Source organism: Prochlorococcus sp. MIT 0603 (assembly GCF_000760215.1).
GTDB lineage: Bacteria > Cyanobacteriota > Cyanobacteriia > PCC-6307 > Cyanobiaceae > Prochlorococcus_E.
This window is the reverse complement of sequence record NZ_JNAW01000003.1, coordinates 1-56035: the sequence shown is the minus strand read 5'-3', so window position 1 is coordinate 56035 and position 56035 is coordinate 1. Positions and strand designations below refer to the sequence as shown.

Annotated in this window: 66 protein-coding genes, 2 tRNA genes and 1 pseudogene (1 of these 69 cut by a window edge); 29 read left to right on the top strand and 40 right to left on the bottom strand. The window is 35.9% G+C overall.

Translation table 11 applies throughout. The annotated features are described in order from the left end of the window. Positions 1 to 543 carry the 5' portion of a sugar transferase gene (locus EV07_RS06315; protein WP_036918798.1) on the bottom strand. The gene continues 195 nt to the left of window position 1, outside the view, so 543 of the gene's 738 nt are visible here — the first part of the coding sequence; it begins with the start codon at positions 541 to 543; its stop codon lies beyond the left edge, outside the window. A gap of 50 nt (positions 544 to 593) precedes the next feature. After that, on the bottom strand, positions 594 to 1805 hold the full coding sequence (locus tag EV07_RS06310; protein WP_036918537.1) for a glycosyltransferase: 1212 nt from the start codon (positions 1803 to 1805) through the stop codon (positions 594 to 596). A gap of 380 nt (positions 1806 to 2185) precedes the next feature. Between EV07_RS06310 and EV07_RS09910 the strand changes: the two genes are divergently transcribed. From EV07_RS09910 to EV07_RS06295, 3 genes are all read left to right on the top strand, one after another. After that, the gene (locus EV07_RS09910) at positions 2186 to 2368 is read left to right on the top strand and encodes a hypothetical protein (RefSeq protein WP_193742673.1); all 183 of its coding nucleotides are present in this window, start codon (positions 2186 to 2188) and stop codon (positions 2366 to 2368) included. 449 nt (positions 2369 to 2817) lie between these two features. Further along, complete coding sequence (locus EV07_RS06300; protein WP_036918535.1) at positions 2818 to 3060, top strand: chlorophyll a/b-binding protein; 243 nt, start codon at positions 2818 to 2820, stop codon at positions 3058 to 3060. Positions 3061 to 3119: 59 nt separating this feature from the next. Further along, on the top strand, positions 3120 to 3344 hold the full coding sequence (locus tag EV07_RS06295) for a membrane protein (RefSeq protein WP_036918534.1): 225 nt from the start codon (positions 3120 to 3122) through the stop codon (positions 3342 to 3344). Here the strand turns inward: EV07_RS06295 and EV07_RS10130 are convergent. The 5 genes from EV07_RS10130 to EV07_RS06270 form a co-directional block, all read right to left on the bottom strand. Beyond that, positions 3341 to 3469, bottom strand: a complete 129-nt coding sequence (locus EV07_RS10130; RefSeq protein ID WP_275040921.1) for a hypothetical protein — start codon at positions 3467 to 3469, stop codon at positions 3341 to 3343. The genes EV07_RS06295 and EV07_RS10130 overlap by 4 nt on opposite strands. A gap of 593 nt (positions 3470 to 4062) precedes the next feature. Further along, positions 4063 to 4359, bottom strand: coding sequence for a hypothetical protein (locus EV07_RS06285; RefSeq protein WP_036918529.1), 297 nt, complete (start codon positions 4357 to 4359; stop codon positions 4063 to 4065). Between the two features lie 117 nt (positions 4360 to 4476). After that, complete coding sequence (locus EV07_RS09260; protein ID WP_152557481.1) at positions 4477 to 4779, bottom strand: hypothetical protein; 303 nt, start codon at positions 4777 to 4779, stop codon at positions 4477 to 4479. 498 nt (positions 4780 to 5277) lie between these two features. Beyond that, positions 5278 to 5574: an HU family DNA-binding protein gene (locus EV07_RS06275; RefSeq protein ID WP_275040924.1), complete on the bottom strand. Its 297-nt coding sequence runs from the start codon at positions 5572 to 5574 to the stop codon at positions 5278 to 5280. Between the two features lie 136 nt (positions 5575 to 5710). Further along, entirely contained in the window at positions 5711 to 6328 is a 618-nt protein-coding gene (locus EV07_RS06270) for a hypothetical protein (protein WP_052043764.1), read from the bottom strand. 102 nt (positions 6329 to 6430) lie between these two features. Here EV07_RS06270 and EV07_RS06265 point away from each other — a divergent pair, with 102 nt between their 5' ends. Then, a complete protein-coding gene (locus EV07_RS06265) occupies positions 6431 to 8497 on the top strand; it encodes a glycogen debranching protein (protein ID WP_036918524.1) in 2067 nt (688 codons plus the stop codon). A 12-nt stretch (positions 8498 to 8509) separates the two neighbouring features. Here EV07_RS06265 and EV07_RS06260 read toward each other — a convergent pair. Continuing rightward, a tRNA-Gly gene (locus EV07_RS06260) sits at positions 8510 to 8580 on the bottom strand. Positions 8581 to 8717: 137 nt separating this feature from the next. Here EV07_RS06260 and EV07_RS06255 point away from each other — a divergent pair. From EV07_RS06255 to plsY, 5 genes are read left to right on the top strand one after another with little or no spacing between them, the layout of a single operon-like run. Continuing rightward, positions 8718 to 10073 (top strand): MFS transporter, encoded by a 1356-nt coding sequence (locus tag EV07_RS06255; RefSeq protein ID WP_036918523.1) that lies wholly within the window; start codon positions 8718 to 8720, stop codon positions 10071 to 10073. After that, positions 10070 to 10816 carry an MlaE family ABC transporter permease gene (locus EV07_RS06250; RefSeq protein WP_036918520.1) on the top strand — a complete coding sequence of 249 codons (747 nt, stop codon included), beginning with the start codon at positions 10070 to 10072 and terminating at the stop codon, positions 10814 to 10816. The genes EV07_RS06255 and EV07_RS06250 overlap by 4 nt, the downstream gene beginning before the upstream one ends. Before the next feature lie 5 nt (positions 10817 to 10821). Continuing rightward, the gene (locus EV07_RS06245) at positions 10822 to 11226 is read left to right on the top strand and encodes a DUF3119 family protein (RefSeq protein WP_036918517.1); all 405 of its coding nucleotides are present in this window, start codon (positions 10822 to 10824) and stop codon (positions 11224 to 11226) included. 45 nt (positions 11227 to 11271) lie between these two features. Next, entirely contained in the window at positions 11272 to 12288 is a 1017-nt protein-coding gene (locus tag EV07_RS06240; RefSeq protein WP_036918516.1) for a DUF3086 domain-containing protein, read from the top strand. A 20-nt stretch (positions 12289 to 12308) separates the two neighbouring features. Beyond that, entirely contained in the window at positions 12309 to 12905 is a 597-nt protein-coding gene (gene plsY, locus EV07_RS06235; protein WP_036918791.1) for a glycerol-3-phosphate 1-O-acyltransferase PlsY, read from the top strand. On the opposite strand, the gene pyrF is transcribed toward plsY, so the two are convergent. Genes pyrF through EV07_RS06220 form a run of 3 tightly spaced genes read right to left on the bottom strand, consistent with a single transcriptional unit; the run spans position 12902 to position 15268 of the window. Continuing rightward, entirely contained in the window at positions 12902 to 13630 is a 729-nt protein-coding gene (gene pyrF / locus EV07_RS06230) for an orotidine-5'-phosphate decarboxylase (protein WP_036918514.1), read from the bottom strand. The genes plsY and pyrF overlap by 4 nt on opposite strands. 11 nt (positions 13631 to 13641) lie before the next feature. Then, the gene (tyrS, locus tag EV07_RS06225; protein WP_036918513.1) at positions 13642 to 14895 is read right to left on the bottom strand and encodes a tyrosine--tRNA ligase; all 1254 of its coding nucleotides are present in this window, start codon (positions 14893 to 14895) and stop codon (positions 13642 to 13644) included. Between the two features lie 46 nt (positions 14896 to 14941). Further along, positions 14942 to 15268 (bottom strand): DUF1825 family protein, encoded by a 327-nt coding sequence (locus EV07_RS06220; protein WP_036918512.1) that lies wholly within the window; start codon positions 15266 to 15268, stop codon positions 14942 to 14944. A 175-nt stretch (positions 15269 to 15443) separates the two neighbouring features. Here EV07_RS06220 and EV07_RS06215 point away from each other — a divergent pair, with 175 nt between their 5' ends. Beyond that, on the top strand, positions 15444 to 16046 hold the full coding sequence (locus tag EV07_RS06215; RefSeq protein WP_036918511.1) for a hypothetical protein: 603 nt from the start codon (positions 15444 to 15446) through the stop codon (positions 16044 to 16046). A 37-nt stretch (positions 16047 to 16083) separates the two neighbouring features. Then, a complete protein-coding gene (locus EV07_RS06210) occupies positions 16084 to 17556 on the top strand; it encodes a leucyl aminopeptidase (protein WP_036918509.1) in 1473 nt (490 codons plus the stop codon). Positions 17557 to 17919: 363 nt separating this feature from the next. Here EV07_RS06210 and msrA read toward each other — a convergent pair whose 3' ends face one another. From msrA to purC, 7 genes are all read right to left on the bottom strand, one after another. After that, positions 17920 to 18555, bottom strand: a complete 636-nt coding sequence (msrA, locus tag EV07_RS06200) for a peptide-methionine (S)-S-oxide reductase MsrA (RefSeq protein ID WP_036918503.1) — start codon at positions 18553 to 18555, stop codon at positions 17920 to 17922. Beyond that, positions 18552 to 19727: a lipid-A-disaccharide synthase gene (gene lpxB, locus EV07_RS06195; RefSeq protein WP_036918502.1), complete on the bottom strand. Its 1176-nt coding sequence runs from the start codon at positions 19725 to 19727 to the stop codon at positions 18552 to 18554. Before lpxB ends, msrA begins: the two co-directional genes overlap by 4 nt. 3 nt (positions 19728 to 19730) lie before the next feature. Next, positions 19731 to 20588, bottom strand: a complete 858-nt coding sequence (gene lpxA, locus EV07_RS06190; RefSeq protein WP_036918499.1) for an acyl-ACP--UDP-N-acetylglucosamine O-acyltransferase — start codon at positions 20586 to 20588, stop codon at positions 19731 to 19733. Between the two features lie 4 nt (positions 20589 to 20592). Next, complete coding sequence (gene fabZ, locus EV07_RS06185) at positions 20593 to 21000, bottom strand: 3-hydroxyacyl-ACP dehydratase FabZ (RefSeq protein WP_152557487.1); 408 nt, start codon at positions 20998 to 21000, stop codon at positions 20593 to 20595. 40 nt (positions 21001 to 21040) lie between these two features. Continuing rightward, the gene (lpxC, locus tag EV07_RS06180; protein WP_413677067.1) at positions 21041 to 21925 is read right to left on the bottom strand and encodes a UDP-3-O-acyl-N-acetylglucosamine deacetylase; all 885 of its coding nucleotides are present in this window, start codon (positions 21923 to 21925) and stop codon (positions 21041 to 21043) included. Further along, positions 21909 to 24305 (bottom strand): BamA/TamA family outer membrane protein, encoded by a 2397-nt coding sequence (locus EV07_RS06175; RefSeq protein WP_241434014.1) that lies wholly within the window; start codon positions 24303 to 24305, stop codon positions 21909 to 21911. Before EV07_RS06175 ends, lpxC begins: the two co-directional genes overlap by 17 nt. 119 nt (positions 24306 to 24424) lie before the next feature. Next, the gene (gene purC, locus EV07_RS06170; protein WP_036918493.1) at positions 24425 to 25162 is read right to left on the bottom strand and encodes a phosphoribosylaminoimidazolesuccinocarboxamide synthase; all 738 of its coding nucleotides are present in this window, start codon (positions 25160 to 25162) and stop codon (positions 24425 to 24427) included. 157 nt (positions 25163 to 25319) lie between these two features. Between purC and purD the strand changes: the two genes are divergently transcribed. Both purD and EV07_RS06160 read left to right on the top strand, forming a co-directional pair. Beyond that, a complete protein-coding gene (purD, locus tag EV07_RS06165; RefSeq protein WP_036918491.1) occupies positions 25320 to 26648 on the top strand; it encodes a phosphoribosylamine--glycine ligase in 1329 nt (442 codons plus the stop codon). Between the two features lie 2 nt (positions 26649 to 26650). Next, entirely contained in the window at positions 26651 to 28690 is a 2040-nt protein-coding gene (locus EV07_RS06160) for a HAMP domain-containing sensor histidine kinase (protein WP_036918489.1), read from the top strand. Position 28691: 1 nt separating this feature from the next. Here the strand turns inward: EV07_RS06160 and kaiC are convergent, their stop codons facing one another. Both kaiC and kaiB read right to left on the bottom strand, forming a co-directional pair. Further along, entirely contained in the window at positions 28692 to 30236 is a 1545-nt protein-coding gene (kaiC, locus tag EV07_RS06155) for a circadian clock protein KaiC (RefSeq protein WP_036918487.1), read from the bottom strand. Between the two features lie 66 nt (positions 30237 to 30302). Then, a complete protein-coding gene (gene kaiB, locus EV07_RS06150; protein ID WP_036918486.1) occupies positions 30303 to 30650 on the bottom strand; it encodes a circadian clock protein KaiB in 348 nt (115 codons plus the stop codon). Between the two features lie 175 nt (positions 30651 to 30825). On the opposite strand from kaiB, the pseudogene rplU reads away from it, so the two are divergent. Continuing rightward, positions 30826 to 31200, top strand: a pseudogene (gene rplU / locus EV07_RS10060) (50S ribosomal protein L21); the annotation flags it as partial. A 297-nt stretch (positions 31201 to 31497) separates the two neighbouring features. Then, positions 31498 to 31761 (top strand): 50S ribosomal protein L27, encoded by a 264-nt coding sequence (gene rpmA / locus EV07_RS06140; protein ID WP_036918484.1) that lies wholly within the window; start codon positions 31498 to 31500, stop codon positions 31759 to 31761. Positions 31762 to 31773: 12 nt separating this feature from the next. Here the strand turns inward: rpmA and EV07_RS06135 are convergent, their stop codons facing one another. Then, positions 31774 to 32523, bottom strand: coding sequence for a class I SAM-dependent methyltransferase (locus EV07_RS06135; protein ID WP_036918482.1), 750 nt, complete (start codon positions 32521 to 32523; stop codon positions 31774 to 31776). Between the two features lie 100 nt (positions 32524 to 32623). Here EV07_RS06135 and truB point away from each other — a divergent pair, with 100 nt between their 5' ends. Beyond that, complete coding sequence (gene truB / locus EV07_RS06130) at positions 32624 to 33559, top strand: tRNA pseudouridine(55) synthase TruB (RefSeq protein WP_036918480.1); 936 nt, start codon at positions 32624 to 32626, stop codon at positions 33557 to 33559. A 21-nt stretch (positions 33560 to 33580) separates the two neighbouring features. On the opposite strand, the gene EV07_RS06125 is transcribed toward truB, so the two are convergent. Further along, positions 33581 to 34810, bottom strand: a complete 1230-nt coding sequence (locus EV07_RS06125; protein WP_052043766.1) for a SpoIID/LytB domain-containing protein — start codon at positions 34808 to 34810, stop codon at positions 33581 to 33583. 158 nt (positions 34811 to 34968) lie between these two features. On the opposite strand from EV07_RS06125, the gene rnz reads away from it, so the two are divergent. Continuing rightward, positions 34969 to 35940 carry a ribonuclease Z gene (gene rnz / locus EV07_RS06120; protein WP_036918477.1) on the top strand — a complete coding sequence of 324 codons (972 nt, stop codon included), beginning with the start codon at positions 34969 to 34971 and terminating at the stop codon, positions 35938 to 35940. A 57-nt stretch (positions 35941 to 35997) separates the two neighbouring features. Beyond that, on the top strand, positions 35998 to 36552 hold the full coding sequence (locus EV07_RS06115; protein WP_036918467.1) for a pentapeptide repeat-containing protein: 555 nt from the start codon (positions 35998 to 36000) through the stop codon (positions 36550 to 36552). A 78-nt stretch (positions 36553 to 36630) separates the two neighbouring features. Here the strand turns inward: EV07_RS06115 and EV07_RS06110 are convergent, their stop codons facing one another. The 5 genes from EV07_RS06110 to serA form a co-directional block, all read right to left on the bottom strand. Then, positions 36631 to 36825, bottom strand: coding sequence for a hypothetical protein (locus EV07_RS06110; RefSeq protein WP_036918466.1), 195 nt, complete (start codon positions 36823 to 36825; stop codon positions 36631 to 36633). Positions 36826 to 37012: 187 nt separating this feature from the next. Further along, the gene (locus EV07_RS06105) at positions 37013 to 37378 is read right to left on the bottom strand and encodes a hypothetical protein (RefSeq protein WP_052043767.1); all 366 of its coding nucleotides are present in this window, start codon (positions 37376 to 37378) and stop codon (positions 37013 to 37015) included. A 144-nt stretch (positions 37379 to 37522) separates the two neighbouring features. Continuing rightward, a complete protein-coding gene (locus EV07_RS06100; protein ID WP_036918460.1) occupies positions 37523 to 37822 on the bottom strand; it encodes a ferredoxin in 300 nt (99 codons plus the stop codon). Positions 37823 to 37988: 166 nt separating this feature from the next. Further along, positions 37989 to 38903 carry a 50S ribosomal protein L11 methyltransferase gene (gene prmA, locus EV07_RS06095; protein WP_052043768.1) on the bottom strand — a complete coding sequence of 305 codons (915 nt, stop codon included), beginning with the start codon at positions 38901 to 38903 and terminating at the stop codon, positions 37989 to 37991. Positions 38904 to 38928: 25 nt separating this feature from the next. Further along, positions 38929 to 40515 (bottom strand): phosphoglycerate dehydrogenase, encoded by a 1587-nt coding sequence (gene serA / locus EV07_RS06090; protein ID WP_036918455.1) that lies wholly within the window; start codon positions 40513 to 40515, stop codon positions 38929 to 38931. Positions 40516 to 40615: 100 nt separating this feature from the next. Here serA and EV07_RS06085 point away from each other — a divergent pair, with 100 nt between their 5' ends. From EV07_RS06085 to EV07_RS06065, 5 genes are all read left to right on the top strand, one after another. Further along, positions 40616 to 41179 (top strand): hypothetical protein, encoded by a 564-nt coding sequence (locus EV07_RS06085; protein WP_036918452.1) that lies wholly within the window; start codon positions 40616 to 40618, stop codon positions 41177 to 41179. Then, positions 41176 to 41967 (top strand): photosystem II S4 domain protein, encoded by a 792-nt coding sequence (locus EV07_RS06080; RefSeq protein WP_036918450.1) that lies wholly within the window; start codon positions 41176 to 41178, stop codon positions 41965 to 41967. The genes EV07_RS06085 and EV07_RS06080 overlap by 4 nt, the downstream gene beginning before the upstream one ends. Before the next feature lie 78 nt (positions 41968 to 42045). Next, positions 42046 to 42117: transfer RNA gene (locus EV07_RS06075), tRNA-Val, on the top strand. A gap of 6 nt (positions 42118 to 42123) precedes the next feature. Continuing rightward, positions 42124 to 43527 carry a UDP-N-acetylmuramoyl-L-alanine--D-glutamate ligase gene (gene murD / locus EV07_RS06070; protein ID WP_036918781.1) on the top strand — a complete coding sequence of 468 codons (1404 nt, stop codon included), beginning with the start codon at positions 42124 to 42126 and terminating at the stop codon, positions 43525 to 43527. Between the two features lie 161 nt (positions 43528 to 43688). Next, positions 43689 to 43997, top strand: coding sequence for a hypothetical protein (locus tag EV07_RS06065; protein ID WP_036918441.1), 309 nt, complete (start codon positions 43689 to 43691; stop codon positions 43995 to 43997). A 32-nt stretch (positions 43998 to 44029) separates the two neighbouring features. Here EV07_RS06065 and EV07_RS06060 read toward each other — a convergent pair whose 3' ends face one another. Further along, complete coding sequence (locus tag EV07_RS06060) at positions 44030 to 44443, bottom strand: DUF1499 domain-containing protein (RefSeq protein WP_342626387.1); 414 nt, start codon at positions 44441 to 44443, stop codon at positions 44030 to 44032. 470 nt (positions 44444 to 44913) lie between these two features. On the opposite strand from EV07_RS06060, the gene EV07_RS09665 reads away from it, so the two are divergent. Next, positions 44914 to 45081 (top strand): hypothetical protein, encoded by a 168-nt coding sequence (locus EV07_RS09665; RefSeq protein WP_152557483.1) that lies wholly within the window; start codon positions 44914 to 44916, stop codon positions 45079 to 45081. Positions 45082 to 45146: 65 nt separating this feature from the next. On the opposite strand, the gene EV07_RS09905 is transcribed toward EV07_RS09665, so the two are convergent. After that, positions 45147 to 45293 (bottom strand): hypothetical protein, encoded by a 147-nt coding sequence (locus EV07_RS09905; RefSeq protein WP_193742674.1) that lies wholly within the window; start codon positions 45291 to 45293, stop codon positions 45147 to 45149. A gap of 275 nt (positions 45294 to 45568) precedes the next feature. Between EV07_RS09905 and EV07_RS06050 the strand changes: the two genes are divergently transcribed. Further along, positions 45569 to 45859 carry a SemiSWEET transporter gene (locus EV07_RS06050; RefSeq protein WP_036918437.1) on the top strand — a complete coding sequence of 97 codons (291 nt, stop codon included), beginning with the start codon at positions 45569 to 45571 and terminating at the stop codon, positions 45857 to 45859. A gap of 160 nt (positions 45860 to 46019) precedes the next feature. On the opposite strand, the gene EV07_RS06045 is transcribed toward EV07_RS06050, so the two are convergent. The 9 genes from EV07_RS06045 to EV07_RS06005 all read right to left on the bottom strand — a co-directional run bounded on the left by EV07_RS06045 (position 46020) and on the right by EV07_RS06005 (position 53428). After that, positions 46020 to 46667: a class I SAM-dependent methyltransferase gene (locus tag EV07_RS06045; protein ID WP_036918434.1), complete on the bottom strand. Its 648-nt coding sequence runs from the start codon at positions 46665 to 46667 to the stop codon at positions 46020 to 46022. Between the two features lie 95 nt (positions 46668 to 46762). Further along, positions 46763 to 47260: a hypothetical protein gene (locus EV07_RS06040; protein ID WP_036918432.1), complete on the bottom strand. Its 498-nt coding sequence runs from the start codon at positions 47258 to 47260 to the stop codon at positions 46763 to 46765. 43 nt (positions 47261 to 47303) lie between these two features. Further along, entirely contained in the window at positions 47304 to 47426 is a 123-nt protein-coding gene (locus EV07_RS10125) for a hypothetical protein (protein WP_275040922.1), read from the bottom strand. Positions 47427 to 47747: 321 nt separating this feature from the next. Continuing rightward, positions 47748 to 48845, bottom strand: coding sequence for a chlorophyll a/b binding light-harvesting protein (locus tag EV07_RS06030; RefSeq protein WP_036918428.1), 1098 nt, complete (start codon positions 48843 to 48845; stop codon positions 47748 to 47750). Between the two features lie 680 nt (positions 48846 to 49525). Further along, positions 49526 to 50251, bottom strand: coding sequence for a type 1 glutamine amidotransferase (locus EV07_RS06025; protein ID WP_036918426.1), 726 nt, complete (start codon positions 50249 to 50251; stop codon positions 49526 to 49528). A gap of 96 nt (positions 50252 to 50347) precedes the next feature. After that, positions 50348 to 51679: a sodium-dependent transporter gene (locus EV07_RS06020; protein WP_036918424.1), complete on the bottom strand. Its 1332-nt coding sequence runs from the start codon at positions 51677 to 51679 to the stop codon at positions 50348 to 50350. A 150-nt stretch (positions 51680 to 51829) separates the two neighbouring features. Beyond that, complete coding sequence (locus EV07_RS06015; RefSeq protein WP_036918422.1) at positions 51830 to 52120, bottom strand: DUF1330 domain-containing protein; 291 nt, start codon at positions 52118 to 52120, stop codon at positions 51830 to 51832. A gap of 186 nt (positions 52121 to 52306) precedes the next feature. Further along, positions 52307 to 52474, bottom strand: a complete 168-nt coding sequence (locus EV07_RS06010; RefSeq protein ID WP_152557485.1) for a hypothetical protein — start codon at positions 52472 to 52474, stop codon at positions 52307 to 52309. A 423-nt stretch (positions 52475 to 52897) separates the two neighbouring features. Continuing rightward, positions 52898 to 53428: a DUF1643 domain-containing protein gene (locus tag EV07_RS06005; protein ID WP_036918418.1), complete on the bottom strand. Its 531-nt coding sequence runs from the start codon at positions 53426 to 53428 to the stop codon at positions 52898 to 52900. Between the two features lie 114 nt (positions 53429 to 53542). Between EV07_RS06005 and EV07_RS06000 the strand changes: the two genes are divergently transcribed. From EV07_RS06000 to EV07_RS09900, 4 genes are all read left to right on the top strand, one after another. Next, on the top strand, positions 53543 to 53974 hold the full coding sequence (locus EV07_RS06000; RefSeq protein WP_052043769.1) for a DUF1824 family protein: 432 nt from the start codon (positions 53543 to 53545) through the stop codon (positions 53972 to 53974). Between the two features lie 58 nt (positions 53975 to 54032). Further along, positions 54033 to 54215, top strand: coding sequence for a hypothetical protein (locus tag EV07_RS05995; protein WP_036918414.1), 183 nt, complete (start codon positions 54033 to 54035; stop codon positions 54213 to 54215). Between the two features lie 120 nt (positions 54216 to 54335). Continuing rightward, positions 54336 to 54539, top strand: coding sequence for a hypothetical protein (locus tag EV07_RS05990; RefSeq protein ID WP_036918411.1), 204 nt, complete (start codon positions 54336 to 54338; stop codon positions 54537 to 54539). Positions 54540 to 54697: 158 nt separating this feature from the next. Continuing rightward, the gene (locus EV07_RS09900) at positions 54698 to 54850 is read left to right on the top strand and encodes a hypothetical protein (protein ID WP_193742675.1); all 153 of its coding nucleotides are present in this window, start codon (positions 54698 to 54700) and stop codon (positions 54848 to 54850) included. Between the two features lie 124 nt (positions 54851 to 54974). Here EV07_RS09900 and EV07_RS05985 read toward each other — a convergent pair whose 3' ends face one another. Both EV07_RS05985 and EV07_RS09895 read right to left on the bottom strand, forming a co-directional pair. Continuing rightward, positions 54975 to 55553: a hypothetical protein gene (locus EV07_RS05985; RefSeq protein ID WP_036918409.1), complete on the bottom strand. Its 579-nt coding sequence runs from the start codon at positions 55551 to 55553 to the stop codon at positions 54975 to 54977. A gap of 85 nt (positions 55554 to 55638) precedes the next feature. After that, the coding region (locus tag EV07_RS09895) for a hypothetical protein (protein WP_036918406.1) at positions 55639 to 56035 on the bottom strand (397 nt) is incomplete at its 5' end.

Sequence of the window (56035 nt, the reverse complement as noted above, 5' to 3'; positions counted from 1 at the left end):
ATAAGCACCGTAACGCTTTACCTCATCCTTTACTATTGGCCTTGGTCCAACAATGCTCATATGGCCTTTAAGAACATTTAGGAATTGTGGGAGTTCGTCTAAGCTGGATAATCTTAAGAACCTGCCTATAGGCGTAATCCTGGGATCATTGCGAAGCTTGAAATCTTTTTCAAACTCAGCCTTTAGTGAAGGGTCTCTATCTAGAAGATTTTCAAGTAAACTCTCGGCTTCCGAATGCATAGTCCTAAACTTAATACATCCAAAATAACGATAATTTCTACCCAATCTTTTCTGCAAGTAAAAGATTGGACCAGGTGAACTAAGCTTTACTAATAAACCTATTAGAAGAAAGAAAGGTGCTCCACAAATAAGCACAAATAAAGAGAATATGATGTCGCCAGTTCTTTTTAATGTTCTATCATATGCACTTTGCTTTTTAAGCAATTCATCTGTAGAAAGCTCATCTGGGGAAAAAGGTGATTTTTCAGAAGAGTCTTCATAAAAATCCGTTTTATTCTTTTTAACAAACGAATTGATACTCATGAAATAATCTGTCGCATGAAAATTCTTGCAAAATAATAACAAGTGAGTGCTCAATCCTTAGGGTAATCATTATAAGCCGATGCAATAGAGCATTTTTTTAAGTGATCTTCCCATGATTGCTTTAAAACAAATTCAAAACGATTATAAAAATTCTGAGGGCTAAATGTTTTTGCCCAGCTATTTATAAATTCGGGACTCATTTTAGCCCATATCTTTTTATCTTCAAACCATGTAACTGCATCTATTAAAGAACTTACTGTTTGATCTCTAAATAAGACACCAGTTGCAGATTGAATCCCTTTGCTAGCACATTTAACTGTATCAAGCAAACCACCTTTTCCTAGAGCAATTATAGGAGCACCTGCGGCCATCGCTTCCACAGGAGCTATTCCAAAGTCCTCTACGCCGGCATATACGTAGGCTCTACATTTCTGCATCAATTTTTCTACGCTCTCTTTTGGTTGATAGCCTAAAAGTTTGATATTCCGACCTGCTATCCGATTTAAATGTGCCCTTTCCGGCCCATCTCCAACAACTATCAAGGGGAGCCCAAGCACATTGAATGCGCGGATAACTAAATCAACTTTCTTATTGGGGACAAGTCTGCAAAGACAAAGATAGTAATCCGCCCTATCTTCATCAAATCTAAACCTATCAACTTCAACAGGGGGATGAACGACTGTTGATTCACGTCTCCAATATTTCTCAATCCTTCTGGCTGTAAAACGAGAATTTGCTAATAAATAATCAACTCTTGCTCCACTTAATTGATCCCATTGCCTTAACTTGTGCAATTGCCAACGAATAATAGGTTCAAGCCCTGCTTTGCTTAAAATAGATCTTTGCAAATAAACATTCATTTGGTCCCATGCGTATCTCACTGGAGTATGGATATAACTTAGGTGAAACTGATCTGGAGAAGTTAGAACACCTTTGGCAACAAGGTGGTTACTACTAACAACTAACGGATAAGAAGATAAATCCAATTGTTCAATTGCATATGGCAAAAGGGGTAAGTATTTTTGAACATTTTTGGTAGCAAATGGCAAACTTTGAATCAGGCTTGTTCGTATAAATCGTTTATATAACCAACTTTCCTTCCTAGAGCTTTCACCATCAACTAGTGAAAATAAGTCAGGGGTAACACCTAAAGAAGAAGAAATGATTTTATCTATTGAACGAACTACTTGCTCAGCACCTCCACAAGACTTAGGGGTAAACCATTCATGCACTAAAGCAATTTTCTTCGGCAAATCATTCATAAAGGTCAAAGAAAATTAATAAGTGATAAGACTTTTAGTTGGAGAAATAACTAAGATTTGGCTTGATAAGATCTTATCAAAAGTTAAAAGGAATAATTTTTAAGAAATTATTGCTTAGAATAAATATGAAAAGTAATCCAAAAACAGAAGATATGGAGGTTAAATATAGTACGTATCCTTTTGATCTAGGTAGCTTATTATAAGATATAAACATTATAAGTAAAGCAATTAGGCCTATTGAAATAGCTGATATCTCAGAGCTGTTGTTTAAAATTAATACGATACCCAAGTTTTTATTGATAAACCCCAAAGGATTCAATTCCAATGCTCCCGACACATGTTTAAAAAATAAAAGTGCAGAATAAGAGGTTGATATCACAATGCTATTTATTAATAAAAAAGATACGGGCTTTGTAAGCCTATTCATTGTTCTATTAAAAGATGCAAGTAAAATAGCAATGATAAAAGCTGATATAAGTGGGGATAGTGGTATCAAGAATGAAAGGTCGATGAGATTAGGCATTGCATCCATTGCTTTTCAGTTGCGAGAATACTCTGATTAAGAGTTCATAAATGCTTATTAACAATAAAAAAAAACAATCCAAGCTCTTAAGACTTTAAAGGACTAGTTACCTAATTAATGTAACTTGTTGCCTCATGACAATGAAAATAATAAATAGATAGTTGAATTTAAAATTCTAACTTAATAAAAGGCAGAACTATTCTCGGAAGAGCATATGCCTAATATTTATTTGAGTGGCTGTCTATGTAATAAGCTTGACTTAATTTAATTAGTTCATAAAATAATTCATGAGCACATTAAAATGATGAATAATTATCTGCTAATACTTCTTGTTATTACTGTTATCTCTATATTTGGATTCATGCTTTATGCTTCAGAAAAATCTCGTTATATAAGAAAAGCAAAAAAAATGGTCAAGAAACGAAAAAAGAAATTGCCTAAACTTAGAAAAACAAATAAAATTCACAGGAATTAAAACCAGAAAAACAAATGGTTGATCATCAAGAGAAAGGCGAATTGCAGGACAAAGATGTGACTAAAAAAAACGACCCTTTGCCAAACGCAAAATGGTTAGATAATGATGATAAAGAAGTTGAGAAAGTTTTTGGGTTTAATGAGAATGCAGAACTAGTTAACTCTAGGGCTGCCATGATTGGATTCTTAATGCTAGTTTTGACAGAATTAGCATTTGCAGGTAAGCCTGTTACAACTGCAATTTTTGGTATTAATTGATGTTTAATTGTAAAACCACTCTTTAATAAAGTATGCTATTAATTAGTCATTATTAGAAAATGCAAAGAAAAGACTGGTTTGGTATTTTATATGTCTCCTTAGTAGTAATTGCATGGGGAACCATTGGGTCTCTAATTGATTATCCTTTGCTACAAAAAGGCCTTTATGATGCAGGTTCATTAGGTCAGTACTTGACTTTTATCATTTCAGGAATTGGTTCATCTGTTATAGCAATACTTATTTTCAAGCCAGTTTCAAAAAAGTTTGGAGGAGATTCGGATTAATATCGATATCGCTTGACGACTTCTGCAGGCTGATTAGAAGTCCCAGGGTTGAATAGGATCCATTGTCTTGTTTCAATATCATGATCACATCCCAATTCAGGCATTTCGCTAATAAGACTTGACATTTCAAAATGGCATTGTTGATCTGCTTCAAACGCAGATTTAAATTCAGGATTAAAATATCCAGTGGTAAATATTAAAATTATTAAAAGAAAAAATGAAGAGGTTATAAATAATATTTTCATCCTTAAGCAATATTTTGGGGGATTAAATAGATATTACTATAAAAGGAATTTTTGCTCAAAGAGTTGTCTTACTAAAAAGGAAATAAGCTAATTAAGAACTTATTGCTCTTTATTTAGCTTATTAGCGAAATGGATGTTCGCTTTTACAAACAACTCATTAATGTATTGAATGATTTTTGATGACTCTTTCCCAGACTCTTGTTGATGAAGACTTAAGTATTGTTTCTGGTTATCAACTGGCACAGTGACAGTTGATGTAGTTGCATCTTTAGGGCTTGAAATCTAAATAAGTAGTGCATAATAACTAAGTGAGGAGTTGAGATTCTCTTGGAGTCGAAACTAGGAAAGACTTCCTAAGAACATCTCACAAAAAGCCCTGTTTAAAAGCAGGGCTTTTTAATTGGGATTTTTTTCTTTTTATCTTATTTTTAATTCTTGCTCTATCTTTGGTCGTTTAAAATAAAACACAAGAGCTAATTTCTACCTACATTATAGATAAAATTTTGAAAGGAAGGGTTATAGAAATAGAGCAATACAGCTAAAACAAGAATTATATTCAAACCTAAAACAAGTGAGCCTAGAAAAACCCTTGTTTTCTTGGTTGGCGTTTTATATTCAAACCCGCCTACCTTAATTAAAACCTCTCTGCTAGAAGCTTCGGGATTGTTTTTTGAAGCAACATTGCTTTTTTTGGCTTTTGAGTTTTTCAGAAAAGTTTCAGGATCTTTTTTCTGCTTAGAATCATCATTAGGTGATTGATTGCTTCCCATTTGATTGATGTGTCTATCTCTTATAACAATTAGCAGTAAAACCTATTTAAAATCATAGGCAAGCGTAAAACTCAATAATTCAAAACTATCTTGGTTTGCTTAAAGCTTTGCTTCGATTCAGTAGAGAAAGCCACAATGAGCTTTGATATCTTCAAGCTCCTTAATATTGAACTTTCCTTTTGGCATATTGAAGATAGTCATTATTAATTTAGCTTCCATTCCTAATAATCTTGTTTGGCATGAATAATTTGCTTGTGAACCTGCAAATAATTGCAACTCTTCAATTTCAACAAGAGATTCACTACATATATCTCTATTTAACGAAGTGAAGCATTCAGATGCTATGGATTTTATTAAATCTTTTTTTAAACTCTCAGCTTTAAGGTGAGGTGTTGTTTTTGGTACATTAGAAAAAAACAAGTATGAGAAAAGTAAACTTAAGTAAAATAAACCTTTTAAGTATTTCTTAGTAGTTATAAAACTCATAACCAATTATACGGAAATGCTTAATGACTTGTTGGATTTATTTCTTAACTAAATTCTATAGCTTTTGATTCTTCCAAGCAACTCAAGCAAAACAGAGGAGGAAAGCCTGTTATTTCTTTATGGGATTCTATAAAATAGCTTATTTTTTAGATAGTTTTAGCCCTTATTTTTATGAAAATAATTTAATATTTCATATCCCTCTTAAAGAGCTGTTCATAGTTTACGGACCTCAATATCTAGAAAATTACTAAATAGATTTGGTTTGGGTTGATCATTCATTTCTTTAGAGAAGAGAGGAATTTAACCTTTTTATTTGTTTTCAAATCCCTTTTCAGGAGCTTGTACATTGAAAAATAGGGGCTCAAAATATGAGCCCCTATTAAAGTTATTTAGTTCAAAGTTAACCGAATAACCTTTCTATCAGAACTTAAATCAGCCCTGAACACGATCCTTGAAGAGCTTTCCAGCTGTAAAGGCAGGAACGCGCTTGGCTGGTATTTTGATTTTCTCACCTGTCTTGGGATTTAATCCTTGACGGGCAGAACGATCACGAGGCTCAAATGAGCCAAACCCTAGTATGGAGACTTTTTTGCCTTCCACGACTGAGTCAACAATTGTTTCTATGGCAGCATCGACAACAAGTGCCACGTCTGTCTTAGTTAGCTCTGTACGAGCTGCAACCAAATTAACTAAGTCTGCTTTGTTCATTGGATAAGTGTGTTGTAGCAGAGAGTAAACGAAAACCAACTTAGGTAAGTTAATTAACAAATACTCGATCCCGCTAATGGTATGGAGCTAAAGCACTTCCGGCAATAGAAAAGTAAGGCCGTGCAATGCTTTATACAAAAATTTTATGGATGTTTAACTATTCATCATTGGGGTCCCAAGCCTCCCATGGCATTATCAGATGAGTATCGAACAACCCCTCTATTCCTCCAAAAACTAGTGATGGACAGCTTTTCACAGGAGGCCACTTTCGCAATTTGATCAGACTTTCTTGTTGCATGGACCAGTGAAAAGTGTTTTTGGCGCGTAAATTTTTCATACGATCTCTTGATACGGGAATTAACAAACGTCCGCAGAACAGCACATTCCAAGGGGAAGGGGCATAGACAACACAGCTTCCAGGTGATGGTCCAGGAGTCCAAAGAAGCTTTAACCCTGAGAGCGTAATAAGTTCATTCGCGAAACTTTCTAGATTTTTAATTCCTGGGAGTAAATAAGATTCCTGTTCTTGAACAACAACTGACCAACCAAGTGATTTATTGACTTTAGAAACATCATTGTGACCATCACGGCTGGTTAAAAGTATTTTCGGATTAGATTTGCCAGCCAACTCTTTTAGATCATTTATAACTTCTGAGTTGTACTCAGGACAATCTATTAATACAGGTTCTGGTTTGCAATTTAGCCACCATGAACTTGCACGCTTAGGATTCTTTTTGGAAGGAAACATCCAAAGCCAATCTCTGACCTTTTCCATTGAATTACTCAGGTTCACTCAAACAATGAAGATATGAAGTTGCTAAAAATAACTATGCCATTAGCTTGTAATTAATGCGCATTGTAAAAATAAGTCATCTCAGTGCTAAAAACCAACCTAGGCACTGCTTATCCGCTTGGAAGCACAATAACTAAAAGAGGAGTTAACTTCTCGGTTGCAGCTCCAAATGCTGTTCGTATAGAGCTTTTATTATTTGAAAAGGAAAATGATTGCCAGCCTATAGAAATTATTTATCTCAACAAAGAAAACAAATCAGGAGACTATTGGCATATTGAGGTTGAAGGGGTCACCATAGGGAGCTATTATGGATATAGAGTTTATGAACTAGAAACTGTTGTAGGAGATAACTTTAACACTGAGTCAATATTGTTAGACCCATGCGCAAGGTCAATCGCAGGTTGGGATGCTTTTCAGAGAAATCCAGCACAATCAAACTTATTGCCCAATCCAAGTAATTGTTTGAAAGGAGTTGTTTGTGAAAGGGCACAATTTAATTTCAATGATCACCCTAGACCTAGGCACTCATGGAACAACACAATTATTTATGAACTGCATGTAGGTGGCTTTACAAGAGACTTAGCCTCTGGGGTAACTAATGAGAAAAGAGGCACTTACCTTGGCTTGATGGAAAAGATTCCTTATATAAAGGATCTTGGAATTACGGCAATTGAACTATTGCCTGTTTTTTCATTTGACCCTTCAGATTCGCCATTTGGATTAGAAAATCATTGGGGATATAGTCCAATTAATTGGTTTACACCTCATCAAGGTTTTGTCTCAAGAGCACACCCTCTTACTGCAAGAGATCAATTCAGAAAACTTGTTGAAACATGCCATGACAATCATATAGAAGTTTTTATAGATGTTGTTTACAATCACACAACTGAAGGGAATGGAGATGGACCTCTCCTTAGTTGGAAGGGGTTTGGGGAGTCATCCTATTATCATATAAACGATAAAAAAGAATTTTTAGATGTAACTGGATGCGGGAATACAATTGCTGCAAATGAACCAATTGCAAGACAATTAATACTTGAATCTTTAAGATGCTGGGCTAATGAGCTTGGAGTTGATGGCTTTCGGTTTGATTTAGGTATAAGTTTGAGCAGAGGTAAAGATTTAGCACCGCTTGATTTTCCTCCCATATTTGAAGAAATTGAATCTGATCCTTTTTTAAGTGAGATAAAACTAATTAGTGAACCATGGGATTGTGGAGGACTCTATCGTCTCGCTGATTTTCCTGCCCAAAAAATAAGTACTTGGAATGGGCACTTTAGAGATGATTTAAGGAAGTTTTGGAAAGGAGATAAAGATACTACATGGCCTTTAAAAGATAGGCTTATGGGAAGCCCAAAAATTTATAAAGACAATGAAAACTCTGTTAAGAAATCAATTAACTTTATAACTTCACATGATGGATTTACCCTGATTGATTTAGTAAGCTTTAATAAAAAATATAATCTTTCTAATGGAGAAAATAATAGAGACGGAGAAAATCATAATAACAGTTGGAACCATGGCATAGAAGGACCTACTACAAAAAAATACTTAAACAATATTAGAAGTAGACAGCAAAGAAATCTATTAACAAACTTAATTTTGACGCCTGGAATTCCAATGATGTTAATGGGAGATGAAGTTGGAAGAAGTCAGGGAGGTAATAATAATACTTGGTGCCAAAATAATTCGCTGGGGTGGATGATTTGGGATCAAGATAGTTGTGATTATCAATTAAGAGATTTTGTAAAGAAACTGATAAACATTAGGAAGGATTTATTGGCAATATTTAGCCCTGAAAAGACTCATGGATTAGAGCCTAATAGGAGCAAATCTGCTGAGGGCTTTTGGTTGCAATGGCATGGGGTAAAAGTTAATGCTCCAGATTGGAGCAGTTGGTCACACACAATTTGCTATAGCATTAACCAAGAGGACAAAGGGTCTGCAATATGGTTTGGTTTAAATGGATATGAAAAATCAATGAAATTCGAATTGCCTAAGCCAATTTCATCTTGGGTTAAGGTTATTGACACAAGCTTTTTAGAAAACCATTTCAATGAAAAAATCTCTAATCAGCATGAGGTGGAAATAGAAAGCAGAAGTCTCGTTTTGTTGATGTCAAAAGATTTTCAAGAGTCTTTGACCACTTAAAATAATTATAAAAGCGGGCGGCGGGAATCGAACCCGCATCATCAGCTTGGAAGGCTGAGGTTTTACCACTAAACTACGCCCGCACTAAGCAACAAAGATAACCAGTCCAAAAAAGGAACTGGAGCTTGCTTTAGCACTTCTCCATTATTACCTTGTGCAGCCCCTTTTAACGAGTCAAAGAAAAACAAATCTTTTTCGAAAAGCTTCCAGGCGGAGGCTTATGTTCTCGTATGGAATGGGAGATGCTGGTACTGGGCTTGCTGCCACACAGCTTGGGTTCTATCTATTTGCTTTCTTTACAAGTGCTGCAGGATTGCCAGCTATTGTAGCGGGTTCTTTACTCATGGTAATAAAAGTTTGGGATGCGATCAACGATCCATTAATAGGTTGGCTTAGTGACCATACAAAATCAAAGTGGGGGCCAAGATTACCTTGGATGATAGGAGCCGCTGTTCCTTTAGGTGTAAGTCTGGCAGCTATGTGGTGGGTCCCTCCAGGAGGTACATCAGAAAAAGCGGCATATTACATCTTAATAACACTTTTGCTTATGACTGCATATACAAGTGTCAATCTTCCATTTGCCGCTTTGGCAACTGAATTAACAGAAGAAACATCAATAAGAGTTCGACTTAATGCTTCTAGGTTTACTGGATCTATTCTTGCTTCGTTAAGCGGGCTTATTGTTGCAGCATGGCTTTTGTCTAGGGGGGAGAATGGTTATATCGAAATGGGAAGAATTACAGGCTTAATAGCAACTTTGACGACTTTGATTTCGTGTTGGGGATTGGCCCCCTTTGCGAAAAAAGCTAGAAAACCAATTCCTACATCTGAGCCTTTCAAATTTCAAATAAAAAGAATTTTTAATAACAAGCGCTTCCTTAAGATCATTTGTTTATATCTCCTCCTCTGGTGCGGTCTTCAGCTTATGCAAACAGTCTCTCTAATTTACTTGGAACAAGTTATAAAAGTACCTTCAGTAACTGCAAAATGGATGCCCATACCCTTCCAAATTAGTGCACTTTTTGGATTGCAATTTTGGAGTTTTTTTTCAAATAAATATGGAAGAATTCAAGCTCTTTTAAAAGGAGCTTCGATTTGGATTTTTGCTTGCTTAACAGTAATGATTTTACCTCCATTATCTTCAAGTATTGATTTGAATAATTCTTTGGGAATGGCTAACTTGGAAGTTGTAAAAATGAGCATTTTAATTATTACTATTACTCTATTAGGATTTGGAGCATCAACTGCTTATCTTATTCCATGGTCATTACTCCCAGATGCTATTGATGCCGATCCAGATAAACCTGCCGGTATTTATACAGCATGGATGGTTTTGATTCAAAAGATAGGAATTGGATTAAGCGTTCAATTGCTTGGCATTTTACTGACATTCTCAGGATATAAATCATCAATTAATTGTATTGAACTTGCAACTTGTGCGGAGCAATCAGCTAGTGCAATAACTACTATCCGTATATGTATGGGATTGATACCTTCTTTACTTGTGATTATTGGATTATTAATAATGAGATCATGGAGAGACTATAAGCCTGCTTATCAGATTGGGGAATCATGAAGACACCACGATGGCTAAGACGATTTGGCAGCAGCTTATTAATAGGTGGTCAAGCAGTAACTTCTGCGGCTAAAGGCAGTTTTAATAAATCAGATTTAACAGAACAATTGATGGAAGCTGGTCCAGGTAGCTTCCTTATAGTTTTAATTACAGGGGTTTCAGCAGGGACAGTCTTCAATATTCAAGTTGCAGCAGAATTAAGCAGTCAAGGACTGGGTTCTGAAGTTGGAGGCCTACTAGCAATTGGGTTGGCAAGGGAAATTGCTCCACTCCTTACGGCAACACTGCTAACAGGCAAAGTTGCTACAGCTTATGCAGCTCAGCTAGGGACAATGAAAGTCACCGAACAGATTGATGCAATAACAATGTTGAAAACTGATCCTGTTGAATACCTTGTGGTGCCAAGACTAATAGCAATGGTGGTTATGGCACCTTTGCAGTGCTTACTGTTCTTTTCTGTTGCACTGTGGAGTGGTCAAATTAGCAGCACTGCTTTCTATAGCATTCCTCCAAATGTTTTCTGGAATTCTGTTAAAGGATGGCTTGTATTCAGCGATCTACCTTTCATGTTAATAAAAGCGATTGTTTTTGGGCTTCAAATTGCAGTCATAGCATGTGGGTGGGGTCTCACTACTAGGGGTGGAGCTAAAGAGGTTGGTACAAGTACAACTGGAGCAGTTGTAATGACATTATTAACTGTTTCCTTAATGGATGTTGTATTAACTAAAGTATTATTTGGTTAATACATATGAATTTTTCAAAAATGGATAAATCTGAAGAGGTAATACTAACACCTATGTACAGATTACCTGTCTTAATAGCGATTCTAGGACTTTTTATTTTATTAACTCCTTTACCTCTATGGACAGGTATCTCGACAAGTATTTTTAGCCTATTCTTATTAATCCAATCTTTTACTCTTCGGCTCAAAATTACTACCGATGATTTCATTGTAATTCAATTAGGTAGGGAGATAAGAAGATTTCCTTTTAAGAATTGGATTGCATGGAGAATTTTCTTGCCTCAGTTACCAGGGATACTTTATTTTAGAGAAACTGCAAGCCCCCATCTTTTGCCAATACTTTTTGATAAAACAATGTTAGAGAGCCAATTGAAATTACGAGTTGGATCATTAGAGATAAAAAATCAATAAAAATCCACCCAATCTATCCCTCCCTATTTTATATCTCTTAATATAATGACTGAAAAAGATCTCACACCAAGCAATGAATACGGCACTAGTGAAAATAATGAAGGTGATAATATTTTAAAAGCAGAAAATAATAAATTAGAGAATGCTAAATCTGCTTCAGAGGATAAACCACATTTAACTAAATCTACTGAAAATAATTCAAAAGAGCTCATAAAGCTTGCATTAACTGATCTGGAAAAGAAAAGGGAGATTTTATTAAAAGAAATAGAGGTGCTACAAGAAAGGAAAAAACAAGTTGAAAAAGAATTTACTAGCTCCTTTTCAGGTCAATCAGATTCAATAGCAAGAAGAGTTAAAGGTTTTCAAGATTATTTAAGCGGTGCTTTTCAAGAATTAAGTCAATCAGTAGATCAGCTTAATTTGATTGAACAGCCTGTAGTGGTTTCGCCTTCTCCTCTTGATCAAACAAAAACAAAAGAGTTAGAAGAGGAAGGTATTGAAAAAGTGTCAGCTATTGCTGAGACTTTCAAGCCTGATAAGGATCTAATACTTCAATTATTGGGACAGTACTTAGATGGACCAGATTATTATGCTGATCCTTGGAAATTCCGAAGAAGTTTGGAGCAAAAAGATGCTGATGTTTTAGAAGATTGGTTTTTTAATATGGGTGGCCGAGGCGCTCAGCCTAGTTTAGGGAATCGATCAAGGAACGTTCTGCTTTCAGCAGCATTAATTGCCATTCTTGGTGAATTGTATGGAGATCGATTCCAAGCTCTAGTCCTGGCAGGAGAGCCAGAGCGCCTAGGCGAATGGAGGAGAGGCTTGCAAGATGCATTAGGTCTAAATAGAGAGGATTTTGGCCCAAATAGTGGCGTGGTCCTTTTTGAGCGATCTGAACCTCTCATTGAAAGGGCTGATCGATTAGAAGCTGCAAATGAAGTTCCTTTGATTTTGGTAGATTCTGCAGAGAGGAATATTGACATTCCTATATTGCAATTTCCTATATGGCTAACTTTTGCTGCATCATCTCAAGAGCTTTATCTTGATGAAGAACTAATTTAATGGACTTTCAAATCATTTTTATTGCTTTATTCACTTTGGTGATAAGTTATTTACTAGGTTCGTTGCCTAGTGGTTACCTTGCTGGTAAATGGATCTCAGGATTAGACTTAAGACAGATTGGTTCAGGCTCTACAGGTGCAACAAATGTTTTAAGACATGTTGGTAAAGGACCTGCTTTAATTGTTTTTCTCTTGGATGTACTTAAAGGTACTGCTGCAATATTAATTGCTAAATCATTTTTATTAGACCAAAATTGGCAAGTTGCTTCTGGTTTTATAGTATTAGCAGGTCATATTTGGCCAATCTGGTTGAAAGGAAAAGGTGGGAAAGCAGTCGCAACTGGATTAGGTGTTTTTCTTGGTATCTCTTGGCAAGTTGCCTTTGGTTCTTTAGGTATATTCCTATTAATGTTAAGTATTTTTAGAATCGTATCCTTATCAAGTGTATGTGCTGCCGTAAGTCTACCAATATTAATATTCTTCCACTTTAATAATGATTTATCTAGTGGTTATATGTCTATCAGCCTGATAGCAATGATACTAGTTTTATGGAGGCATCGATCAAATCTAATTAGATTAATAAATGGGAAAGAACCAAGAATTGGCAAATCAATTTAATTATTTAGTAATTGATCACAAATCCTATTGAAGGATTCTAATGGGTTTTCGGAATTGGTGATTTCTCTACCTATAACTAACTTCGAAGACCCTGCCTTCAATGCTTCTAATGGAGTCATTACTCTTGCTTGATCATTTAAATCAACTCCTATGGACCGAATGCCAGGAGTGATAAGTTGAAAAGGCTCAGGAAAAATCCTGCGTAATTTATTAACTTCCATTGGAGAACAAATACATCCTCCAATACCTGCTTCAGAAGCCAGCTCAGCTAAAAAGAGTGTCCGGTCAGCTAAAGGTTGGTGAATAGCTAGTTCATTGATGAAATCTTGTGATTTCCAACTTGTTAATACAGTAACTGCCAATAGGCAGGGAGCTTCAAGGCCTAGTTCCATTGCACCCTCTTGAGCTGATTGATTAGCTGCTTCAAGCCCCTTCTTTCCTGCACAAGCATGGACAGTTATCAACTCTGCCCCTGATTTTGCAGCCTGATAACAAGCCCTTGCCATGGTGGTTGGGATGTCATGAAATTTAAGATCTAAAAAAACTTTTTTACCTAAACCTCTTAATTTACCAATAACTTCTGGCCCTAAAAGTGTAAACAACTCAAGACCTACTTTCACCCAAATTAGATTGGGTAATTTTTCTATTAATAACAACATATCTTCTTCACTCAACCTATCTAGAGCAAGAATTAATTTCTCTTCTGGTTTGAATGAAGCAATCATTGAATATATGATTAGTTTGAAATGCGCCTGAAAGTTTTTTTACCTAATTGCAGAATTTTTCCTATAAGATCCTCCTTTTTTAAGAATTCAAGATTTGGATTTAACATTTTCTCTCCATTAATTCTAACTCCACCACCTTGGATTTTTCGTCTAGCTTCACTGCTGCTAGTGCATAAGCCAAGTGCACTTAGTAAATAAAAAGCCTTTACAGGAAAACCTATTTTTGAAATCGATATTTCGGGCATCTCATTTACTTCCTCTTTTATTCCAGAAACAAGTTTTATCGACTGTGTTTGTGCAATCTTTGCAGAGGGCATGTCATGAAACTGGGCAGTAACATTTAAAGCCATATACTTTTGTAATTCTCTAGGGCTTGCGGGTGAATTAGTGAGCTCACAATCTGTTAATAAAGTCAAATAGTCCACAACTTGTTTATCAGGGACTTTCTCTAATTTTGAATACATTGATAGAGGATCTTCCTTAAGACCAACAGTATTGCCAATGCTTTTGCTCATTTTCTGAAATCCATCTAGACCAACTAGAATTGGTAACAACAATCCAAATTGAGGGTTTTGACCAAAATGCCTTTGTATATCTCTCCCCATAGCTACATTGAATTTTTGGTCTACTCCTCCAAGCTCAATGTCTGCATTCACAGCAAAAGAATCATACCCTTGCAATAGTGGGTATAGAAATTCATGCAAAGCAATTGGCGTGCCAGAAGTGTAGCGTTTAGCAAATTCATCTTTGGCTAGCATTTGCCCAACAGTTGTCTTGGAAAGCAGGTCAACAATTTTTGACATGTCAAAATTTTCAAACCATTCACTATTTCGTTTAATTTCTATTCGTCCTTTAGTTTCAAAATCTAAAAGAGATTTTTCTTTAGCTTGTCCTAACCCAAGTTGCTGTAGATAATTTTTAGAATTATCAGCTACTTCTTCAGCAGATAACTGTATACGAGTTTTGCTTTTTCCAGTTGGATCACCAATCCTTGCTGTGAAGTCACCAATTATTAAAATTGCTGTATGCCCAGCATCTTGAAATGCTCTTAGCTTCCGAAAAATAATACTGTGCCCCAAATGTATATCTAATCCTGTTGGATCTATCCCAAGTTTTATTCTCAATGGTTTATTTGTGCGGATAGATTCTGAAAGCAGTAATTCAAAATCCTGTTCTTTATTAGATTTATTGGCCTTATCAAATGGGAACAAATCAACGATCCCTCTTGAAAGCCATTGTGGAAGAGAATTGAATTCCTCAGACATAACAACCTTCCATATATAAACAATCGTATATCGTGTGAATCACTATTTATTTCTGAGTGTCATCAATTTGAGACTTCATTCTATTTAAAGTTAAATTCATTTGATCAAACATTTGCTCAGGAGTCATTCCAAATTGACCAAGTTGAGTCTTCAATTGCTCTACTGTCATCTTGGCTTGGAAATCTTCAGAAAGTTCAAATCTTTTCATGAAAACCTTATAGCGCTCCATTAAAGATTCCATTTTGTTTATAAACATTATTTTGCCTTCTCGATCAAACTTCCCATAGTCTCCTCCTAACTGCATGAGATTTTGATAGTCCTCAAAAAGGCTTTTTGCTTCTTCCTGTACAATCTCGGATTCAAAAAATGCCATATGGCCATGCCTCAATAGTTAAGATTTTTTTATGCTCTTAAGCTTAGGAAGCATTACTTCCTTCTCCAACCTAGAAAGCATTTAGCGCAAGAAATCACTCTTATGGCTAATAAATTATAATTATTTAAAAAATCACTCTTTTTTGAAAGTAGGGAACACCAAACCGTAACTTGAAATGAACCTAGCAAAAGGTCAGGGGGAGTTATTTGATCAAGATCATTATTGTGATGATGTCCTTTCTATAAAGGAGAGGCTCTCATTCAAGAAGGAATTAATCCAAACATGGCAGAAAAGAATTTATTCTTATCAAGAGTCTCTTTTAAAAAGCAATAATAAAAAACCTCTTCAACAATCTATTTTTTTTGTTGATGAGGCCAATCAAATAGCCAATCAGCCTCAGTTTCTAAAGTTAACTCCTTTTCCGTTGAATTTCTGGAGATGGCCTCAGAACCCTCATTACGGACCTGCAATATATATAGTTATGGATAGGCCTAAAGGAATTGATTCTCATATTGTCCTGTATATAGGGGAAACTGTTGCATCAGAAAGAAGATGGAAAGGTGAGCATGATTGTAAGAAGTATCTACAAGCTTATTCTGAAGCATGTCAAATGACTGGATTAGGCATTCAATTAAGTATTCGTTTTTGGAAGGATGTCCCTAAAGAAACAAAACCTAGAAGGAAATTGGAGCAAGAATTGATTCGTGAATGGCTCCCCGCTTTTAATAAAGAGACGAGAGGTGTTTGGAACTCACCTTTTACTAATGATATTAATTAGTCAAAACAGTTAGCATCAATGAAAATTTAAAAGTCACATGCAAATCTCGCTGAATCAAGAAAGTCTGCAGTCCTGGTCAGGTTCAGTTCTGGCCATAGGACTTCTTGAAGAAAACATAGAAGAACAACTTAAGATTTTAGAGGGCATCTTCGATTCAAAAGCACTTGCAAATCATTTAGAAGAAAAAAACTTTTTTGGGAAGAATGGGGAAAAAGTAAAGTTAGAGGTTATTGGAGGCTCTCCTGAAAAATTAATATTGGTTGGCCTTGGAAAACTTGAAGAACTTCTAATTGATCATCTAAGGGATGGAGCGGCGCTTGCATCTCGTGAAAGTGCGGGATCCCAAGGAAAGCTTGGAGTCTTTTTCCCTTGGGATCCATTTGATTCAAATAGTGCTGCAAAAGCTGTGGCTGAATCAATAAGGTTGGCAGCATTCAAAGATCAAAGATTTCAAAGTGATCCTAAACCAAACAAGTTCCCCGAAATAATTGAATTAATAGGTCTATCTAATGGGGTTGAAAAAATCATTAATGAAGTTAATCCAATTTGTTGTGGGGTTGAATTAGCTCGGGAACTTGTAGGAGCTCCTCCCAATGATTTGACCCCAGCTTCATTGGCAGCAAAGGCTGTTGACGTTGCAAGAGAATTTAAATTGGGATATAAGATCCTAGAAAAAAAAGATTGTAAGAATTTAGGGATGGGATCTTATTTGGCAGTTGCTCAGGGGTCGGATTTGGAGCCTAAATTTATTCACCTTACTTACACTCCAGCAGGTAAAGTTAAACGTCGGATTGCAATGGTAGGGAAGGGATTGACTTTCGATTCAGGAGGATACAACCTTAAAGTCGGGGCTGCTCAAATAGACATGATGAAATATGACATGGGAGGAAGCGCTGCTGTTATCGGAGCTGCCCGTGCTATAGGGGAGCTTGCTCCAGAAAATACAGAAATACATTTCATAGTTGCAGCTTGTGAAAACATGGTCAATGGATCAGCTGTTCATCCTGGGGATATCGTTACTGCTTCTAATGGCAAAACAATTGAAATAAATAATACTGATGCAGAAGGACGGCTAACTCTTGCAGATGCTCTGATTTATGCATGCAAATTAAAACCAGACTCAATAGTTGATTTGGCGACATTAACGGGAGCATGTGTTATTGCTCTTGGAGAAGAAATCGCAGGCTTATGGTCTAATAACACTGATCTAGTAGAGGAATTGAAGCAAGCGTCTAGTGCGTGTGGAGAAAAACTTTGGCATATGCCTCTTCAGCAATCATATAAAGAGGGGTTGAAATCTATGCTGGCTGATATTAAAAATACAGGTCCTCGTGCTGGAGGATCAATTACTGCGGCACTCTTCCTTAAAGAATTCATTCAGGATGACATAGCATGGGCGCATATTGATATCGCAGGCACATGCTGGACTGATAAAGACCGGGGAGCAGACCCTGCAGGTGCTACTGGCTATGGCGTTAGGACCTTGGTTAATTGGGCTTGCCGTAATTAAAAAAAGGCTTTAAGCAAAAAATTTCAAAGCCATTGCCTTAAGAGGCCTTTGGTAAAAAATTTACATTTAATGTTGAAGATTTATTTGTAGATAAATAATTCTTCTTTGGATCTTCTAATCTATGAATTTGCCACTTAGCTTTATTCGTACAGCTTAGAGGTATTCGCTGTAAATCTTCAGAAGCTTCTTTAGTAGTTAAATAAGGTCCAATATACCTGTGAGAAAGGTAATCTTTAACAATTAATAAGTACATTTAACCGTTGACCAGTTATTGATTTAATATTACGGGTATAGAAAATAGTGAAAATAAAATAACAAATATCTTAACAAGCTAATTTATTTTTATTTCTTAAGATTCTTTTGCTACGCACCCTCATCCCAGTCTGCCCCTTTACGAGCATTAATACCCCAAACTTCATCTAACCGACGATCTCTTTGACAGCTATAGCGATAAAAATTATACTTCAATGTATTTTTTTTAGCATAATCTTGATGATAATCTTCTGCAGACCAAAATACATTTTTTGGCTGAATTCTTACGGCAATCTTATTGCTATTAACAGATAATTCTTTTGCTGCTTCTTTAACACTAAGGGTAGCAATATTCTTCTGTTCTAGATCATTGTAAAAGATCACAGGACGATAAGAATCTCCTCTATCACAAAATTGACCCCTCCCATCGAAAGGATCTATATTCCTAAAATAACTTTTTAGTAAATCCTCGAATTTTATTTCTGCTGATTCAAAAGTAACTTTTACAGCTTCTTGATGGCCTTGATGATTTTTATAAGTAGGGTTTTCTATTCTGCCCCCTGAGTAACCACTCTCAACAGATAAAACACCATCTATATCTTCTAAGTCATGTTCTAAGCACCAAAAACAACCCCCAGCTAATACTGAGGTATTCTCAGTTGCATTTGTCGAGATTGCAAATGAGAAAAGGCAAGTAAAAGATATTAATAAGGAGATTAATTTACTTAAAAATTTCCTAGTTTTCATGATTCCAATAAATCTAAAATTTCTTTAGCAGCTCTTTGAGTTACCCCAGGTTCGCCAAGGCTTGATTTTAATCTATTATAACCATCTAGGATTTGAGAACGGACTGATTTGTTATTTAATAGGGATGATGCAATGTTATAGATTGCTTCTGAAGTGAAATCTTTTTGAACAAGTTCTGGAACTACTCTCTCATTTAACAAAAGGTTAACTGGTGAAATATGATCTATTTCAAATTGAAGAATTTTTTTGGCTACTAGAGCAGTCAATTTACTTACTTTATAACCAACAATTTGAGGAACTGAATGTAAAGCTAACTCCATGTTAATAGTGCCTGATTTAGTAAGTGCTAGCTCAGAAACTTTGAAAAAACTTGATTTCAAATCCTCAGTATATTTTGCTGGAAAAACCTTCCCATTAATGCCAAACTTCTTTAAGGATCTCTGAAGCTTGCTTTCAAAACTTTGTTGTCCAGCAGGTAAGAGAATATATAGCGAAGGATCTTTTTCTTGAAGCATTGCTGCTGCTTTAAGAAGAGTGGGTAAAATATATTTAAGTTCTTGCGACCTAGAGGCAGGTAAAACTAATAAGAACTTTTGAGAAGGGTCTAATTTGAGCTTTTTACAAGCATCATTGCGAGTTGGCAAATCTCTAAGGTTGTCAAGCATTGGGTGCCCCACCCACGTCACACTTCCCCCTTTAGATGCATAAAAATCAGCTTCTTTTTGAAAGATAGCAAGTATTTTATTTGTAAAACCAATCAAATCAGTCGAGCCTCCTTCCCCTATCCTCCAAGCCCATTCCTGAGGGGCAATATAATAAACAATTGGTAGATCAGGAAAGAGTTTGCGTACTTTATTTCCAAGTTTAATATTTGGCCCCATGTAATCAATTAGTACTAAAACATCTGGTGGGGAATTAACAAATAAATTGTCAGCAGTTTTTTGTGCCCTCAGTGTAGGAATTAGAAAAGGCAAGGTTTCTAAAAAACCAATTGCTCCTATTGAAGATGTATTTACTAAAAGTTCTGCACCTGCAGCTTGCATTCGAGGACCACCTAGTGCAATGACTTCTAAGGGGAGAGATCTTTTTTCTGACTCATTTAATAAAGCTTTTACTAGAAAACTTCCTTGCAAATCCCCAGACACCTCTCCAGTGCTAATAAGCAGCCGCATGGTCTATTTCTTTTCAGAATTCAAATATGGCATAGGGCCTCTTCGACCTTGTCCTATAGAAGCTTCAAGGAAAACACAAAGTTCATTAGTGGCCTTTAGAAGGCGCTTTGCTCTAACTAGTTCTAAGCCTTTCTTATAAATATGACCTGATCTATAAATCAGGTCCCAAGCCTCTTGTAATTGCTTAAATTCCTCAGGATTTTGTTTGTCTAGGCCTCTTCTTTTTATACCAACGCGATTTAACCCACGCATTCTGCCAGGGTGCCCTTCGACTAAACAATAAGGCGGAACATCTCTATCCACTCTTGTCATGCCACCAACCATTGCTAGAGATCCAATATGAACAAATTGATGTATACCTAATAAACCTCCAATAACAGCTTTATCTCCAATAACTACTTCTCCTGCTATTTGAACGCTATTAGAAATAACAACATCATTTCCAATATCACAACCATGAGCGACATGGGTATATGCCATTAAGAGACATCCATCGCCAATCCTTGTTTGTTCTCCAATATTAGTAGCACGATTAACTGTTACACATTCGCGAAAAGTATTGTTATTCCCAATTATTACCTCAGTAGCTGCCCCTTTGTATTTCAAATCTTGTGGCTCTAGGCCTATACAAGCACCTGGGAAAAATTTATTTGACGAGCCAATCTTCAGTCTCCCATCAAGAATCACATTTGGACCAATAATAGTATTTGAACCTATTTGCACTTCGGGCCCTATTACAGCCCCAGAGCTGACAACAACACCTTCCCCAAGCTCTGCCTTTGAATTGACAACTGCTAATGGATGGATTTTGGTTGATGAGTTTTCTATCATCTCATTTGCTGATTCAATCTTTTCCAGCATTGAATTAATCTACTAAGGAGAACATCAATTCACCTGAGCAAACTAAATTCCCATCCACTTTGGCTTCTCCTTTTACCTTGCCAAAGCGCTGCCTTTTTATACTTATTAATTCGCAATTAATGATTAATTGATCTCCAGGAACTACAGGACGACGAAATCTCACACCATCTATACCTGCAAAAACAAAAAGGCCTTTAGGAAGGTTAGGCATCTGTTTAACAATAAGTCCTCCAACTTGAGCCATCGCCTCAACAATCAAGACGCCTGGCATTAAGGGCCTGTCAGGGAAATGCCCTTGAAAGTGAGGCTCATTAATAGTTACATTCTTAATTCCAGTAGCGCTTATGCCGGGCTCATAGGCCACTACACGGTCAACCAATGCAAAAGGATAACGATGGGGTAAAAGTCCCATTATTTCCTCATTAGTTAGGAGAAATGTTTGATCCGAAGAATTAGTCAAAATAATATTTTGTTAAAGAGCATTCTCTTGAAAGAGATTTAGCGAGTTCGGCATGCAATGCATGTGACCCCCTGTAAACCAAAACCTGCGCTTTAGGCAACCCAATAAGAGCTAAATCTCCTATTAAGTCCAATAGCTTATGCCTAACAGGCTCATCTTTGAATCTTAAAGGAGGGTTCACCCAAGATTCGCCATCGCAAACTAGTGAATTATTTAAATCACCGCCTTTAATTAATCCAGATTTAATTAAATGATCTATTTGATCTTTAAAGCCAAATGTTCTTGCAGGTGCAATTTCCTTATAAAAAGATCTTGGGTTTAATTCTAAAGAAAATATCTGTTTGCCTATTGCAGGGTATGGAAAATCTATTATTCCAATTAAATTTAAACTATCCGATGGTGTAGCTGTAATTATGCTTGAACCTTTGTTGATTACAAAAGATTTATTAATTTCAGGAAAATTAGTATTTGAAATATTTAATGGAACCATTCCAGCTTCCCTAATACCTTCAACCCATTCAATAGATGATCCATCTAGAAGCGGTATCTCATTTCCAGATAAAAGTATTTGTACATGGGTAAGACCACAACCAGCTAAAGCAGCAAGAAGATGTTCCACTGTTGAAACTCTTCTTTCACCTAGGACAAGGGCTGTGCATAAGTGACTATTAACAACTTGATTGGGTTTGAGTTTAATAGGGGGATCAGAGCTGTTAACCCAAGAAATATAAAACCCTATTTCCTCTGAAGGCAGAAGAGTTACCTCAGACTCTTCACCACTGTGTAAGCAAATCCCTTTACGAAAAACAGGCCCTCCAAGAGTCCAAGTGTTCTCATAATTAGCAGGCAGCCATTCCACACTAGAACTTCCAGCCAAAACCAACGTTATAACGCCAATCACCTTCTAAATCTTGACTTGCAGCTTCTATTCTTAATGGCCCAACTGGGGTGTTGAATGACAATCCACTCCCTACTGAAAAGCCTTTGCCTTTCTTGTGAAGAAGTCCTCCTGGATTACCTGGCACATCGGCTTGAGAACCGAAATCCGTACCTGCATCAACAAAAACATTTGCTGAAACCATTCTCCAAACAGGAACTCTATATTCTACAGAAGCCTCTCCATATCTTTTGGCAACAGCTAAATCACAGGCACTCCAACCTCGAATTGACTTAGATCCTCCTAGACAAAAGGCTTCATAAGGGGGTAAATCACCAACTATTGATCCGCCTTTTAACTGAAAAGCAAGTGTTTGGGGACAAGCGAGATCTTCCCCAGCTTTTGGTTTACATCCTTTGTGTAACTTAAGCCAATTAATAGGAATAAAATAGGAATAAGTTGCTTTTGCACGATTAAAGGTAGGGGAATTTTCTCCAACAGAAATATATTGCTCAGTACCTATGCTTAAAAACGTTCCTGATGTTGGGTTTCTAGGATTATTAAGTTTATTCCTAGACATTCCGCCTCTAAAACCTACAAGCGTATTCTCTTTTGCACAATTAAAAGCTATACAAATAACATCATTGTTTAATGCTGTGTTATTTACAACATTAATTGCCTTCGCTCCATAAGGCCTGTCTTGAGCTGAATAATCAATAGGCTTTACCTTCTGAAAATCCATCCCCAAAAGTACTGACCAGGTTGCTTTCTTATAAGGATTCCCACCATTTAAAGGTCTTGAAAAAGAGAAGTTACCGCCTGTCCTATGTAAAAGTACTGAGTCACCTTCATAATCAAACCAACTTGTATTTGAATCACTAGCTTTAGCAGCAGATACTGAACTGAAGGCAGAATTATTTACACCACTATGAGCAAAATCAATATCATAAACTCTTGAACCAGGGCTGCTGCCAGTTCCTTGAGCATAATCACTTACCCCCAAGATATGTCCTTTAGAACTTCTAAATTCTTGAGGTACATCTCTACTAATAAACACTGAAGTGCGAAAAGAAGTTCTATGTTTGTCACCTTTGATCCATGGATCAGTTAAAGAGAAGCTAATTAATGCCCCATATTCTCCATAAGTAAAATTGATATCACTGGACCAAGATCTCCCAAGTAAATTCTTTTCTTGAAGACCTGCTGAACCAAAGAACCCCTGGGAACCACTCCAACCAATTCCGCCTGTAAGTGATCCGGTCCTTTGTTCAGTAATCCCTAGGATTATTTCTATTTTCCCAGGCTCACCTGTAACTGGCTTTAAAGAAACTTTAATGTCACTAAACAAAGCAAGTCCATATAGTCTTTTGATATCAGCTTCAAGATTTTTTCTATTAAATATTGCTCCAGGTTTACTTAAAAGCTCTCTATTTATAACCCATGTTTTTGTTTTTCCTCTAATTGGCTTGCCATTCTCTTTGACTGAATTCCCTTCATCATCAAGAAAAATAACCTTTATATCTTCTATAGTTCCTTCTTGTACTTCTAATTGGACTTTCCCATTTGAAGTAACTCTATTAGGCCCTGAAATTCTTGCTAATGAATAACCTCTTTCTGAATACCATTCTTTTAGCTTATTCATTCGCAGCTTTAGAACATTTAAATTAAGTGTTTTCCCAAAATCTGTTTTAAAAATATCTTTAAGAGCTTTTTTAGTGATTAGAGAATCCTCAGGATTAACAATAACCTCAGTGAAAACAGGATTAGGTTTAACATCTACTATTAATTTGACCCCTAAAGCCGTATCAATTGCCTCAATTTCTAGGCCTGAAAACCATCCAGTAGTAAAAATGGCATTTAAATCTCTTTTTAATTCTGATTTACTTACTCTGCTTCCAGGCCTAACAGTCATGGCATCATATGCTGCATATTCTAAACGCACTTTCTCTGGGTGACTCTCCAGACCAGTAATAACTACTTCAGAAATCAATACGAGATCTTCATTTTCTGCGATTTCTTTGTTATCTTTTCGATCTGCAATATCTGTTTTTTGAAATATGTTTCTTAACTCTTCGGAGCTTTGGGGTGAGGCTGTTTCCCTAGGGTTTGAATTTGCAAGATATTTTTCTTGATATTTGTCTAATAAATTACCAGTCTTATTAGCTTTGATTGCTTTTTTAGGGTTTGAATTTGAAAGACTTGTTTTCCCTGGGTTTATGGTTGATAGTCCATAAGAGACTGACTTGTAGGGTTTCAACTTTTCAGTTTTACCTCTTTTAGCATTCACCCAAATATCTTCTGATTTGTTTTTATTAGGTGTTACAAGTTCCCAACGTATTTCGGCATTGGCAGCTCCTCCGCTTACTAGCGGCAAAGTCAATGCTAAAAAATATGCCCTTCTGCGAAATTGTCTCATTGAGCTGATGGTAGTAATACCTGCCATTTATATTTCTAGGATAAAGCTTAATAGATGGAATTAAGTGAGATTGAATTCATGCTCTATCTAGAGTAAAACTTTTTTATTCTACGAAGCACTTCACTATAAGCGTCTAATACACCTCCAAGATCCTTTCGAAAACGATCTTTGTCAAGAATCCGATCATTATGATCTTTAATATTACAGTCCCAGATCCTGCAACTATCTGGACTGATTTCATCGGCAACTAATAATTCTCCATGACTGTTGAAACCCATTTCTAATTTGAAATCAACTAAAACTAGGTTCAAATTTTCGAAAAATCCCTTTAAACACCTATTAACTTTAAAGGCAAGAGCCTTTACTTCTTGCTTTTGACTTTTGGAAACTAATCCTAGTAATTCTAATCTGTCCTCAGTCAAAAGTGGATCATCCAGGGCGTCATCCTTATAATACAAGTCTAGAAGAGGCGTTGATAATTCTTGCCCTACAGGGATAGGTGTCTCTCTGCATAGTGATCCGCTTGCAATATTTCGAATAACAATTTCCAGGGGGATAACATCTACTTTTTGAACTAGCATCCAACTATCATCTTTTACACTTATAAAGTGTGTTGGTATTCCGTTTTCTTCTAGAAATTTAAAAATAATTGATGAGATCTGACAGTTTAAACTTCCTTTGCCTTCTAGTTCTGCATGTTTCTTGGCATTAAAAGCAGTTGCATCATTCTTGAAATGTACTAGGAACTCATCTGGATTATTAGTTTTGAAAATCCTTTTTGCTTTGCCTTCATAAAGAAGCGAACTCTGATTTAATTCCATTAGATTCCTTTTTACCTCAACTAAAAGCTATTAAGTTAGGTACTTTAAATACAATAAACCCACATGAGGCAAGCAAAATTGTTTTTTAGAATAAGCAATATGTCTCTAAAAACAAATTAAATGCAAGCTAAAGCTTAAAACAGCAGCAGTATTAGTTATGACAAAATCAAAATCAATTTTTCCCTCACTTCCAAAATTAAACAAAGTTCTAGTTATAGGCGGAGGTGGACGTGAGAATGCTTTGGCTTGGGCTATAGCTAAATCTGAGGAAATTGAAAGAGTTTATGTTGCTCCTGGCAATGGTGGAACTGAAGAACACCTCTACTGTCACCGACTAGACATACAAGAATCAAATAGCCAAGAAATAATTACTGCTTGCAATTCTTTGAAGATTGATTTAGTTGTTATTGGTGGAGAGAAACCCCTTTCAGAAGGATTGGCAGATCAGTTAAGAGAATCAGAATTAGTTGTTTTTGGACCAGGTAAAGATGGTGCTCAATTAGAAGCAAGTAAAAACTGGGCAAAAGAGTTAATGGCTGATGCCGGTATACCTACAGCAAAATATTGGAGCGTAAATACTATTGATGAGGCATTTGAAATTTTGTCTATTGTTCGTCAACCTTTAGTTGTTAAAGCTGATGGTTTAGCCTCTGGGAAAGGGGTGTCAGTATGTAGCTCAATAGAACAAACTAAAGCAGCAATAAAAGATGCTTTCGAGGGGAAATTTGGAGAAGCAGGAGCGAAATTAGTTCTTGAAGAGTGTCTTGAAGGTCCAGAGGTTTCTGTCTTCGCAATAAGCGATGGAGAGAACCTTGAGATTCTTCCTACTGCTCAAGACCATAAAAGATTGATGGAAGGTGATAAAGGCCCCAACACTGGCGGGATGGGTGCATATGCCCCTGCTCAGATTCTTAGTCAAAAGGATCTTGAGGAAATAACTGATCTAATACTTAAACCAACCCTGGAAGCTCTTAAAAAAAGAAATATCAATTATAGAGGAGTTATTTATGCTGGTTTAATGCTTACAAAACAAGGGCCAAAAGTAATAGAATATAATTGCCGTTTTGGAGATCCGGAATGTCAAGCATTGATGCCATTAATGTCACCTGAGTTCGCACAAATATTGCAAGCTTCAGCTCTTGGATCATTAAATAATGCTCCAAAACTCAAACCAAATAATCTAATAAGTGCATGTGTTGTTGCCACAACTAGTGGTTATCCTGAAAATCCTAAAAAAGGAGATTTGATTTCAATTGAGCTAGATCAAAATAGTCAGATTCAATTATTTCATTCAGGCACTAGATTCGATCAAGAAGGTAATCTCCTTACAGCAGGAGGAAGAGTTTTGTCAATTGTTGCTCAAAGCTCAAGCTATAAAGAGGCTTTTAAACTTGCATATGAAGGCATGAAAAGAATTAGCTTTAAAGGTATTTATTATAGGAATGATATTGGCTACCAGGTTAGAAATAATGATGTTAGGTATTAATCGTGCTTGATAAAGATAATGTGGAAAACAATCTGCCTCTTAAAGGCAACTCTGAAAACTTTTTTTCTAATTGGTGGAATGAATTCAGTTTAAGAGCAAAATTACTAGCCATAGCAACATTAGTAGTTAGTTTGTTGATGACAGGTATTACATTCTTTGCTTTAAGTAGTATTCAAAGAGATGCTGGCATGAATGACACAAGATATGCCAGAGATCTTGGACTGTTGCTTTCAGGTAATGTCACTGAATTAGTTGCTAGGAATCAAGAAAGAGAACTTTTTAATGTTGCTGAGAAATTTTGGCGATCTAGTAGAAATATTAGATATATTTTTTTCACTGATCCTGAAGGAATTGTTCAATTAGGAATACCTATTAGTGCAACCCCTAGTTCTTCAGAGAGTGAATTTCAATTACGAAAAAAACTTCAGCTACCACAAGAGTTGAAAAAGAGGCCGCAGTTTCCACTTGTTAGGCAGCACTTAACTCCTCAAGGACAAGTAACTGATGTATTTGTTGCATTGCTTTTCAAAGGTAAGTATGTAGGGAATCTTGCCTTAGGAGTGACACCTAATAAGAATGCACTTGCCAGCGCTGCCTTAACTAGAGAAATAACGATTGCCGTATTTATATCTATTTGGGTGCTTGTAATTATTGGAGCTATCTTTAATGCTCAGACAATAACCCGACCGATTCGTGAATTAGTTAGTGGTGTAAGAGAAATAGCTAAAGGTAATTTTAAATCAAGAATAGATCTTCCTATGAGTGGAGAATTAGGTGAACTTTTAAATGGATTCAATAATATGGCATCCCAGCTTGAGGATTATGATGCGGCAAACATTGAAGAATTAAAGGCAGCTCAAGTTAAACAACAATCATTAATTGCAACTATGGCTGATGGTGCAATTTTGCTTGATGAGAAAGGTAAGATTGTTCTTGTCAACCCTACGGCAAGAAGGCTATTTCGCTGGGAAGGTAGAAAAATAGAAACTAAAGATTTAATAGAAGAATTGCCAGAGTTAATTGCAAATGACTTGCACCCACAAATGATTTCATTGCTAAATAACATCTCTGATAGTAATGAAATAAGATGTAGTACAGACGAACCTTCTAGAACACTTAGAATTGTTTTGCAATCAGTAAGAGATTCTTCTGGCTCTAACCTTAAAGGGATTGCGATTACAGTTCAGGACTTAACTAGAGAAGTTGAATTAAATGCTGCACAAAGACGTTTTATAAGTAATGTTTCCCATGAACTTAGGACCCCATTGTTTAATATAAAAAGCTATGTTGAAACTCTTTATGACCTTGATGAAAAACTTCCTCATAAACAGAAAATGGAGTTTTTAGAGGTTGCAAATTCGGAAACCGACCGGCTTACTAGATTAGTAAATGATGTACTTGATCTATCCAAATTAGAGACTTCATCGAATGTACAGTTTGATGAAATCGATATCAGCCCAGCAATAGAGCAAACTTTGAAAAATTATAGGTTAAATGCCAAAGATAAAAATGTTGAAATTATTCAAGAGTTAGAGGAAAACATGCAATTAACTCGTGGAAATTGGGATTTATCCTTGCAAGTTTTAGATAACTTGGTAGGTAACGCTCTTAAATTCACCAAAAGTGGTGGAAAAATTCTTCTACGAGCATATACATGGCCTGACGTATGTGTTGGCTCCTTAATTCCAGAAAATAAAGATGCGCCTGCATGCGACATAATTTCGCCTTTGCCAAGGATTAGAGTTGAAATATCAGATACAGGTTGCGGAATATCAGAAGAAGGGCAATCTAAAATTTTCGATAGATTTTACAGGATTGAAAATGATGTTCATACAGAAGCAGGAACAGGACTTGGCTTATCAATTGTTAGGGAAATATTAGAGAAACATAGTAGTAAGATTCGCATGATAAGTGCACCAGGTATAGGTACAACTTTCTGGTTTGACCTTCCTCTTGCTAAAAATGATGCAGATGAATTTTTAATAGAATCTGAACGAGTTCGTAGGAAATGGGATATGCAATTAGAAGATAACTCAATTTAATCTAAGACTTTCTGACATCTCTTTTGTCAATACTTTTAAATACACCAGGAAGATTTTCATCGCTACTTATACGATGCGGTGCGCCACTAAATATTTGTTCAAAATTGGTAAATGAATCTTTTATTTCAGGACCATCTCCAGTAATGATGAATTCTCTAATTCGCTTGTCATGCCATGATCCTCTCATTTTGAAAACATTTACTGCACGGGCCATCTCTCCTCCAATCTCTACATATTGAAGCAATAAGATTGTGTCTGTAATTGTTGAAATATGTGAGTCTGTAATGGAATGGCTCCCCATAAACTCTTCAGCAGTGTTAGTAAAAAACCCCGCTATTTCTTCCTGTTTAGCATAACCTGTTACTCCTATAACGAATTGTCTAAATGCATTGAGGCTTACTCCTCGAGCTAAAGCTGAAAGAGAATCTATTGCCATTCTAGAGGGCTTGTATTCAGTGATTTCTGTTTTGATTATTTGCAAATGATCCTCTAGCCCTGTTGATTCTGGGTAAGCACAGATAATTTTAAGTAATCCATCGCTTTCCATCTTCTCAAAATCAATACCCCAACTTGTAGCATTCCTAAGGAGTTGAGCTCTTGATTCTTCATAAGCGAAAAGGATTGCTCTTTCTTTATTAGAATATGCATCCTCAATGAATTTAGAGACAAGCATAGTCTTACCAGTCCCTGTTGCCCCAGTAGCAAGTATTACTGAGTCCTGGAAATAACCGCCACCACACATTTCATCAAGGGCTGGGACTCCTGAACTAATTCGAATATTTGAAGAGCGTTGCGTTAAACGCATTGCTCCTAATGGGAATACACTTATCCCGTGGGTGCCCATAGTGAAAGGAAACTCTCCTTTCATATGTGTGGTACCACGAAGCTTTAAGACCTCGACTGTGCGTCTACGTTTTTCTGACTCAAGAACATTTCTCAAAATCACAACATTATCTGAAACGAATTCTTCTACTCCATATCTAGCTATAGGACCATATTCATCTACTCTCTCAGCAGTCATAACTGTGGTCACCCCTATTTCTTTAAGTCTTGCTATTAAGCGGAAGATCTCTCTTCTCACGACATATACAGCATCATATTGTTGAAAGACAGCGGTCATTGAGTCGATAGCAACTCTCTTTGCTTTGTATTTATTTATGGCATAACTAATTCTTTCAATTAATCCGGATAAATCAAAATTCCCTGCAACATCTTGTCCTTCAGGATCAGGTGAAGCATCAAGAATAAACAATTTATCCTGATCGATTAATTCCTGAAGGTCCCAACCAAAACCTGCAGCATTCCTAATAATATCTATTGGTGATTCTTCAAACGTTACAAAAATACCAGGCTCATCAAAATGGGATATCCCGTGATACAGATACTGAAGAGAAAACACTGTCTTGCCAGTGCCAGATGTCCCAGTAAATAATGTACTTCTTGCTATAGGCAGTCCTCCCTGACACACATCATCAAAACCTTCTATACCAGTTGGAAGCTTCTGAACCTGCTGTTTTGGGATGGGAAAATTTTTAGAAGAATGCATACAAGTTCAGCTCAGACTTAAAACTAGTTAGAAAATGTATATTGGGCTTTATTTTTATAGCGATATTTAAGATTTGCTCTCTATCTCGTGCTCATTATCAGTTGAAGAAAAAAATGACTTTTCATTTAGTTCTTCAAAAAGTAAATCCAGACCAATTAAAACCTTTTCTCGATCGGAAAGATCTCCGATAATTCTTCTTACAGGGGGAGGGAGGATTTTAGATAGAGTGGGTGTAGCAAGTATTTTGTCTTCCTCCGCCAGTTGAGGCTTCTCAAGTACATCAATTACTTTTAATGCATAAACCCCCTTGAAATCTGTTTTAAGAATCTCTCGAAGAGTGTTTAAGGCGCGCATAGAATTTGGAGTGTTTCCAGCGACATACAATTTAAGGATGTATGTTTTTTTTTTGCTCATTTCTTAAACTTTCTTCTAAAGAAGGTGATATACATATATAAATCTTGACGGATTTCACCTCTAAGAGTGAGGATGTTATCTTGTCTTTCGATTGTGTTGCAGGCCTAATCCGAAAATACGAGAAATCTAACTTTGATTTTTAGTAAAACCGAGCCTGTTCATGTCTTTTGATTAAATGACTCCAAATAATAAAAAACAAGCTTCAGATGCTCCTAATAAAGGGCATTATGCAATTGCTGAAACTTCTGGCACCCAAATGTGGCTAGAACCAAATCGTTACTATGACGTTGATCGTATCAATGCAGGTATTGATGACACAATTACCCTTGATAAAGTTCTTTTAATCAATGATGAGGAAGGATTATCTATAGGAAAACCTTTTATTAATGGCGCCAATATTGAGCTAAAAGTTATGGCCCATAAAAGAGGGCCAAAGATAATTGTTTATAAAATGCAGCGTAAGAAGAAAACACGCAGAAAGAATGGACATAGACAAGAACTTACACGTGTGATGGTTACTTCAATATCAAAGTCAAAAAAAACCAATTCAGTTAAAACTGTTACACCAAAAAAATCTAAGGTTGAAAACCCTTTGAAAGATAAAGCGAGTGAATCGAAGACTACAAAAGCATCTGTAAAAGAAAAGGCCATAACAGACAAGCCTAAAAAAGCATCTGTAAAAGAAAAGGCCATAACAGACAAGCCTAAAAAAGCATCTGTAAAAGAAAAGGCCATTACAGACAAGCCTAAAAAAGCCCCTGCAAAACCAAAAACTAGTAAAGTAAAAAAAGAACCAAGTTAAATTATCTTCTAAAACTTTTTACACTATTAACTAAATTAATTTCTCATGGCACATAAAAAAGGAACTGGCTCTACTAGAAATGGTAGAGATTCAAACTCTAAGAGGCTTGGTGTGAAAGCTTACGGTGGAGAAAAGGTTAATGCTGGATCTATTCTCATTAGACAAAGAGGTACATCAGTTTTACCTGGTTTAAACGTTGGAAAAGGGAAAGATGATACCCTTTTCGCCCTTAAAGATGGAATAGTTAATTTTGAAACTATTAAGCGTAGTCTCAAAACCAGAAAACGCATTAATGTATCGATAGCTTGATCAGAAGAGTCATTATTTGTTTCTGATAGGTTTATAAGACCGGGCTGTAATTAAAAAAGGATGAAACATTTCAAGGAAATTATTTTGAAGTGCTAAAAAGAATTTTTCAATCATTTCTTTTTCATCAAAATGAAATGGATATTCCCCATTAGCGCCTTTATAAAAATACCAATTTAATAATGCAATGGAATTATCTGAAAGCAAATCATGAAAAGTTAGTAATTGTTCTGATGGATTAGGTAAATGTTCTAAGACATCCAAACAAATTACAGTATCGAATTTAATACCAGGAATACTTTCCAAGTCTCGATGAACAGAAATTAATTCATTAACCCCTAAAATTTGAGCTCTGTGAGCAACAAACTCTCTGTTTTGTGGGTTTAGATCTACAAAGAACACATGATCCACACTTTTAATAGCAGTAGCTGCAAGAGCATGTGTCCCTATCCCTCCACCAAAGTCCAATACATTGCCATGGGCAAACATCTTCTCAAGACGGATAGTATCAGCTATATAATTAGAACTTTTTAAATGCCAGGAGGCTAGATCAAAAAGATGTGCGTTCCCAATCTCATTTTCATAAAATCCTGTTATATCATCTGCATTAAAAGATCCTGGATGAAAGGATGACATTTTTTCTAACCCTACTGATAGACTTTCTTCGAGTTCGGCAACGCTTAGATTCAGATATTGCGCTAAGTGTTCTTTTAGATCAAACCCTGATTCAATAAAATGTCCTACATCTAATTCTAAGTTATGCATGCTTGATTATGATTTAAATCTATTTTTATTATCAACTTATCTCTTCCTTATCACTTAAATCCACTAAATAAGTTGAAAAGAATAAGTATTAGATGGTTTTATGGAAAGTAATCATTTTGGCTTTTTGGCTATAGATAAGCCTCTTGGCTTAACTTCTCATGATTGCGTTAATAGACTTAGGAAGGTATATGGTGTAAAGCGTATAGGTCACGGAGGCACCCTTGACCCTGCTGTCACAGGCGTTTTGCCAATTGCCATAGGCAAAGCTACGAGACTTTTATCATTTCTCCCATCGGTTAAAAAATATGAGGGGACAATACAGCTTGGAATAAGAACAACAACGAATGATCTTCAAGGAGAAATTATTTCAGAAGGGTCTTGGCCTGAATTAGACTTGAATTCCCTTCACATTTTTCTAAATAAATTTAAGGGAGATATTCTGCAGCGCCCTCCTGATTTTTCTAGTATTCATATAAAAGGCGAACGTGCCTATAAAAAAGCCCGCAGAGGAGAATCTTTTGAATTGCCTTCAAGAAAGATTACAGTCCATAATCTTGAACTGTTAAATTGGAATGAAAAAACAGGAAAAATAGATATTGAAATATATTGTTCTTCAGGAACTTATATTCGATCTATAGCTAGAGATATAGGTGAAGAGATTGGATGTGGTGGGGCTTTAGCTAAACTTCGACGAACAGAAGCATTAGGGTTCAATATTGATGAAGTTATACCTTTGCCAATATTTAATAAAGAAGAGCCATGCAAAAAACCAACTTTAATCAATCCTATAAAAGTATTAAATCATTTGCCCAATATAAAAATAAGGAAAGAACTGGAACTATCTCATTGGATTAAGGGTAGATTGTTTTTAATTCAGGAAGATAGCTTTAATACTATAATAAATTCAAAGAAAAAAGATTTACTTCAAGATGAAATTTTAGTCTTGAATGAAGAGGGATCTTTAATTGGAATAGCATCATGGAATAAAGAAGACCTTACAATTCAACCAAAAATTGTTTTTAATGCAGCGGGGTAATAAAATAATGTATAGTTAATATTAAGTAAAAGGCCTGATGTAGATATTCTTATAAAAATGATAGAGTATTTTTCTATGACTATAACCGTCTTCGGCCATCTTTTTTGCACCCCATTGGCTCATTCCTACTCCATGACCAGCGCCAGAACCTTTTATTAAAAGATACTGATTTCTACTTATCTTTGGCAATGGAATTAAGGGTATATAATTAATATTTGAAACTGGTTTTAAGGAGGGGTTCTTCTTAGTTATTTTTGTGTCAATTGTTTTTAAGTAAAGGTAAGGATCTTTTGCATTTTCATAGGAAGCATTAACTCTAGAAGGTAACATTTTGAAGTTAGCTAGACTACTTTTTAATCCTAGAAGTTGTCTAATTTCTTTCCCAGAAATAACTTTTGTTCCTTTAGGACCATATAATTTTACTGTTGAAATTCTTTTAGTATCTGTTCGATTTAAGACACGAATAGTGTTAATACCTCCTAACGAAAGATAAAGATTCTTAAGTTGTTTGGCATCAATCTTCTTTTCCCATCTATTAGCCGGACTTTCTTTGTCAAAGCTATTAACACTTCTTAAATAGGGTCTATATTTCCCCCAAACTGAAGTACTTGATTCTGTTTTTCCGCCAGAACTACTGTGAAATACTGCATCAATTAACTTCCCTTTATGAAGCATTACCAATGATTTAGTTGAATTTACAGCTTGGTTTACCCGTGGTGATTCAGCTTCGAGTCCTAAATAAACCTGATTAGAAATATTTGAAGCAAGATCATAGTCAATGTTTTTATTCAATTGGTTTAGAGCATATGTTCTTGAAGCTATAGATTGAGCTTTTAATGTTTCTAGAGGCCACTCTTTTGGGACCTCACTCCCCACTACACTTTTCAGGTATTTCTCCAGAGGTAAATGATTTACTACTTTGATGCTTTTACCTTTATTTAAAAGTCTTAATTGACCGCTATATCTTCTTTTGCCTAGCCACATCCCTCTAGGATCCCTTGTCCTGATAATTATTTGCTGATTGTTAGATCTGTTAATTGGTTTTGAGGTGCCTCCATTTATGGAATATTTTATTTGGCCCTTTACAATTCGAAGTCTTAAGGATTTAACTTTTATTCTGCTCGAGTTAATTCCTGCAACAAGAATTGGCCTTGATGTATCAGCTCTAATATAAATTTCTTTGGATTCATTTACTAATACACGGATTATAGGTTCTCTAGTAGCTAATGTTTTTCCATTAAACAAAATCAAAATACAAGGAATTCCTGATAAGAATCTCGTTAGAAATATTTGAAATGACAAATTTCTCATAACTTAACCAACTAAGAATATAATTGGATTTAAAAGCAGTTTCTTAAAAAATCACCAGAATCTAAAAACAACATCATCTTTAGTTAAATCTTAAAATTTTGCAGATTACATTTCTAGGAACAAGTTCAGGAGTGCCTACAAGAAGTAGGAATGTATCTGCAGTGGCTTTAAGGCTTCCTCAGCGCTCGGAAATATGGTTGTTTGATTGTGGGGAAGGAACACAACATCAGTTAATTCGTAGTGAATTGAGAACTTCTCAACTTACAAAAATATTTATCACACATATGCATGGAGACCATGTTTATGGCTTGCCAGGACTTTTGGCAAGTTTAGGTTTAGCAGGTAACAGTACTGGCGTTGAACTTTATGGCCCAAATCCTTTGAAGAGTTTTCTTGAAGGTGTCTTCAAAGCTAGTTCCAGCAGGGTTTCTTATCCAATGCAAATTCATTCAATAGAAAAGCTTGCAGAGGAAAATAAGATAATTTACGAAGACAATGAATTTATTGTTAGGTCTTCTCCTTTAGTCCATAGGGTTCCATCATTTGCCTACAGAGTTGATCAAAAACCAAAGCCTGGACGTTTTAATATAAGTAAAGCTAAGGGATTGGGTATTCCGCCTGGCCCTGTATACGCTGAACTCCAAGAAGGTAAGACGGTTAGACTAAATGATGGAAGGACTTTCGAAGGAAAAGATTTTTGTGGACCAAAACGGCTCGGAACAAGTTTTGTTTACTGTACTGATACTGTTTTTGCGGAGTCGGCCATAAGACTTGCTAAAGGAGCGGATTTATTAATTCATGAAGCAACTTTTGCTCATAATGATTCCCAATTGGCTTATGAAAGACAACACTCGACTTCAACCATGGCTGCTCAAATCGCCTCAGCAGCGAATGTTGGGCAGCTTGTTTTAACGCATCTAAGCCCAAGATATGCTCCTGGAAATAAACTTTCTCCCAATAATCTGTTAACTGAAGCAAAAGCGATTTTCCCAAACACCCTTTTAGCAAAGGATTTTCTTCAAATTGAAATACAAAAGCCTGCAACAGTTCGTGATACCTCAGCGCAGTAAACCCACATCATGAAAGAATGTGTGTAGCGGTTGTTCCGTAAGTCTTTGGTGTCCTCAATGGCCTCTCTTATTTCTTCCCTGAAAAGATCCCTCTCAAAATTACTGATCCTATTACCAGTAATTGTCGGACTCATCGTAAGTCCTTTAGCAGTAGATGCTTTATATCCAAGTGATCCATCCTCTGTGGATACTCTAGATACGAGTCTTCATGGACAAAATCTACAAAACACTGAATATGTCAAATATGACCTTTCAGGTAGAGATCTTGGCGACGCAGATTTAAGCGGCTCATATTTCAGCGTCTCTAATCTGGAGAAGGCAGATCTTCGAGGAGCAAATATGCAAAATATAATTGCATATGCAACTCGATTCGATAATGCTGACCTTTCAAATGCAAACTTCAGTGGTGCAGAGCTGTTAAAAAGCCGTTTTGATGGAACAGTAATTGATGGTACGAATTTCACGAATGCTGTCCTTGACTTGCCTCAGGTGAAAGCATTATGTGAAAGGGCTACTGGTCAAACTGCTGAAAGCCTTCAGTGTAGTGACCTTAATCAAAGCTATGTTCCAGCTTCTGAAGAACAGAATAAGTTCAACCCTGGCATAGGCTAAAAAAAATTAGCTAAAAAAAAAAGGGCCTTTAAGGCCCTTTTTTTTTAGCTATAAATAGCAACTCCTAACTTAAGAATGCTAAGGAGCTGTGATGTAGTAAAAAGCAGCGGCAGCGGCACCTATTGCAAACATAGGCACTCCAACAAGGAGGTGAGAAGTTCCGAAGCCTAAACCTTTAGAACGCATAATGTAGTAACCAACGCCAGCCGCTCCTGCAGCCAAAGGAATAGCTGTATGCAAAAGCGCTGCAACTGCGTGATAATCGAAGTTCATTCTTAAATTTGAGCTTATTAAAGAGTATCTCAGTAATTGTTGTTAAGAGTGGCCTGCAAGCCCAATGCTGCTTTATATCTTCATCATCATTTATTTTCTTAACCCAAGATGCAAAATCTAAAAAGCTTTTAAAGCCTTAGTTTTTAAGTAAATACAAGTTTTTTTAAAGAAAATGCTGAAATGAAATTTATTCAGAAGGATAAATATTAGATGCTTGTTTCGATTTTGGATGCCTGCTGTACCACCACTCTTGCATAGTCTCTTCAAATCGAGATGAAAAAAAAGTGAGTATTGTTGGAGTTGCCTTAAATCCAGGTTGGATAATATCTACTGAATATGAAGGACAGCGTCTAGCAGCAATATCAGGGACGAAACGACTTCCAATCCTTCTCCAACTAGGTTGCTTGCTTTTGTTGATACCATAAGCTTTTTTGAAGGCCAAGCTACAAGAAGGCCAAGGCAGATCTTCTCTATCAAAAAGTCTGCAACATGGTCCTATGACACGATAACTAAAATGGCCCCCCTCACTAGCATGTACGCTGCCATGCTCCATGATATTGTCTTCTTTTTCGTTAGATAATGAGTAGGTTCCCACGAATAAAAATTTAGTTAAAAAAATCAGCCACCTATAGAGGGTGACTGATTAAGAGCTTATTCGCAAGTATCAAACTAATTATTTGAAAAAAACAGTTAGTTTTTAGTACAACTCTTCCTCAGCGTGAGTTGTAATGGTTACATCAGAGGTAGGGTAAGCAACACAAGTCAACACAAAGCCTGCCTCAAGTTGATCATCATCTAAGAAACTTTGATCAGATTGATCTACGGTCCCAGCGGTGATTTTGCCAGCACAGGTTGAACAAGCACCTGCTCTGCAAGAATAAGGAAGGTCGATACCCTGCTCTTCCGCAGCATCAAGAATGTACTGATCGTCAGGTACTTCAATGGTTTGATTTAAACCTTCACTTTCGCTAACGAGGGTGACTTTGTAAGAAGCCATGGGATATCAAAAAAGGGAAACTATGGGATTGGAGGTAAAAATTATCACCTCAAGATGAATCCTTTTTACACTGTATTGGGTCAAATGTGGCCTTTAATTGTTATAAATAACAATCAATCCAATATAAACGCAGTTATACATAAGATAAACTTATGAGTCCTTGCGGTTAGCTGGCCTTTCTGCATAGGTGGATTAATGACCATTCGTCACATCGGTAAGAGGCGAGAAGACCCCATCCCAATATAGAGAGAAAGCTAGTTAGATCAGCAACTTGATGAACTAATAAACCACTTAAGAGAAGATGGCTTTTATCTGAGCCGATAAGGTCAAATTTAGGAGCAAGGTCTTTAATAACATGAGCCAGGGTATTGCAAATAATCAAATCAGCTTTGTTGTTTTTTAACTGCATTTTTAAAACATCAAGAGAGCCTAAAGAAACTGCTAATTGCGTTTGATTTAAATCATTTAATAAAGCATTTTCAGAGGTTGCTTTTACAGCTGAAAGATCAATGTCTACAGCATTAACTTCTTTAGCACCAAGGCGGAGTGCTGCTATCCCTAGAATTCCACTTCCACAACCTATATCTGCGACTCTAATTCCTTTAAGAGGAAAGCTTTCAAGTGCTTCCAAGCATAAACGAGTGGTTTGATGACTACCTGTTCCGAAGGCACTCCCTGGGTCAAGTTTTAGGACTGTTCGATTAGAATATTGGGCAGGCAAATCAAGCCAGGATGGCAAGATTAAAATCTTTTCACCTATTGGATTAGGAGCCCAGTATTTCTTCCAGATTGAGCTCCAATCCTTATTAGAAACTTTTTCCCATTTAATAGAAAATTGTTCGCCTGGATAACTTTTTGACAAACAATGTAAATCAATTTGTAATCCATCGCGATCATTTTTTGACCATTCATCAGAGGGAAGCCATGCACTAAGAGTTTGACGAAAAGAATTTTTTATTGAAAGCTCTATTGCGTAATTATTTATACCCAAACCATTCAATTGTGATATCAAGCTTTCCTCTAATTCATGAAAGAAGGTTATTTCTATTTTCCACCAAAAAAAAATTGAAGAATCTACCACTTGATTAATATTAATTTAGGTAGATTTACAAAGTAAGTGAATGAGCCTGATTAATCCCTTTTACATCAAGAATCGAAATAAGGAGCTCAGATGGTATGGGATCATCCACACTTAAAACCATTACAGCTTCTCCTCTTACTATTTTTCGACCAACTTGCATAGCTGCGATATTTACATTATGAGTGCCAAGTAATGAGCCAAGCTTGCCAATAATACCTGGCATATCACGATGTCTAGTAAAAAGCATATGTCTGCTTGGGGAGACATTTACAGGGAATTCATCGATGCTTGAAAGTCTTAAATCACCATCTGCAAGAACTGTACCCGTAAGGCTATGAGCACCATTGTCGGTAACAGCAGTTAGTTGAAGAGATCCTCCTGGGAAATCAGGGCTAGCTTCATCTTTGAGTTCATCAACATTTATTCCTCTGCCTTGAGCTTCTAAGGAGGCATTAACATAGTTGATTCTGTCGCCCAAGGCACTGGAAAGTAAGCCTTTTAGGCTTGCTACTACTAAGGGTTGTGAAGGATGTTGGGCAAATTCCCCTTTTAAACGAACTTCGATTTTCTGAACCTGACCACCTGAAAGTTGACTTAGCAATAAACCAAGCGTCTCTGCAAGTTGCAAATGAGGTTTAAGGCTATCCATTATTTCTGCTGAAAGGCCAGGAATATTTACTGCACTTCTAGCTGGGAGTCCTAAGAGAACATCTCTAATTTGTTCTGCAACGTCAATAGCTACATTCTCTTGGGCCTCTACGGTTGAAGCTCCTAAATGTGGAGTGAGAATAAGGTTGCTTTTAATACTTAGGAGTGGGGAGCTAATATCTAATGGTTCTTTTGCATAAACATCTAAAGCTGCACCAGCAATAATATTTGAGTTCAATGCATTTGCCAGAGCAGATTCATCAATAATTCCACCTCTAGCACAATTAACTAATCTCGCATTTTGTTTCATAGTTGAGAGTAATTTCATGTCAACGAGATTTTCCGTTTCAGGAGTTCTAGGCAAATGAAGAGTAATGAAATCAGCCTTTTCAAAAAGTTCTTCTATCGAACTAAGTTGTACTTGCATTTGGAGAGCCCTTTCTGCAGAAACAAAAGGGTCAAATGCAATGACATTCATTCCCATCGCATTGGCAACTTTTGCAACATGGGAACCTATTTTGCCAAGCCCCATTACACCTAAAACTTTTTTATAAAGTTCATTGCCAACAAACTTTTTCCTATCCCAATTTCCAGCGATTGTGCTCGAATGTGCTTGTGGAATATGCCTGGAAAGCGCTAATAGTAATGCAAGTGCATGTTCAGCTGCGGCAATAGTATTACCACCAGGCGAGTTGACAACTATTACTCCTCTCTTGGTTGCTGCTTTTACATCAACGTTATCTACTCCTACACCAGCTCTTCCAATGATTCGAAGATTTTCTGCTGAATCTATTATTTCAGCGGTAACTTGAGTACCTGAGCGGATCATTAAGGCGTCATAATCGCCTATGATTTGCTTGAGTTGGTCTTCGGAAAGGCCTACTCGTTGATCAACTTGAGATACTTGACTGAGGATGTTGATCCCTGATTGGTCAACATGGTCTGAAACAAGAACTTTTGTCATTTAAGGCGAAACTATGCCTGAATAGACTTTAATGAGCAAAATGTTTTTGATCAGTTTTCCATAACACAGGTCAGAATTTAAACAATTGAGGAGCATTCTCATGGCGATTTGCATATTGGTACTTGAACATGAAAAAACAGTATATGAATTCTGGGAAAAGTTAAATTCTAGTTCTACTACAATCTCCAACTTTCAAGTCATAGAGCCAAAAACAGATAAAACAGATAGCTTGAGAACAACAGAAGTAAGGGTTTCAAAAGATCACCCTCCTAAAGTCAAAATAAATGAGTTGGAAATGTTTAACCCTGATCTGTCTAGGAAAGATAGGCAAAAGAAAATGTCACTATGGCTTATGCCTTTTGGCTTTATAGCAGGATTAACTTTTGCAGGAATGACAAACTTAGAAACCTTTTCTGCATTTGGATTTAGCCGAGCCACCCAAACCTTCCTGGGAGGCCTTCTGGGGATGGTTTCTGGCTGGATAGGCAGTTTTTTTGGAGCAAGAAGTGTTAATACATCTCAGGAGGATCTCAAGGCGCTTTTCAAGCGAAATGAGCAAGGATTTTGGCTGATTCTTATGGAAACACCGTTTGAGATAGAATTGCCCTGGCAACTTATAAAGGAAATAGATCCAATTGAAACAATTAATCTTAGTTTAATTTGAAACTTTCCAGAAAAAAATTACTTAAAGGCTGTATCTATAAAAAAGAGATAGACCAACTTTTGACTATTGTAGAAAGAGTTTTCATTACATGGGAATCATTTTGGACACCTTTTATCCCAGCTCCAGTAAGGGATGAAGCAATCAAAATATTTGAAGGAATTGCTGATATAAATTTTTATAGTAATGGTGGTTATCCAAATGCTGAACGCCAAAGAATTTTAATTAAGAGAGATAGTATTGAAGATATTTTAGATCTAAAGCAATTACCTATAGGTGCAATCAAAATAGAAGGTAATTTTTTATTTGATAAAACTAGTCCTGAAGATTTTCAAAATGCATTGCTTAAAGTGTTAGGAATTGAATACGGCTCAATCGGAGATATATGGATAACTGGGGATAGAGGTGCTCAAGCAATCTGTACATCAGAGGCCTTGCAATCTCTTTATAATTGTAAAGGTTTCATAAGAGATGTAGAAGTTACATTTAAAGCTTTAGATCTTTCAGAATTGAGATTGCCTTCATATAGCAATACCAGAAAGATCATCTCTGTAGAGGCTTCTAAAAGATTAGATGCTATTGCCTCGGCAGGTTTTGGTTTCTCAAGAGCTAGGATTGTAAAGCAAATAAAAGAAGGGAAAATAAGACTTAATTGGCAACCTATAAATAGCGTTAGCAGACCAATCTCTATAGGTGACAGAATTCAAATGGAAGGGAGGGGGAGTATAGAAATACTCGACCTTAATCTGACTAAGAAAGAACGTTGGAGAGTGGAGTTAATAAAAAAATAAATTATCTAGAAGCCTTTACTGCTACCTTGGCTAAAAAGAACCCTAAGTTAGGACTAAACTTCTTGTCGGTTTTTCTTCGGGCGATTAGCTCAGAGGTAGAGCACTACCTTGACACGGTAGGAGTCACTGGTTCGATTCCAGTATCGCCCATTTCCTGTGAACAGATTTGATCATCCCAATAAAGCAACACTCATAATAGGCTTGGGAAGCTCTGGGATGGCAGTTGCAAAACTGCTAAATAATAAAGGTCAAAAAGTTATTGTTTTGGAAAAGTCTCAGCAAAAAACTTTAATTAAATTAGCTAAGGATTTAGAAGATAAGGGAATCAGAGTAGAACTTGGGAAACCTCTTGCAATAAGCAGCTTTAAACCATGGTTGCCTTATATTGATTTGGTAATAACTAGTCCTGGGATTCCTTGGGATAACCCTACGCTTAATTTTCTAAGAGAAAAAGGAATAAGGGTTAAATCAGAAATTTCAATAGCTTGGCAATACCTTAAAAATATTCCTTGGGTTGGGATAACAGGTACTAATGGCAAAACAACAGTTACCCATTTGCTTAATCATGTTTTAAACCAGAGCTTTATAAACTCTCGCCTGGGAGGGAATGTTGGGAAGGCCGCATGTGAACTTGCAATAGAATTAGACAAATCACCTGAACAAAAAACAAAATGGTTGATAATGGAGTTAAGCAGTTATCAAATAGAGACTGCTCCTGAAATTTCACCTCAAATAGGAATATGGACAACTTTGACTCCAGATCATCTTGAAAGGCACGGATCAATCGAAAATTACATCAGGATCAAACGTCAATTAATAGAAAATTCTTCGGTACGAATTTATAATGCTGATGATGAATACTTAAGGAATAATAAGTCAACATTGCCAGATGGAATATGGGTTAGTACTAGTAATCCAAGCTTAAACAAAGATATCAATCCCATAGATTTTTGGATAGACTCAGACGGTAAAGTCTCAGAAAGAGGACAACCTTTATTTGACTCATCTGTTCTAAATATCTGTGGAGAACATAATCTGCAAAACTTATTATTAGTTACAGCTGCAGCACGAGAAATAGGTGTTTCGTCAAAACAAATTGAGAAAGCTATAAGTAGTTTCCAAGGTATAGAACACAGGTTTCAAAAGGTATATTCAAGTAAGAACTTAGATATTTTTAATGATAGTAAAGCTACAAATTTTGATTCATCATCAATTGCTCTAAAATCAGTTATAGGACCAGCTATACTTATTGCAGGCGGTCAATTAAAAAAAGGTGACCCCACTCAATGGATAAAAAATATTCAGCAGAAAGTCTCCACAGTTATTCTTTTTGGAGAAAGTAAAGAAAAATTAAGAAAATTATTAATAAGCAATGGTTTTATAGGTAAAGTTTATAGCGTAAAAACGCTAAATGAAGCAGTTGAAATATCATCTGAAATCTATTTAAAGAGAGCAATTAAAACCATTTTACTCTCACCTGCTTGTGCTAGCTTCGACTTATACAATAACTTTGAGGAGCGGGGAAATCACTTTCAAGAATTAATAAAGAAGCATTTCTAAAATAAAACCCTTTGAGAAAACTTTTATATGATTTGAAGAGAGCTTAGGCTCGAAATTTAATTATAAATAAGAGGTTAATAGCATGGCGGTGATTACACCAGTCTAGAACTATTAACTTTCAGTTTATAGGATATATTGAGATAAAAATCTAGGTGGTTGTCATGAGCGAAATCCTTCCTGTCCCAGAATCGATAAGCTACAAAAAACTAAATAGTTTGCTAACAGATGCAAAACCAGACTTAACTGGGTCTTCATCTTATTGCCAGGGATCTATAGATAAGGAAGAGTCGTTTCAACGTTTAGTTGTTAATTGGTCTTCAGCGAGCAAAGACTTACTAGATAGTCTTGGTGAATTTGAAAATTCTATAGTTAAATCAAAAGGCTCTAGAAGTCTTTTAGCGCTTGGGGCTATGGAAGCGCATATAAAAATGGCCTTGCAAGCCTTAAAAGCATCAGAAAAAGAAGATTAAAGAATCATACTTAGGAGAATTCCTAAGTTCACCTAGATAGATTTTTGTAGTTCTGAATATAAGTCTTTAATTCTCTTTTGATTTACACCAAGATCTCCTACGCCTATCCTGGAGGCTGATTTCACCTGAATTATCTTTTTAGAAGGGATTTTTAGAATCTCTAAATCATCTGGGAATCTAAATACAAAGCTTCTTACCACGCCATGCCAATAGTTCTGATTACTTTCTATTTTAGTGACTCTAGGTAATGAAGAGGCAATATTTACTAGGGCATCAAAAGATTCATTTAAATTAGAGAAAGACCACTCAACACGTATACAATTAGTTTTGATAAGGCAATCTGATAAATTACCTGAGCTGTCTAAAGCCATTGCTGAGTTTGATCCTATTAATAGTATTATAATTATTTGTAGGAGAACAAGTAATCGACTCCCTTTAATGTTCATGAGTTAAACTATATTTGTTGGGATAGCAATGCAAAATCATAGGAAGGATTGACAAAATACTTTATTTTTATTATAAAGAGACATGATTAATCCAAAGAAGAGACCTGCTAAAAGGTTATTAGACTCTATTATCTTTGAAGAAATAGACCATAGACTTTCATGTGGTTGGCATGTGGAAATAGAGGATAGCGGACAAAGAAAAAGGTACTTAAGGCAGATTAATCATAAGACTCAATCTGAATCAGGCTTAATAAGGTCCTTCTCCAGTTAATTTTTTTATAGAATAAAAACATGTTTTAACTGTCTTTAGAAACACTATTTACAGAACTCTTAGAATTTTTGAAATTTAATAATACAAAGTTCTTTTGAAAGCTCTAATTGTTCCATCTAGTATTAAGGAACAGAAAGCAACTCTTAAGATTTTCATGAGTCATAAGAGTCTTCCGAGATATCCTTTATGAATTTCCCCTATGGACCCTTTTGACCCTGCTATTCATTATGGACCAAATGATGCTGGTGTATCAGCATTCTCAATCGCACTTGTTGTTGTTGGGCTCTTATTAGGTTCATGGGCATTTGGAGCCCTTTATGGGATTATTTCTAATTTTTTCAAAGGCAACCAGAACGATGAAGAATAAAAGGAATCTTCAAGAGCTAGGCTTTTAGGATTTATATAAGGCTTAATTAGAAGCTGTCAAAAAGTTCAATTCTGTTTTAAATGTACTTCTAAGCACTCTGTAACGCATTCATTGTCTTTCTCGTCTATACCGCAAGAAGCAATACACTCAAAGTAGGAATCTATAGAATCTTTCTCTTCAGCAATAGTCAAGATGTCTTTTGAGATAGGCATTAAAATATTTAAATCTAGGTAATTAGTTTTAGCATAATATATCTATGTTATTGCAAAATAATTAAAATAGATAAAGTACCTAAGCAATAACTACTAATGTGATGGGATATAGCTTCATTCCCATGGCAAGAGGAAAGTAGCCTAAAGAGAATTTAATTTGTAATCACTATGAGAGGTAAAGCTAGTAGACTAAAGATCTGTAAATAATATATATTAATATTTCAGCAATCTTTTTAGCCGCCAAAAATTATTCATTCCTTAAGGAGTTATTTCTGATGAACATTGACTCTATAGATTTACTTGGTTTAGTTGCGGGAACACTTACAACAGTTGCATTCGTCCCTCAACTACTAAAAGTATGGAATTCAAAGTCAGCTAAGGATATCTCATATGTTATGTTTATTATGTTTATATTCGGAATAGTGCTTTGGGAGGTTTATGGATGGGAGATACATTCTTTTCCTGTTATTTTATTTAATGTTATAACATTCGTATTAGGATTAGCGATATTGGTCCTTAAATTTATTTTTGATAAAAATGAAACACCTGAAAAAAGTAATCTATAATTGATTAAAATCAGCCTGCTACTATATGATTCTTTGTGGGATTATTATTTATATTAATACAAATGAGGTAAAATATATTGAGCAATATTCTTCTGAATTTAAGATGGGTTTTGCTAAGAACTTATAATTACTATAAATCACATTCTTTATAAATAAGATCTTAGATATTTGATGCTAAGACTGAGAAGAAAGGATCCCCATGTCCCATTAAAAAAGACAATGCGCCTTCTCTTTTTGTTGACTCGTAAATGTACTCTGGCTCAGGCCAACCCTGAGCAGATAAGACATTTTTAATATAATTAATATGATCAAAATCTGAGCCTTCGGTCCATACTTTTGGAGCTTTGCTCCAAAAAGCTCTATTAGAAAAAGAAATTATCAATTGCCCTTGATCTCTTATTACGCGCCTTAGCTCTAGCGCTAAGTTTTCGGGATACTGTAAATACTGCCATGCGGCAACCATTAAACAAACATCAATTGAGTCATCATCTAACGGTAAATTCTGATTGCTATTTAAATCCTGAACCCAATGGGAATCTAAGCGCTTATTTTTTTCCAGTTCAATTAAGTTAAGGCCATGACCAATGACTTTTTTGTATTTAATTTCTTTTGGGAGATGGCTTACCCAACTAGACATTAGATCTAAAATTATGCATGATGATTTGATCTTTTCTCTATACAAAGCAGTAAGTCTTTGCCGAAATGCCTCATCTAAGTGATGAACAAATCTTGGTTGAGAATAAAATATCGAATCATCTGTATTGTCATCTTTACTCCTTTGATAATCACTCAATAATTGAACACTCATGAAAATATCTGAGTAAAAGAAGGCTTGGAAACTATAACTAAAATAAAGAGAACTTAACCTTAAATCTTCATCCCATGATGATTAATATGATTTTTTTAATGAAAGCCAAACCTTCTTTGCCTTAAGTTATTTATAAAAGAGCCTGTGAACTCATATAGATGATTTTTTTTTCTTTTTATTGTTATTCCATATGGATTTGTGAAAATCACCAATAATATTCTTAAAAATCTAAGCCTATTAGTCTTAGATTTTCTTTGAAATTCTGAAATTGATATACTTGATAGTTGCTTGATAGTTGCTTCATTAAAGAAGCCATTGCATGAAAATAATTCAATTATTTCATTTCTTTTACTAATGGAAATTGTATCTAGTAAAACTTTCATCCCACGAATTGAATCATTGTCACCATTTATTATTTCCCTGCTAATACTTTGAAATAGACTCTCCCATTTGTAAGGCTCTTCTTTAAATAGATAAACTGCTTTGCTATCTGTATTTGCAATTAAAAGCCTTTCTCTTTCATCTTCATCTGTTTGTTCTGATAACCAATAATTATATAAAGGCGAAATCGTTTTTATCTCTGATAAATCCATTCAAAGAGTCAATGAAGGAAACTGCAAAATGACTTGTCGGAACCTAAGCATTTGATTTCTTCATAACTATTGAGGCTTCCTTGATCAACTCACGCATTCCTAGGGCGACAAACCATACTAAAGTCAAGCCAATAAGAGTTGGGAAGTAGTTTGTGAGATAAGTCATCTGTTTATCCTCCTTAGGATTTTGATGAGGGCACAAATGCGGTAAAAAGATAGCCCCCGAAGCCTTATGTGAGTATTTACTGCAAATGGAAGTAAATATCTTGACAGGCTCTTTTCTTTCTATATCAATATGACTTGTCTGTCTATAAGAGTAATAACTCAAGCATTTATACATAGTCATCCCAGATGAATGAAATGAGTCGTCACCTTTAATAAATAATTTGATAGGCGAAAAAAAACCCCGTCTAAATTGACGGGGTTTAAAGAAATCTAGTTTATAGAAGTTTAATATAAAACAACCATAAACTAAATTGTAGATTTTTTAATCAGCCAAAGTGATCTTCTGGCTATCTAAGTTTGCCACTGCATTTGTAACTCTTTTAAAGTCAAAGCCAAGTGCACGAATTGCGTGCCATAAGTGACCTTGAATAAAGAAGAATCCTAAGTAGTAATGAACATTAGTTAGCCAAGCACGTGAAGTATGGCCAGTTACAACTCCATCCATATTGCCTGTATCTATCCAGTAAGGAGAGATGCCAAACTTAAGTGCTAGAGGCTCACCATACCAAGCTTCTGGATAGACAGTTGTATTGGTAGCACACCAAAATGCAGCAATAATGGCCATCCAGCCAATACCAGCTAATGACCAAGAAAGAACTGCTTCAGCAGAAAGAACATTCTTCCCTTTGAACTCTGTGTATTCACCAAGAAGTCCAGAACCCATTTTTGTGGCTATGTGATGAGCTCCTCCAAGAATCTCAGCAAAAGCTAAGAAAGCATGGCCACCCATTACATCTTCAAGACTATCAATAGTTAGGAAGTCAAATTGATGGTTCCATATAGCGTTCAAGTTTAGGTTGTATTCAACCTGGCGAACAGCACCTATTGCAGGATCATAAATACCATGCCATTTAGCCCATTCAACAAACCATATGCAAGCCACACCAAAGAAAATTAAATGGTGGCCTAAGATAAATGTCTGATTGTCGGGATTGTCCCATTCAAGCTTGTACCTCGCAGCTTGGCGATGCTCTGGACGATCATCAGCAAATAAACCAGAGGAGTTCTGAGTATCTGGACTAAAGACTCTTGAATGTAAGAGTCCTGCAAGTGCGTAAACAAATGAGCAGATAAGATGGAAAATACCAATAAAGGCAACATCTTGACCTGTCCAAACTCCTGCTTGGTCAAAACCAATACCTATAGAAGCCAAATGAGGAATGCTTACCATCCCTTGATGACCCATTGGGATTTCTGGGTTGTAGCGAGCAAGCTCCCATAGGGTGTTTGCTCCTGCTGTAAATGCAATTAATCCTGTATGCGCAACATGCGAGCCTATAAATCGACTTGACTTGTTGGTTACTACAGAGTTACCAACCCACCACCCATAGGTGGGGTCTGGATTTCCATAGGTTTGCATAGGTAAGAAAAGTATTTTAAAAACTTCTCAGAGATTACAGTCATTTTGCTGCTGAAGGGAAAGTCGTTAAACATCCGTAAAAAAGATGAATAATTAAGGCCTTACATTGAAAAGGTTTAAGGGTTTTTAAGAGTCAAGAAATAAAGAGAAATCAGATAAGAAACCTTGATTTATTTAGTTAAATTCGGCCAGATATTCTTTTGGTGATAGGGCGTTTCGCGAAATGAAAAATTTTCTTCTAACAAAGTAGGCACCTTGAAATTGGATTGAATAAGTCGTCCCCTGGCAAATGCTCACCAAATCATGAAGTAACGCAGTCTCTGGAATTTGGAGAATGTTTTTTGATATTCAACTTTAATCTGCTTGGAGAATCAAGAATTTTCGTCGTTGGAATTTTTGAAGATTGAAACCTAAGCTAATTTTTGCCTGAAGATCGGAGGTTTTTATATGAGGAAAACAGCTTTGGAAAATTGTTTGCCTAAAAGATCAATACTCTTTGAGCCTTCAAATATGATTGCTTCTAAGAAATTTGGATATTAAAAAGCTGATAAAAATCAAGATTGCTAGCCAAGATTACATGCTTAAATTTTTCTGAGGTTTTAAATATCTGATAATAAATTAATATCTAATTATCTTGTAAAAGATTTTTATAAGATCAAACTCATTATATCCCAAGATATTTATATTAATAAATTATATAATTTATTAATAAACTTTATACGGCTATTTAAAGTTTTCTCGTAAAATAATTCTTGCTGAGTTTTTAAGATCTTGATAGCATTTTCTCCTAATGCAGACTTGACAAATGTTTCATCCTTTGAAACCCATTTGGCAAACATTACTTCTGTAACTTCAACATGAAATTGAATACCGTATGCAAAGTCATTGATGCTAAACAATTGCTCTTTGCAAGCTAAGCTACTTGCAATCAATTCAGCTCTAGGGGGTAATAATATCCTGTCACCATGCCAATGAAGTACATCCAAGCTGTTGTTTGAAAATATATTTAATGGGTGATTCTTATTGTTAAAGTAAATTGATCCCCAACCAACTTCTGGTTTTTTGTTATTAATCGGACCTCTTCGTATAGCTTCAATATCTCCACCGCCGGCATATGCTAGAAGTTGTGCTCCTAAGCAAACACCTATTACTCTAAAATTATTTTTCAATGCAAGTCTTAGAAGATTGACAACTTTTGAAAGCCAATGGTATTTGGAAGTATTGATATCTTTAACACCCATAGGCCCTCCCATTACCAATAAAATATCCTCTTCAAATATTTCTGGAATGGTTGCATTAAGATCCATTCTGCAAGTAATTACTTCAAGATTAAGCTTAAGAGCAAGTTCAGCATACAAACCTGCACTTTCTCGATCAACATGTTGAATAACAATTAAACGCTTCATGATAAACTAAGCTTCTTTTAATTATCTAAAAAAAACTTTTGGGTTTAATTTATAAAATTATAAAAAGAAACTTAATTAAACCAACCTTTGAAAATGTTAGCCAAACCAGTTTTGGAAAAGATCAATCACACTTACTATTAAACCAAAAGCAATTACAGGTGGAGAAACCCAACGGAGCATAAATTTAAGGTATTTGCGAACTCTTTGGTCTGAATTGCAACCAGCAAGGTCCTCATCAAACATCCTGGGCACTACCCATCCAAGGAATATAGATAGTAAGAAGCCTCCTAAAATAAGCAAAACACCACCAAAAATACTGTCCATTTTTTCTAAAATATTTAAATTCAATGCTGAAGGAATCCCTAGAAGAAATATTAAGGATGTAGCAACAAAAACAGCTTTTGATCGTTTCCAGCCCAGCCTATCCATTATTGATGAAACAGGCACTTCCAATAAAGAAATAGATGAAGTGATGGCTGCAATATATGCAAGTGCAAAGAATAAAACAGCTACGATTCTACCTGTTAAACCTAAAGTACCTAATCCAGTAGGTAAAGAAATAAATAATGCTCCTACAGTAGATTCATTAACAACTTCTTTAAGGCCAAAACTCATAACGATTGGGAAAGTTATAAGTCCAGCCAATAAGCCTACAGCCGTATCTATAGAAGCAACTGAAAGGGCTTCTTTTGGTAATTGATTCCGTTTATCTAAGTATGAGGAATAAGCAACCATAATTCCTATCCCTAAACTTAAAGAAAAGAAAGCTTGTGTAAAAGCATTCCTTATAGTTGAAGGATTAAAGAATTCAGAAGTATCAATTTTAAAAAGAAAAGTTCTATACCCTTCCCATGTCCCTGACAAAGTTGTTGCCCATAGAGCAAGAATTATTAATAAAGCAAATAGGATAGGAACCCCCCAGCGACTAAGTCGTTCTATGCCTCCTCTAATTCCAGCTGATACTACAATTGCCGTCAAAATCAAGCTAAGAAGTTGCCCTAAAATCACACTACTGCCAGAGCTAATTGAACCAAAAAATGCTTGAGCATCTGACATGTTGGCTGGCAAGCCAAAGAAAAGAGAGTGTAAGAATGTATCTAATGTCCATCCCATTAAGACGGCATAGAACGAACCAATCCCCAATGGAGCAATAACAAAAAGCCATCCCATGAACCCCCATCTACTGCCGGCTGCTTTTACAGGGGCAATAAGAGGGCTGCTTCCTGTGCTTCTACCGAGAACCATCTCTGCAACAAGTACAGGTAGGCAAACTACTAGAACGATCAATATATAAAGAAACAAGAAAGCCGCACCGCCACCTTGAGAAGCCCTATAGGCAAAGCCCCAGAGATTGCCTAAACCAACTGCACTGCCAGCGGCTGCAAGGACAAACCCACTTCTTGAGCGCCATTGTTCGCGAATCTCCATGGAAAATAAGAGGTGTAATTTCTAATACTCAATTATGAAAAAAAGATCAACAATCAACAGAAATAGTTAGTTCTTGTAGGAATTCCCTGAAGTGTTTTTGACCATTTTATTTATAGGCCTCTTTTTAATATTTAAAAATTTTCAATTGATTTAATTCCCCCAAATAGATAAAAATAAATCTGATTCCAGCCTATGAAAGCTGATGTACTCCTGGAAAATAGTCGATTCAAAGGCTTTTTTGGCAGCCAATTTAGATTCAAACTCTACAATGACCCCTAATTGGCCTCCATCCCATTCATTCAAATCTGAATTTTGATTAATATCTTTTGCTATAACGACTCCGCCAACAGATAGAAGCCAAGGAATTACAGTTTGGATGTATTCAATAAATAAATCAGTGCTTTCAATAGTTACTTGTTTGATCCAGTAGCCTTTTGACACAGAACATTAAGGAATTTGGAAGAAGTATCGCACATCATGAGGCCCAGGCTTTGTAACACCAGCCATGGGAATAATTTCTTCTCGCATAAGAACTGTTGTTTTTAGATTAGTTGAAATTAAAAATTTTTAACTAAAAATAAATTCAAACCTTCTATTTAGAAAGCTCCCTTTGATAAAAGATCAATCTTAATATTTCTCCCTTCTTCTTAATGCTTGGTTAACTTTCCCTGCTATAAAAGGGATATGAGTGGAATACTTCTTAAGTTGAATTCGTTCCTCAAGGGTTACCAACTCCCCTTTTGCAAGTCGATCAATTATTTCTTCGATTCTGCGTCGAGTTTCTGTTGTCAGCATGCGAATAGTCATTAAATTTGATAGCTAGATTTTTAAAATGATTAATTGTGAATAAGGTCAAAAATAATGAATAAAGTCTTCATAACAATAGGATGCCTCAAATTATCCATTAAGCAATCAAGCGCTAAGAAAATGAAAATTTTCAACCACGTCTACTTATGATAGTTTTATCATTTAACCTAAACGTATTTTCATTCAATGTCAGACAACAAAGGGAAGGAATTGGCAACCGTTTCCGTATACCTCAATACAGGGATAGTCGCAGGGCTTTTTGGTATAGGCTTTGTCGTGGCAGCTTTGGTTTTTGGCGTGCTTACTTTGGTTATCCGCTAGCAAGGGTGCTAACCGTTTAAGGTCTCTTAAGGGACTAAGTGCTTCGATCTCTTTGTAGAAAAAATAACTACTGTCGTTTGACTAATGAACCTAGCAAAAAGGTCTTAAAATTTCTTTCTTCGCTACATATAAAGGGTGTCGAGGATATCCTCCTTTTGTTCTTCCAAGGGAAAGTGGTTTTGATGCATAGGGGTATTTTTCATGCCTTTTACTGTAGAACTTTTTAATAACTCCTAAGACATCAATATCTCTATTCATAAACCTTCCATTTACTCCCCAACCAAGCCATAAATCAGAATAAAGATTTTCTGACCAAGACCTCATTCTCTTTTTCAACTCTAAATCATTACCTTCTCCAATAGGGTCCTTGCATGTCTTAAGAAGTACGGGGTTTTTGCTGACTCTTGCAAATAAGTTGATTACTTCAAGAGATCCATACCCCCAGATGCTAGTAAAATCTAATAATCTTGATAAAGTGGCATCGTTGTAAATAGAATTGGCAGTAGAGGGATTTAATCCAATAAATATAATTTCCCTAGAAGATTTACTTATTCTTTTAGTCAATCTAAGCCTATATTTTTTGCAAATACTGAATGAAGCAGTTGACTTAATGATCTTCATGAAAACAAACTCAAAAAGTAATTTTTAACGTAGTATTAATAATTATTATCAATATAACTAATGAATATAATTCATATCAGATAGTATGAGCAAAATACTTATAAGAATAAATATATGATTAATTCATTGAATGATCTAAGAAAGATAAACTCAGCGCCAGTCTTAAATTCAAGGCAAGAAAAGAAATTGTACGATGAACTCCTAATCCACATTGATGAAACGGATTGGTTTACCGTTGGAATAATGGCTCCATCAGCAAACTTAGCTATAAGTGTTTTAAAAGAAATAGAAAGCCATTTTGGTTGGCCTCCAATGAAAGTGGCATCGAAACCAAATGGTAATGGCCCTGTCTTTTTAAAAGCCAATCAACACACCGGTGATATTCACGTTCGCATTGAATATGGTTTAGGAGAAGGAGTTCTTATAGGATGTCAATTTCATTCTGAGGAAAAATCTTCAGCAACAATTGGTCCTTTGCCTTTAAACTTTTTCAAAGTTAAAAATCATGAGGAAGCTAATCCGTTAATGTCTAATAAGCCTGAATAATAAAAGTATCTATTCACTCGGACTTAAGGCTAAATTCAAGTGGAATTATAAAAATTAAATGCAATTACTAGCATCCGTAGGCCCTTTCGGAATATCTCCATCTGCTGATCAGCTTATTGTTATCAATCTTGCTGCAATACTTGTAGCGACAACTTTTAACGCTCCTCAGAAAGCTATTAAATGGGGAGGAGTTGTAATAGCAGTAGTGACTTCTACTTGTGCTATTTGGTGCAATCATTAACAGCCAGGGAGAAGTCGCTTCTATTATTAAAGAACTTTGAGCGACTGGATTGCTAATAGAACCAAAAATTGAGTATTTATTTCAGTTGGTTTTATACACTCAAGCAAGCAATCCTAAGGTATGGCATTTTATTCTTACTATTTAGCTCTGGCTCAAGTTTGGAAGCCTTCCGAAGGGTTTATCCATTGGCTGCTTATTTTTGGAGCCTTTTTACTTGCAGGCGTGGCACTTTCTATTTTTACTTTTTACGAGGATTGTTATTGGGGAGATAAGGATTACAGGAAATTTTTAAAAGAAGGGAAAAAATCATCTGCTAAAGGTTAGGGTAAAAGTCTTTTCATTGACCAAACCATCTCATTGCTATCAATTCTTCCAAGTTGTATAGAATTATCCCCTGCTACTAAAAAGTATTGTGAAGAAAAGAATTGGTAATGAAGTAAAAAGAAGTTATCTTAAGTTAGCTAGTAATGAAGAGGTTTTTCATGTCTGATTCGCTAACAGTAAAAATCAAAAGATGGGTAAAAGAAACAATGAAGGCAATGGGAGATGCTCTTTTGTCGGAAAAAAGCAAAACATTACCCCCTGAAAGTGGAGAGCAGCCTTTTAAAGATACCCCTAAAAAAGGTCTTTTTTAAGGAAAACTAGATAATCAAGGATTGGGATCTTTTCTTTGATTATGGGTTGCAAAATTATTTAATAGATTAAATGCTTCAAATAAAGAAAATAGATTCTTATTAGATCCACTTGAATTCCATAATATTAACTATGATTTGGTTGGAATAAGTCTGTTGCAGTAATTAGCTTTCTCTTAGTCGAAGAGTTGTTTTCAATAGTTTGTTTATTAGCACTATTTGTATCTTTTGTCGAAGGCATCTCTTTTCTTTGTTCAATAGTTTCTGACTTAGATGATATAGAACCTTCATCAACTGTCTTTTTCTTAATAGCAATTGATTGAGATGCCCCAACTTCCTCGTTAATTACTTTTTGTTCAACTTTAATTGGAATAGGCTTGAATTCAAAAATGTCTTTCATCTGATTAAAACCACCTTTTGATAAGGCAACTGGTGCAAAAGCAAACATTGTTGCTAAAAAAATAACGAAAAATATTACTGTGATCATCTGTATTATTGGCTGCCAGAAAACAGATGCTTTTACAAACTGATCAAATTCGTCTGAAGACTTGTCTTGAGATTTGACGGATCCCCATTGCAAAAAAATATTTTCAGTTAACCAACCTTTGTTTGCAGAACGGTATGGAGATTCGGATTTTGCGAAATCGACAAGTTCTTTAATTCTCTCATCTATCACTGGATTGATCCTTGAATCTAAATTGAACACTATTCAAGCACCCAATTGCTCATTGAATTCATTTGATAAATAATCAGCTATAGAAAAAGGTTGATTTGAAGTAATTCTTTTTAAGTTAACTTATAAAAAAAGCCAATGCTGCCATTAAGACTGCTGAAGCAACAACCCCAAGTGAAACAAGTCCAAGAATTTTGCCAGTGTCTACATATATAGAAACCTTTAAAAACTCTTGCTTTTCCTTTCTCTTTCGCTCTGAAACTGTAATAGATGATTTCGCTTGGGCAGTTTGATTCCGTAAGGCAGGTTGTTTTGTTGCAGCAGCTTTCTTCTCTGCAGCGGCTTTCTTCTCTGCAGCGGCTTTTCTATCTGCAGCAGCTTTCTTCTCTGCAGCGGCTTTCTTCTCTGCAGCGGCTTTTCTATCTGCAGCAGCTTTCTTCTCTGCAGCGGCTTTCTTTTCTGCAGCAGCTTGTCTATCTGCAGCAGCTTTCTTTTCAGCAGCAGCTTGTCTATCT

What these genes read in the sequence shown, in the direction of transcription:
- EV07_RS06210 (WP_036918509.1), top strand. Translation starts at nt 16,084, where the DNA reads ATGCAAATCTCGCTGAATCAAGAAAGTCTGCAGTCCTGGTCAGGTTCA.
- tyrS (WP_036918513.1), bottom strand. Translation starts at nt 14,895, where the DNA reads ATGTCTGAGGAATTCAATTCTCTTCCACAATGGCTTTCAAGAGGGATC.
- EV07_RS06250 (WP_036918520.1), top strand. Translation starts at nt 10,070, where the DNA reads ATGAAGACACCACGATGGCTAAGACGATTTGGCAGCAGCTTATTAATA.
- EV07_RS06045 (WP_036918434.1), bottom strand. Translation starts at nt 46,667, where the DNA reads ATGAGTGTTCAATTATTGAGTGATTATCAAAGGAGTAAAGATGACAAT.
- EV07_RS06240 (WP_036918516.1), top strand. Translation starts at nt 11,272, where the DNA reads ATGACTGAAAAAGATCTCACACCAAGCAATGAATACGGCACTAGTGAA.
- EV07_RS06065 (WP_036918441.1), top strand. Translation starts at nt 43,689, where the DNA reads ATGAGCGAAATCCTTCCTGTCCCAGAATCGATAAGCTACAAAAAACTA.
- EV07_RS06060 (WP_342626387.1), bottom strand. Translation starts at nt 44,443, where the DNA reads ATGAACATTAAAGGGAGTCGATTACTTGTTCTCCTACAAATAATTATA.
- EV07_RS06020 (WP_036918424.1), bottom strand. Translation starts at nt 51,679, where the DNA reads ATGGAGATTCGCGAACAATGGCGCTCAAGAAGTGGGTTTGTCCTTGCA.
- EV07_RS06040 (WP_036918432.1), bottom strand. Translation starts at nt 47,260, where the DNA reads ATGGATTTATCAGAGATAAAAACGATTTCGCCTTTATATAATTATTGG.
- EV07_RS06105 (WP_052043767.1), bottom strand. Translation starts at nt 37,378, where the DNA reads ATGGAGCATGGCAGCGTACATGCTAGTGAGGGGGGCCATTTTAGTTAT.
- EV07_RS06220 (WP_036918512.1), bottom strand. Translation starts at nt 15,268, where the DNA reads ATGGCATTTTTTGAATCCGAGATTGTACAGGAAGAAGCAAAAAGCCTT.
- EV07_RS06025 (WP_036918426.1), bottom strand. Translation starts at nt 50,251, where the DNA reads ATGAAGCGTTTAATTGTTATTCAACATGTTGATCGAGAAAGTGCAGGT.
- fabZ (WP_152557487.1), bottom strand. Translation starts at nt 21,000, where the DNA reads ATGGGACTTTTACCCCATCGTTATCCTTTTGCATTGGTTGACCGTGTA.
- EV07_RS06005 (WP_036918418.1), bottom strand. Translation starts at nt 53,428, where the DNA reads ATGAAGATCATTAAGTCAACTGCTTCATTCAGTATTTGCAAAAAATAT.
- EV07_RS06110 (WP_036918466.1), bottom strand. Translation starts at nt 36,825, where the DNA reads ATGAACTTCGATTATCACGCAGTTGCAGCGCTTTTGCATACAGCTATT.
- EV07_RS10130 (WP_275040921.1), bottom strand. Translation starts at nt 3,469, where the DNA reads ATGTCAAGTCTTATTAGCGAAATGCCTGAATTGGGATGTGATCATGAT.
- EV07_RS06050 (WP_036918437.1), top strand. Translation starts at nt 45,569, where the DNA reads ATGAACATTGACTCTATAGATTTACTTGGTTTAGTTGCGGGAACACTT.
- EV07_RS06245 (WP_036918517.1), top strand. Translation starts at nt 10,822, where the DNA reads ATGAATTTTTCAAAAATGGATAAATCTGAAGAGGTAATACTAACACCT.
- EV07_RS06010 (WP_152557485.1), bottom strand. Translation starts at nt 52,474, where the DNA reads ATGCTGACAACAGAAACTCGACGCAGAATCGAAGAAATAATTGATCGA.
- EV07_RS05995 (WP_036918414.1), top strand. Translation starts at nt 54,033, where the DNA reads ATGCAATTACTAGCATCCGTAGGCCCTTTCGGAATATCTCCATCTGCT.
- kaiC (WP_036918487.1), bottom strand. Translation starts at nt 30,236, where the DNA reads ATGCATTCTTCTAAAAATTTTCCCATCCCAAAACAGCAGGTTCAGAAG.
- pyrF (WP_036918514.1), bottom strand. Translation starts at nt 13,630, where the DNA reads ATGATTGCTTCATTCAAACCAGAAGAGAAATTAATTCTTGCTCTAGAT.
- rpmA (WP_036918484.1), top strand. Translation starts at nt 31,498, where the DNA reads ATGGCACATAAAAAAGGAACTGGCTCTACTAGAAATGGTAGAGATTCA.
- lpxB (WP_036918502.1), bottom strand. Translation starts at nt 19,727, where the DNA reads ATGCGGCTGCTTATTAGCACTGGAGAGGTGTCTGGGGATTTGCAAGGA.
- EV07_RS06285 (WP_036918529.1), bottom strand. Translation starts at nt 4,359, where the DNA reads ATGGGAAGCAATCAATCACCTAATGATGATTCTAAGCAGAAAAAAGAT.
- EV07_RS06000 (WP_052043769.1), top strand. Translation starts at nt 53,543, where the DNA reads ATGATTAATTCATTGAATGATCTAAGAAAGATAAACTCAGCGCCAGTC.
- purC (WP_036918493.1), bottom strand. Translation starts at nt 25,162, where the DNA reads ATGGAATTAAATCAGAGTTCGCTTCTTTATGAAGGCAAAGCAAAAAGG.
- lpxA (WP_036918499.1), bottom strand. Translation starts at nt 20,588, where the DNA reads ATGCTGGAAAAGATTGAATCAGCAAATGAGATGATAGAAAACTCATCA.
- EV07_RS06085 (WP_036918452.1), top strand. Translation starts at nt 40,616, where the DNA reads ATGGCGATTTGCATATTGGTACTTGAACATGAAAAAACAGTATATGAA.
- EV07_RS06030 (WP_036918428.1), bottom strand. Translation starts at nt 48,845, where the DNA reads ATGCAAACCTATGGAAATCCAGACCCCACCTATGGGTGGTGGGTTGGT.
- EV07_RS09905 (WP_193742674.1), bottom strand. Translation starts at nt 45,293, where the DNA reads ATGCCTATCTCAAAAGACATCTTGACTATTGCTGAAGAGAAAGATTCT.
- EV07_RS06115 (WP_036918467.1), top strand. Translation starts at nt 35,998, where the DNA reads ATGGCCTCTCTTATTTCTTCCCTGAAAAGATCCCTCTCAAAATTACTG.
- EV07_RS06255 (WP_036918523.1), top strand. Translation starts at nt 8,718, where the DNA reads ATGTTCTCGTATGGAATGGGAGATGCTGGTACTGGGCTTGCTGCCACA.
- EV07_RS06100 (WP_036918460.1), bottom strand. Translation starts at nt 37,822, where the DNA reads ATGGCTTCTTACAAAGTCACCCTCGTTAGCGAAAGTGAAGGTTTAAAT.
- EV07_RS05990 (WP_036918411.1), top strand. Translation starts at nt 54,336, where the DNA reads ATGGCATTTTATTCTTACTATTTAGCTCTGGCTCAAGTTTGGAAGCCT.
- kaiB (WP_036918486.1), bottom strand. Translation starts at nt 30,650, where the DNA reads ATGAGCAAAAAAAAAACATACATCCTTAAATTGTATGTCGCTGGAAAC.
- EV07_RS06295 (WP_036918534.1), top strand. Translation starts at nt 3,120, where the DNA reads ATGCAAAGAAAAGACTGGTTTGGTATTTTATATGTCTCCTTAGTAGTA.
- EV07_RS09665 (WP_152557483.1), top strand. Translation starts at nt 44,914, where the DNA reads ATGGACCCTTTTGACCCTGCTATTCATTATGGACCAAATGATGCTGGT.
- EV07_RS09910 (WP_193742673.1), top strand. Translation starts at nt 2,186, where the DNA reads ATGCTATTTATTAATAAAAAAGATACGGGCTTTGTAAGCCTATTCATT.
- EV07_RS06270 (WP_052043764.1), bottom strand. Translation starts at nt 6,328, where the DNA reads ATGGAAAAGGTCAGAGATTGGCTTTGGATGTTTCCTTCCAAAAAGAAT.
- purD (WP_036918491.1), top strand. Translation starts at nt 25,320, where the DNA reads ATGACAAAATCAAAATCAATTTTTCCCTCACTTCCAAAATTAAACAAA.
- EV07_RS06135 (WP_036918482.1), bottom strand. Translation starts at nt 32,523, where the DNA reads ATGCATAACTTAGAATTAGATGTAGGACATTTTATTGAATCAGGGTTT.
- EV07_RS06310 (WP_036918537.1), bottom strand. Translation starts at nt 1,805, where the DNA reads ATGAATGATTTGCCGAAGAAAATTGCTTTAGTGCATGAATGGTTTACC.
- truB (WP_036918480.1), top strand. Translation starts at nt 32,624, where the DNA reads ATGGAAAGTAATCATTTTGGCTTTTTGGCTATAGATAAGCCTCTTGGC.
- EV07_RS06215 (WP_036918511.1), top strand. Translation starts at nt 15,444, where the DNA reads ATGAACCTAGCAAAAGGTCAGGGGGAGTTATTTGATCAAGATCATTAT.
- msrA (WP_036918503.1), bottom strand. Translation starts at nt 18,555, where the DNA reads ATGAAAACTAGGAAATTTTTAAGTAAATTAATCTCCTTATTAATATCT.
- EV07_RS09900 (WP_193742675.1), top strand. Translation starts at nt 54,698, where the DNA reads ATGTCTGATTCGCTAACAGTAAAAATCAAAAGATGGGTAAAAGAAACA.
- EV07_RS10125 (WP_275040922.1), bottom strand. Translation starts at nt 47,426, where the DNA reads ATGACTTATCTCACAAACTACTTCCCAACTCTTATTGGCTTGACTTTA.
- serA (WP_036918455.1), bottom strand. Translation starts at nt 40,515, where the DNA reads ATGACAAAAGTTCTTGTTTCAGACCATGTTGACCAATCAGGGATCAAC.
- EV07_RS06300 (WP_036918535.1), top strand. Translation starts at nt 2,818, where the DNA reads ATGGTTGATCATCAAGAGAAAGGCGAATTGCAGGACAAAGATGTGACT.